49 protein-coding genes and 2 pseudogenes (2 of these 51 running past the window's edge) are annotated in these 55833 nt (G+C 71.5%); 31 read left to right on the top strand and 20 right to left on the bottom strand.

The features are described 5' to 3' along the window. Positions 1-1041, bottom strand: partial view of a glycosyltransferase gene (locus tag ELQ40_RS15805; RefSeq protein ID WP_127794546.1) — the 5' portion only. The gene continues 273 nt to the left of window position 1, outside the view; only the first 1041 of its 1314 coding nucleotides appear in the window; the start codon lies at positions 1039-1041; its stop codon lies beyond the left edge, outside the window. 195 nt (positions 1042-1236) lie between these two features. On the opposite strand from ELQ40_RS15805, the gene ELQ40_RS15800 reads away from it, so the two are divergent. Together ELQ40_RS15800 and ELQ40_RS15795 are read left to right on the top strand one after the other, a co-directional pair. Then, the gene (locus ELQ40_RS15800; RefSeq protein WP_164863659.1) at positions 1237-1653 is read left to right on the top strand and encodes a transferase; all 417 of its coding nucleotides are present in this window, start codon (positions 1237-1239) and stop codon (positions 1651-1653) included. Positions 1654-1816: 163 nt separating this feature from the next. Next, positions 1817-3169: a DUF4407 domain-containing protein gene (locus ELQ40_RS15795; protein WP_127794544.1), complete on the top strand. Its 1353-nt coding sequence runs from the start codon at positions 1817-1819 to the stop codon at positions 3167-3169. 64 nt (positions 3170-3233) lie between these two features. Here ELQ40_RS15795 and ELQ40_RS15790 read toward each other — a convergent pair whose 3' ends face one another. Continuing rightward, positions 3234-4280, bottom strand: a complete 1047-nt coding sequence (locus tag ELQ40_RS15790; protein ID WP_127794543.1) for an LLM class flavin-dependent oxidoreductase — start codon at positions 4278-4280, stop codon at positions 3234-3236. Positions 4281-4547: 267 nt separating this feature from the next. Here ELQ40_RS15790 and ELQ40_RS15785 point away from each other — a divergent pair, with 267 nt between their 5' ends. Together ELQ40_RS15785 and ELQ40_RS15780 are read left to right on the top strand one after the other, a co-directional pair. After that, entirely contained in the window at positions 4548-6110 is a 1563-nt protein-coding gene (locus ELQ40_RS15785; RefSeq protein WP_240665828.1) for an FAD-binding oxidoreductase, read from the top strand. Between the two features lie 268 nt (positions 6111-6378). Continuing rightward, positions 6379-7578, top strand: a complete 1200-nt coding sequence (locus ELQ40_RS15780) for a hypothetical protein (protein ID WP_127794542.1) — start codon at positions 6379-6381, stop codon at positions 7576-7578. 43 nt (positions 7579-7621) lie between these two features. On the opposite strand, the gene ELQ40_RS15775 is transcribed toward ELQ40_RS15780, so the two are convergent. Next, positions 7622-8005, bottom strand: a complete 384-nt coding sequence (locus ELQ40_RS15775) for a hypothetical protein (protein WP_127794541.1) — start codon at positions 8003-8005, stop codon at positions 7622-7624. Positions 8006-8104: 99 nt separating this feature from the next. On the opposite strand from ELQ40_RS15775, the gene ELQ40_RS15770 reads away from it, so the two are divergent. Both ELQ40_RS15770 and ELQ40_RS15765 read left to right on the top strand, forming a co-directional pair. Then, positions 8105-9106, top strand: coding sequence for an LLM class F420-dependent oxidoreductase (locus ELQ40_RS15770; protein WP_127794540.1), 1002 nt, complete (start codon positions 8105-8107; stop codon positions 9104-9106). 187 nt (positions 9107-9293) lie between these two features. Further along, the gene (locus ELQ40_RS15765; protein WP_205649360.1) at positions 9294-10169 is read left to right on the top strand and encodes a hypothetical protein; all 876 of its coding nucleotides are present in this window, start codon (positions 9294-9296) and stop codon (positions 10167-10169) included. 128 nt (positions 10170-10297) lie between these two features. Here the strand turns inward: ELQ40_RS15765 and ELQ40_RS15760 are convergent, their stop codons facing one another. Beyond that, positions 10298-10576, bottom strand: a complete 279-nt coding sequence (locus tag ELQ40_RS15760) for a glutaredoxin domain-containing protein (protein ID WP_127794539.1) — start codon at positions 10574-10576, stop codon at positions 10298-10300. A 103-nt stretch (positions 10577-10679) separates the two neighbouring features. On the opposite strand from ELQ40_RS15760, the gene ELQ40_RS15755 reads away from it, so the two are divergent. Beyond that, positions 10680-11114, top strand: coding sequence for a YdeI/OmpD-associated family protein (locus tag ELQ40_RS15755; RefSeq protein ID WP_127794538.1), 435 nt, complete (start codon positions 10680-10682; stop codon positions 11112-11114). On the opposite strand, the gene ELQ40_RS15750 is transcribed toward ELQ40_RS15755, so the two are convergent. Then, the gene (locus tag ELQ40_RS15750) at positions 11030-14869 is read right to left on the bottom strand and encodes a bifunctional RecB family nuclease/DEAD/DEAH box helicase (RefSeq protein ID WP_127794537.1); all 3840 of its coding nucleotides are present in this window, start codon (positions 14867-14869) and stop codon (positions 11030-11032) included. The genes ELQ40_RS15755 and ELQ40_RS15750 overlap by 85 nt on opposite strands. 121 nt (positions 14870-14990) lie before the next feature. Here ELQ40_RS15750 and ELQ40_RS15745 point away from each other — a divergent pair, with 121 nt between their 5' ends. Then, the gene (locus tag ELQ40_RS15745) at positions 14991-15380 is read left to right on the top strand and encodes an MmcQ/YjbR family DNA-binding protein (protein ID WP_127794536.1); all 390 of its coding nucleotides are present in this window, start codon (positions 14991-14993) and stop codon (positions 15378-15380) included. Between the two features lie 19 nt (positions 15381-15399). On the opposite strand, the gene ELQ40_RS15740 is transcribed toward ELQ40_RS15745, so the two are convergent. Beyond that, positions 15400-16035, bottom strand: coding sequence for a TetR/AcrR family transcriptional regulator (locus tag ELQ40_RS15740; RefSeq protein ID WP_205649359.1), 636 nt, complete (start codon positions 16033-16035; stop codon positions 15400-15402). 140 nt (positions 16036-16175) lie between these two features. On the opposite strand from ELQ40_RS15740, the gene ELQ40_RS15735 reads away from it, so the two are divergent. From ELQ40_RS15735 to ELQ40_RS15710, 6 genes are all read left to right on the top strand, one after another. After that, entirely contained in the window at positions 16176-17210 is a 1035-nt protein-coding gene (locus ELQ40_RS15735; RefSeq protein WP_127794534.1) for an agmatine/peptidylarginine deiminase, read from the top strand. Beyond that, positions 17207-18967, top strand: coding sequence for an amidase (locus ELQ40_RS15730; protein WP_127794533.1), 1761 nt, complete (start codon positions 17207-17209; stop codon positions 18965-18967). The genes ELQ40_RS15735 and ELQ40_RS15730 overlap by 4 nt, the downstream gene beginning before the upstream one ends. 9 nt (positions 18968-18976) lie before the next feature. Next, positions 18977-19204 (top strand): RNA-binding S4 domain-containing protein, encoded by a 228-nt coding sequence (locus tag ELQ40_RS15725; protein ID WP_127794532.1) that lies wholly within the window; start codon positions 18977-18979, stop codon positions 19202-19204. 143 nt (positions 19205-19347) lie between these two features. Continuing rightward, complete coding sequence (locus tag ELQ40_RS15720) at positions 19348-20103, top strand: SDR family NAD(P)-dependent oxidoreductase (protein WP_127794531.1); 756 nt, start codon at positions 19348-19350, stop codon at positions 20101-20103. A 37-nt stretch (positions 20104-20140) separates the two neighbouring features. Further along, entirely contained in the window at positions 20141-20581 is a 441-nt protein-coding gene (locus tag ELQ40_RS15715; protein WP_127794530.1) for an HNH endonuclease, read from the top strand. Positions 20582-20590: 9 nt separating this feature from the next. After that, positions 20591-22519: a DUF2207 domain-containing protein gene (locus ELQ40_RS15710; RefSeq protein ID WP_240665827.1), complete on the top strand. Its 1929-nt coding sequence runs from the start codon at positions 20591-20593 to the stop codon at positions 22517-22519. 106 nt (positions 22520-22625) lie between these two features. Here the strand turns inward: ELQ40_RS15710 and ELQ40_RS15705 are convergent, their stop codons facing one another. Continuing rightward, positions 22626-24275: a molybdopterin-dependent oxidoreductase gene (locus ELQ40_RS15705; RefSeq protein WP_127794529.1), complete on the bottom strand. Its 1650-nt coding sequence runs from the start codon at positions 24273-24275 to the stop codon at positions 22626-22628. Positions 24276-24369: 94 nt separating this feature from the next. Here ELQ40_RS15705 and ELQ40_RS15700 point away from each other — a divergent pair, with 94 nt between their 5' ends. Further along, positions 24370-25314, top strand: a complete 945-nt coding sequence (locus ELQ40_RS15700; RefSeq protein WP_127794528.1) for an NADP-dependent oxidoreductase — start codon at positions 24370-24372, stop codon at positions 25312-25314. Positions 25315-25335: 21 nt separating this feature from the next. Here the strand turns inward: ELQ40_RS15700 and ELQ40_RS15695 are convergent, their stop codons facing one another. The 3 genes from ELQ40_RS15695 to ELQ40_RS15685 all read right to left on the bottom strand — a co-directional run bounded on the left by ELQ40_RS15695 (position 25336) and on the right by ELQ40_RS15685 (position 28145). Further along, a complete protein-coding gene (locus ELQ40_RS15695) occupies positions 25336-26076 on the bottom strand; it encodes an alpha/beta family hydrolase (protein WP_127794527.1) in 741 nt (246 codons plus the stop codon). A 90-nt stretch (positions 26077-26166) separates the two neighbouring features. Next, positions 26167-27036: a tryptophan-rich sensory protein gene (locus ELQ40_RS15690; protein WP_240665826.1), complete on the bottom strand. Its 870-nt coding sequence runs from the start codon at positions 27034-27036 to the stop codon at positions 26167-26169. Next, on the bottom strand, positions 27033-28145 hold the full coding sequence (locus ELQ40_RS15685; RefSeq protein ID WP_164863657.1) for a YbdK family carboxylate-amine ligase: 1113 nt from the start codon (positions 28143-28145) through the stop codon (positions 27033-27035). Before ELQ40_RS15685 ends, ELQ40_RS15690 begins: the two co-directional genes overlap by 4 nt. A 151-nt stretch (positions 28146-28296) precedes the next feature. On the opposite strand from ELQ40_RS15685, the gene ELQ40_RS15680 reads away from it, so the two are divergent. Continuing rightward, entirely contained in the window at positions 28297-28542 is a 246-nt protein-coding gene (locus tag ELQ40_RS15680; RefSeq protein ID WP_127794525.1) for a hypothetical protein, read from the top strand. Positions 28543-28549: 7 nt separating this feature from the next. Here ELQ40_RS15680 and ELQ40_RS15675 read toward each other — a convergent pair whose 3' ends face one another. Continuing rightward, complete coding sequence (locus ELQ40_RS15675) at positions 28550-29632, bottom strand: aromatic acid exporter family protein (RefSeq protein WP_127794524.1); 1083 nt, start codon at positions 29630-29632, stop codon at positions 28550-28552. A 104-nt stretch (positions 29633-29736) separates the two neighbouring features. Between ELQ40_RS15675 and ELQ40_RS15670 the strand changes: the two genes are divergently transcribed. Then, complete coding sequence (locus ELQ40_RS15670) at positions 29737-30657, top strand: 5'-3' exonuclease (protein WP_127794523.1); 921 nt, start codon at positions 29737-29739, stop codon at positions 30655-30657. Between the two features lie 12 nt (positions 30658-30669). Here the strand turns inward: ELQ40_RS15670 and ELQ40_RS18860 are convergent, their stop codons facing one another. After that, positions 30670-31134, bottom strand: coding sequence for a hypothetical protein (locus tag ELQ40_RS18860; RefSeq protein ID WP_164863655.1), 465 nt, complete (start codon positions 31132-31134; stop codon positions 30670-30672). Between the two features lie 216 nt (positions 31135-31350). Between ELQ40_RS18860 and ELQ40_RS15660 the strand changes: the two genes are divergently transcribed. The 5 genes from ELQ40_RS15660 (at position 31351) to yicI (ending at position 38171) form a co-directional block, all read left to right on the top strand. Further along, on the top strand, positions 31351-32373 hold the full coding sequence (locus ELQ40_RS15660) for a LacI family DNA-binding transcriptional regulator (RefSeq protein WP_164863653.1): 1023 nt from the start codon (positions 31351-31353) through the stop codon (positions 32371-32373). 123 nt (positions 32374-32496) lie between these two features. Further along, positions 32497-33789: an ABC transporter substrate-binding protein gene (locus ELQ40_RS15655; protein WP_127794521.1), complete on the top strand. Its 1293-nt coding sequence runs from the start codon at positions 32497-32499 to the stop codon at positions 33787-33789. Between the two features lie 108 nt (positions 33790-33897). Next, complete coding sequence (locus ELQ40_RS15650; protein ID WP_127795350.1) at positions 33898-34809, top strand: carbohydrate ABC transporter permease; 912 nt, start codon at positions 33898-33900, stop codon at positions 34807-34809. A gap of 101 nt (positions 34810-34910) precedes the next feature. Next, positions 34911-35795, top strand: coding sequence for a carbohydrate ABC transporter permease (locus ELQ40_RS15645; RefSeq protein WP_127795349.1), 885 nt, complete (start codon positions 34911-34913; stop codon positions 35793-35795). Positions 35796-35906: 111 nt separating this feature from the next. Then, positions 35907-38171 (top strand): alpha-xylosidase, encoded by a 2265-nt coding sequence (gene yicI, locus ELQ40_RS15640; protein ID WP_127794520.1) that lies wholly within the window; start codon positions 35907-35909, stop codon positions 38169-38171. An 81-nt stretch (positions 38172-38252) separates the two neighbouring features. On the opposite strand, the pseudogene ELQ40_RS15635 reads toward yicI, so the two are convergent. Further along, positions 38253-38880, bottom strand: a pseudogene (locus ELQ40_RS15635) (recombinase family protein). Between the two features lie 173 nt (positions 38881-39053). Here ELQ40_RS15635 and ELQ40_RS15630 point away from each other — a divergent pair. Further along, positions 39054-39452, top strand: a complete 399-nt coding sequence (locus ELQ40_RS15630; RefSeq protein ID WP_127794519.1) for a hypothetical protein — start codon at positions 39054-39056, stop codon at positions 39450-39452. 19 nt (positions 39453-39471) lie between these two features. Here ELQ40_RS15630 and ELQ40_RS15625 read toward each other — a convergent pair whose 3' ends face one another. From ELQ40_RS15625 to ELQ40_RS15610, 4 genes and pseudogenes are all read right to left on the bottom strand, one after another. Further along, the gene (locus ELQ40_RS15625; RefSeq protein ID WP_127794518.1) at positions 39472-39684 is read right to left on the bottom strand and encodes a hypothetical protein; all 213 of its coding nucleotides are present in this window, start codon (positions 39682-39684) and stop codon (positions 39472-39474) included. A 65-nt stretch (positions 39685-39749) separates the two neighbouring features. After that, positions 39750-40277: pseudogene (locus tag ELQ40_RS15620) on the bottom strand (IS30 family transposase); the annotation flags it as partial. Positions 40278-40519: 242 nt separating this feature from the next. Next, the gene (locus ELQ40_RS19410; RefSeq protein WP_370296796.1) at positions 40520-40729 is read right to left on the bottom strand and encodes a helix-turn-helix domain-containing protein; all 210 of its coding nucleotides are present in this window, start codon (positions 40727-40729) and stop codon (positions 40520-40522) included. 269 nt (positions 40730-40998) lie between these two features. Continuing rightward, complete coding sequence (locus ELQ40_RS15610) at positions 40999-42036, bottom strand: LacI family DNA-binding transcriptional regulator (RefSeq protein WP_127794516.1); 1038 nt, start codon at positions 42034-42036, stop codon at positions 40999-41001. Positions 42037-42232: 196 nt separating this feature from the next. Here ELQ40_RS15610 and ELQ40_RS15605 point away from each other — a divergent pair, with 196 nt between their 5' ends. The 5 genes from ELQ40_RS15605 (at position 42233) to ELQ40_RS15585 (ending at position 48474) form a co-directional block, all read left to right on the top strand. After that, the gene (locus ELQ40_RS15605) at positions 42233-43531 is read left to right on the top strand and encodes a sugar ABC transporter substrate-binding protein (RefSeq protein WP_127794515.1); all 1299 of its coding nucleotides are present in this window, start codon (positions 42233-42235) and stop codon (positions 43529-43531) included. Then, positions 43528-44430 (top strand): carbohydrate ABC transporter permease, encoded by a 903-nt coding sequence (locus ELQ40_RS15600; protein WP_127794514.1) that lies wholly within the window; start codon positions 43528-43530, stop codon positions 44428-44430. The genes ELQ40_RS15605 and ELQ40_RS15600 overlap by 4 nt, the downstream gene beginning before the upstream one ends. After that, the gene (locus ELQ40_RS15595; protein ID WP_127794513.1) at positions 44430-45386 is read left to right on the top strand and encodes a carbohydrate ABC transporter permease; all 957 of its coding nucleotides are present in this window, start codon (positions 44430-44432) and stop codon (positions 45384-45386) included. Before ELQ40_RS15600 ends, ELQ40_RS15595 begins: the two co-directional genes overlap by 1 nt. 2 nt (positions 45387-45388) lie before the next feature. Then, positions 45389-47407: a glycoside hydrolase family 127 protein gene (locus ELQ40_RS15590; RefSeq protein WP_127794512.1), complete on the top strand. Its 2019-nt coding sequence runs from the start codon at positions 45389-45391 to the stop codon at positions 47405-47407. 113 nt (positions 47408-47520) lie between these two features. Beyond that, positions 47521-48474 carry a GlxA family transcriptional regulator gene (locus ELQ40_RS15585; RefSeq protein WP_127794511.1) on the top strand — a complete coding sequence of 318 codons (954 nt, stop codon included), beginning with the start codon at positions 47521-47523 and terminating at the stop codon, positions 48472-48474. A gap of 47 nt (positions 48475-48521) precedes the next feature. Here ELQ40_RS15585 and ELQ40_RS15580 read toward each other — a convergent pair whose 3' ends face one another. Next, a complete protein-coding gene (locus ELQ40_RS15580) occupies positions 48522-48914 on the bottom strand; it encodes a MerR family transcriptional regulator (RefSeq protein ID WP_127794510.1) in 393 nt (130 codons plus the stop codon). A 69-nt stretch (positions 48915-48983) separates the two neighbouring features. Here ELQ40_RS15580 and ELQ40_RS15575 point away from each other — a divergent pair, with 69 nt between their 5' ends. Continuing rightward, positions 48984-50288, top strand: coding sequence for an MFS transporter (locus ELQ40_RS15575; RefSeq protein ID WP_127794509.1), 1305 nt, complete (start codon positions 48984-48986; stop codon positions 50286-50288). On the opposite strand, the gene ELQ40_RS15570 is transcribed toward ELQ40_RS15575, so the two are convergent. Further along, a complete protein-coding gene (locus ELQ40_RS15570; RefSeq protein WP_205649358.1) occupies positions 50268-53066 on the bottom strand; it encodes a glycoside hydrolase family 3 C-terminal domain-containing protein in 2799 nt (932 codons plus the stop codon). The two genes, ELQ40_RS15575 and ELQ40_RS15570, sit on opposite strands and share 21 nt — an antisense overlap. Positions 53067-53352: 286 nt before the next feature. Between ELQ40_RS15570 and gap the strand changes: the two genes are divergently transcribed. Together gap and ELQ40_RS19345 are read left to right on the top strand one after the other, a co-directional pair. Next, positions 53353-54381 (top strand): type I glyceraldehyde-3-phosphate dehydrogenase, encoded by a 1029-nt coding sequence (gene gap, locus ELQ40_RS15565; RefSeq protein ID WP_127794508.1) that lies wholly within the window; start codon positions 53353-53355, stop codon positions 54379-54381. 206 nt (positions 54382-54587) lie between these two features. Further along, positions 54588-55124, top strand: a complete 537-nt coding sequence (locus tag ELQ40_RS19345) for a helix-turn-helix domain-containing protein (RefSeq protein WP_305004406.1) — start codon at positions 54588-54590, stop codon at positions 55122-55124. A gap of 104 nt (positions 55125-55228) precedes the next feature. Here ELQ40_RS19345 and ELQ40_RS15555 read toward each other — a convergent pair whose 3' ends face one another. After that, on the bottom strand, positions 55229-55833 hold the 3' portion of the coding sequence (locus ELQ40_RS15555) for a ClpP family protease (protein ID WP_127794507.1). The gene runs 13 nt beyond the window's last position; the window shows 605 of its 618 coding nt (coding positions 14-618); its start codon lies off the right edge, out of view; it ends in the stop codon at positions 55229-55231.

The following is a 55833-nucleotide window of genomic DNA, read 5'->3' as shown; positions in this document are numbered from 1 at the left end:
CACGCCGTGGCTCAGCGCGTACTGCACACCGCCGTAGCCCGCGTTCGTCACGAACAGGTCCAGCTTCGGGAAGAGCAGGTCGTACGGGAGGAACTCGGCGGCCCGAGCGTTCGGCGGCAGCTCGCCGAGCTCCGAGACCGGGCGTCCGCCCGTCGAGACGACGACCAGCAGGTCCTCGCCGTCGAGGGCGTCGAGGGTCGGGCGTACGAGTCGGTCGAAGTCCGCGTTGTCGATCGTGCCCTGGCTCACGTGGACGACCCGGCGGGTGCCGTCGAGTTCGTCCCACCAGTCGGGCAGGGGGCCGGCATCGGGCGCCGGCGGCAGCACCGTGCCGGCGAAGCGGACGTTGCGGGAGAGCCGCTCGCGCGGGTACTCGAACTCCTCGGCCGACAGTTGCAGGAACCGGTCGAACTTCGCCGTGAGGTCGAGGATGAAGAAGTCGGGCTCGGGCCGGTCGAGCGAGCGCAGGATGTCGCTCGCGAACCGCTGGGTGCGCCGGAACACGACCTTCTGCACGAACAGGTTCAGTGCGCGATTGCGAAGGCGGCCGAGCCGGGTGCGGCTCGGGGTGAGCCCCAGTCCGTAGGGCGCGACATCCGGCCCGGACTGGCTGAGCGGCAGCACGCCGAGGCCGACGACCGGGGGGCGACCGGCCGGATCGTCGAGCAGCAGCGGAACCACGCCGGCGAAGGCCGACTCAGCGATGATCGCGTCGGGACGCAGGTGGGACACCGCCTCGTCGACGGCGCGGTATTGGTCGGGGATGGGGCGGATGAACACCGTCTGGATGTCGTACTCCAGCTTGGCGATGCCGCGGTGCGCGTCGCGGTCGGGAAGCAGGTCGTGCATGGACCGGTCGTCGTAGTCGGCGATGCCGCCGAGTGGGCGGTGGGAGGCGCCGACGGCTTCGACCCGGGCGCGGAAGCGAGAGCCGGTGAGGACGGTCACGTCATGGCCTCGGAAGACGAGGTCGCGGGCGACGGCGACGACGGGGCCGACGTGCCCCTCGATGGGGTTGGCGCAGAGGAGATAGGTGGACATGACGAGCGACGCTAGCCATGCCGAGAAACCCTCGACAAGCGATTCCGGCGCCGTTCAGTGCCAGCCCTCACCGATTTCGGTGGCACCCCTCGTCGCACCTCCGGGGAGGCACCGAGAGCCCGGGAATTCCCCGGTCAGGTCGCGTGTTGTACGTATGTCCGGACGGAATCGGACCGTCCGCGAAGGGAGGAGCACGTGGGCATCCACTACGTCGAGTTCGAGGACGACTCAGGCGTGCTGCGCCGATACCGCAAGCACCCCAACGGCAAGGGGCTCGTCGCCTCGAATGCCAAGGTCCACGCGAGCGCGTTCGTCGACCCGACGGCCTACGTCGACCCCGGAGCCGAAGTGCAACCCAATGCCAACATCGGCCCCGGAGCCTGGATCGAGCGCGACGCGATCGTCGCCGAACGGGCCGTCATCGGCGTGCGCGCGCACGTCGGACCCGGCGCCGTCGTCGGGCGCAACGCCGTGCTCGGCCCCTACGTCGAGATCGGCAGGGGCGCGAGGGTGCAGAACGGCGCCCGCGTACGTCGCGAGGAGGTCGTCGAGGCCGGCGCCGAGTACCGTGCGTCGAACGACGACCTGCGCAGGCTCGGCCTGGCGGCGTGAGCCCGACGACCTGAGCGCGACGGCCTGAGCCCGGCGGCGTGAGCGCGCCGGGCTCAGGGTCCGATCGGGGGATTCCCCCAGTGACAGTCATCCGTCATCGGCGTAGCCTGACGATTCGGCCGGGGCGTGCTGCGCCCCGGCGCGCGACGGATCGGGGGGACCGATGAGCCGGCTCGGAGACAGGCTTGCGACCTTCGGGGGTGCGCGGCCCGACGTGCTGCCGCTGGCCCCCGGCCAGCGCCCGCGATACCTCGCGATGGGGCTCGTGCTCATCGCGACCGCAGCCGTCTCCGCGTTCGCCGCGTCGTATGCGCTGATCCTGGCGCTCGCGGCGCCGGCCTGGGTCGCGGTCGTCGCCGGGATCGTCTGGGGACTCGTGATCCTCGCCATCGACCGGATGCTCGTCGTCGGGATGCCGCGCCAGCCCAAGGCGTCGGCGAACCTGCTCATGGCGCTGCCTCGGGTGGGTCTCGCCCTCGTGATCGGCGTCGTCGTCGCGACCCCGCTCACCCTGCAGGTGTTCGAGCGCGAGGTCACCGCGGAGACCCAGGTCATGGTGCTCGAGGCGAAGCAGGCCTTCGAGGAGGAGCTCGCCGCCGACCCGCGGTACGCCGGACTCGATGAACTCGAGCAGCGCGTGGCCGAGCAGCGCGCCCTCATCGCCGACGGCGGCCGCGCCGCGCTCGCCGGCGACGCCGACTACGTCGCGGCACAGGCGGCGACCGCCGCCGCGCAGGCCGCCTACGACGAGGCGAACCGCGTGTGGCTGGCCGAGCTCGACGGCACGGGCGGCACGGGCATCGTCGGCGACGGGCCGATCACGCAGTCGAAGAAGCTCGACCGCGACGGCAAGCTCGCCGCGCTCGAGGCCGCGAAGGCCGCCGAGGCCGACGCGAAGGCGCAGGCCGAGGCCCGCATCGAGGCCGGCTCGGCCGCCGCGGTCGACCAGGCCCGACAGGCCCTCGAGGCCGACAGTGCGGAACTCGAGCGGCTGACCGCCGCGCGCGATGTCGAGACCGCGCGGTTCGAGGCGGCCGCCGACCAGAGCTCGGGCATGCTCGCACGCCTCGAGGCGCTGTGGCGCATCGGCGAACGCAACGGCCTGCTCGCGTTCGCGCACCTCATGATCGCGCTGCTGTTCGTGTGCATCGAGCTCATGCCCGTGCTCACGAAGACCCTGCAGAACCTCATGGCGCCGACCGCCTACGACGACATCGCGACGATCACCGACGACACGATCGTCGCCGGCGAACGCGAGCGGGCCGCCGATCGACTGCGGCGCGCGCGCGACGAGTCGGCACCGCGGCTCGAGGTCTCCGAGTACCGGGCCGAGCTCAGGCGGGAGTCGGGCCGACGGGTCGCCGACGCGTTCGTCGCCGCGCAGGAGCAGGCCGAGCTCGCCGCGGTCGAGGAGTGGGCCGATCAGCGGGCGCCGTTCATCGCGGCGCGCGCCGTGCGCGAGTGGGAGCAGGACTCCGACGGCGCGCCGGTCGGTCAGGCGTCGCAGCGCGGGTGACGTCGTCGCCGCGCGACTGACGTCGACGCGGTGCGCCGCCGCCCGCCCGCGCGCACACGCGCCGTCAGCCGAGTTCGCCCGCCAGCAGCGCCAGGGTCTGCACGCGACCGGGGGCGGCATCCGCCGGCTCGCCGTCGTGCGCACCCGCGATCGGCGAGATCATGACCTCGTCGACGCCGGCTCGCGCGGCGAGCGCACGCACCTCGGCCGCCGCGCCGGCGGCATCCCCGATGATCCAGCGCCGGCGCATCCCGGCGATGAGCTCCTCGCCGATCGAGTCGCGCGGCGCGGCGAGCGCCTCCTCGATCGTCTCGAGCGGGCGCATCGGCCGGTTCGAACGCAGGCGCGCCATCGACCGCAGATGCGGCAGCGCGCGATCGTTCGCCTCCTCGACGGTGGGGGCGACCGACGCGTTCACGGGCAGCATCGTGCGCGGCTCCGGGTGCGCTTCGCTGGGCCGGTACTCGGAGCGGTACAGCTCGAGGGCGCGCTCGAGCCCGTCGCCCGAGAAGTGGTACGCGAAGACGTACGGAAGCCCGAGCTCGGCCGCGAGCTTCGCCGAGTAGTCGCTCGAGCCGAGCAGCCACACCGTCGGCACGTCGGATGCCGCGGGCGTCGCGGTGATCGCGTACTCTCGGCCGCTCGTGAGCCGCAGCGTCGCCCCGTCGGGCGAGAGCAGGCTCATGATGTCGGACACGTGGTCGGGGAACCGGTCGACGTCGGCCGTCGGCCCCGAGATGCGCAGCAGCTGCGTGATCACCGGGTCGCTGCCGGGGGCACGCCCGATGCCGAGGTCGATGCGCCCGGGCGCGATGGCCTCGAGGGCCGCGAACTGCTCGGCGACGACGAGCGGCGCGTGGTTGGGCAGCATCACGCCGCCCGAGCCCACGCGGATCCGCTCGGTGCGCGCGACCGTCGCCGCGATCAGCACGGGCGGCGTCGTCGAGGCCACGGCCGGCATGTTGTGGTGCTCGGCGAACCAGTAACGCTCGTAGCCGAGCCGGTCGGCGGCCTGCGCGAGTGCGAGCGACGCGGCGACGGCATCGGCCGAGGTCTGGCCGGTTCGCACCGGAACGAGGTCGAGGACGGAGAGGGCGGGCGAAGCGGTCATCGTCACAGGTCAACGGATGCCCCTCCCGAGCTATTCCGCCCTGACCCGACCCGGCCCGTCGTCCGGCCGCTGTCCGACCCGCTGCCCGACCGTCACGTCGGACCGCGACGAGGAGGGAGAACCCTGAGGCGATCGGCGGGATCGCCCTGACGCGACCCCGCCGCGACCTCGCTCAGATGGGTGAGTCGTGCGCGCCGGGGATCCACTCCGGCCGTCGAGCAGCCCAGAGCGCCGGCCCACGACGAGCAACCTCGGAAGGAACCAACTGTGAACACCCCTGTGCCCGGCGCCGAGCCGGCCGTCGCACCCGCCCCCGCGGTCCCCCTCCATGCCGTCGAAGCCGGCCCGCACGTGCCGGGCGTCCCGACACCGCCGACCGCCGACGTCGTCGGCCTCGCCGACGAGCGGGCACGGCGTACGGATGTCTCCGCGCTGAGCCTGCGCGAAGCGCTCGCCCTGCTCGCGTCGCGTCTCGACGGCGACCTCTCGATCCCGGGCGACCCGGGGTTCGATTCCGCACGCACGGCCTGGAACCTCGCCGTCGACCAGCGACCGGCCGCCGTCGTCGTGCCGCGCTCGGTCGACGACGTCGTGCGCACGATCGAGACCGCCCGGGACTACGGCCTCTCGGTCGCGCCGCAGGGCACGGGCCACAACGCCGCCCCGCTCGCCGCCGACCACGGACTCGCCGACGCGATCCTCGTTCGCATGCACGAGCTGCGCGGCGTCGAGGTCGACCCCGATGCGCGTGTCGCGCGCGTCGAGCCGGGTGCGCTGTGGGGCGACGTCGTGGCTGCGGTCGCCCCGCACGGCCTCACCGCGCTCGCCGGATCGTCGCACGACGTCGGCGTGGTCGGGTACACGCTCGGCGGCGGCGTCTCGTGGTTGGCGCGCTCGCACGGGCTCGCGGCGAACCACGTCCTCGCGATCGAGGTCGTGACGGCCGACGGCGTGCACCGCCGTGTCGACGCCGACCACGACCCAGAGCTGTTCTGGGCGCTCCGCGGCGGCGGCGGCGACTTCGCCGTCGTGACGGCCATGGAGTTCCGCCTGCACGAGGTGGCCCCGGTCGTCGCCGGCATGCTGCTCTTCCCCGTCGAGCGGGCCGACGAGGTGCTCCAGGCCTGGCGCGAGTGGACCCTCGACCTGCCCGACACGGTCATGAGCGTCGGGCGCGTCCTGCACCTGCCGCCGCTGCCCGAGCTGCCGCCGTTCCTGTCGGGGCGCTCGGTCGTGGTCGTCGAGGCCGTCGTGCAGGAGTCGCCCGAGCGGGCCGACGAGCTGCTCGCCGACCTGCGCGCGCTCGGTGCCGAGCTCGACACCTTCCACCCGCAGCCCACGGCCGAGCTGCTCGCGCTGCACATGGACCCGCCGGAGCCCTCGCCCGGCTTCGGCGACGGCATGATGCTCCGCGAACTCGAGCCGGCGACCATCCGCGCGTTCGTCGACGCGGTCGGGGCCGAGTCGGGCACGGCGCTCATGACGATCGAGATGCGGCACCTCGGCGGACGCATCCGGCCCGAGGAGGCGCGAGCGGCAGCCGCCGGGTTCGACGTGCCCGCGCCCGGTGCGACCGCAGGGTTCGACGCCGGATACCTGGTGTTCGCCGGCGGCATGGCCGTTCCCGGCCTCGGCGACGCCCTCGTGCGATCGCTCGGCCGCCTGTTCTCGGTCATCGAGCCGTGGCGTGCCGAGGTCGAGTACCTCAACTTCGCCGAGCACCGCCGCGACCCGGGGCAGCTCTTCGGCGACGCGCTCGAGCGCCTCCGCGCGGTCAAGCACGCCGTCGACCCGACCGGCGTGATCCGCTCGAACCACCCGGTGCGCTGAGCCGCACGCCCCGACGGATGCCACGGCCGAGCGCCGTGGCATCCGTTCGTCCGCCCTTTCCCACCCCGCCTCAACTCCGGATCAGCCGCCCGTCGCGCGGCGCGTCAGGGCGTGACACGCCGTCGGATGCCTCGGCGTTCCGGAATTCGGGCAGGCCGAGCGACGGGGCATCCGGCACTTGGGGGTGTCGCTCACGGTGAGCGGTTCGTAGGGTGGGGGGACAGCGACATCGCGGTCGCGGGTCGCGAGTACCCCGGGGGAGGAACGAATGACCGTCCACTACGCGCTGCCCACTGCCGCCGATTTCGCAACCCTGGCGGGTGAGCACCACCCGGCGATCACCGTGTACGCCTCGACGTCACCCGTGGTCGCCGAGCGCGAGCGGGCCGAAGTCGCCGTCAAGGCGAGCTTCGACGAGGCGATCGAACGGGTCCGCGCCGACGGCGCGGGCACGGGCGAGGTCGACGCGCTCCGCTCGCGACGCGATGCCATCCTCGCCGATCAGCAACTCTGGGGCGGACTCGCCCGGTCGCTCGCGATCTTCGTCGCCCCCGGCTTCGACGAGGTGTTCGTGCTGCCGAACCGGCTCGACGACGCCGTGCACGTCGGCTCGCACTTCACGCTCGGACAGCTGCTGCGGGCCCCGAGCCAGGACCAGGAGGCGTTCGCGGTCACGATCTCCGCACACGAGTGGGCGCTCTGGCACGCGACGCCCACCGACCGTGCCGCCAAGCTCGACATCGACCAGGCCGGCGTGGCGAACCTCGACGAGGCGACCAACCGGGAGCCCAACGAGGACCGCCCGCGCGGCGCCGCCGGCGGACACGCGCTCGGCGCCGGCGCGAGCCGCATGACCGGCGACGAGGGGCACAAGAAGCTCCTCGACCTCTACGCCAAGCGCGTCGTCGACGTCGTCCGCCGGGCCGCGCACGAGATCGACCCCGATGACCGGGTGCCGCTGTTCGTCTTCGCGGCCGAACCGCTGCGGAGCCTCTTCATCGACCGTGCCCGCAACGGCCGGCGCATCGTGGCCGTGCCCGGCGGAGCTGACCGGCTGACGAGCGCGACCATCGACGAGGCGCTGCGCGCCCAGTTGTCGCACCTCAATCTCAGCGAGGCCGCGACGGCGTTGCAGGGCCTCGCCGAGGCCAGCGCGGGCCGCGTCGAACATGATCTCTCGGCGATCGCGCGGCAGGCGGCCGATGGCGCCGTCGAGACGCTCTGGTTCGACTTCACGACCTCGGTGAACGGCACGCTCGACCGGGAGTCCGGTGCGATCAGCTATGCCGCCGGCAACGGCGCGGGCGACGAGCTGCCCGACGGGAGCCGGGCAGGCGACCTGTTGCCGCAACTCGCCCTGCTCGTCATGTCGAAGGGCGGCAAGGTCGTCACCGTGCGCGGCGAAGACCTCGACGGCGACGTCTGGACGGGCCCGGCGGTCGCCGAGCTCCGGTTCGCACTGGCGTAGCCGCGCGGCGGAAGGGCGCGGCGGAAGCGCGCGTCGGGCGTGCTCAGTCGACTCCGGCGAGCAGCGCGCCCGGCTCGGCGCCGACGCCGGTCGCGAAGTCCTCCACGGGGATGCGGATCGACGGCCGCCAGGCGAAGCGGATGACGATCTCGGTCGCCTCGGCGTCTTCGATGATCGCCTCGACCATGGTCGCCGTGAGCACGCGCGCGGAGGCATCCGTCGGCTCCTGCTCGCGCAATCCGAGCCACAGGCTCTCGGGATGCGGCACGATGCCGCCGTTCGTCGCGACGAGGTCGAGCGACCATCCGGCGCTCGGGCAGAGGCCGTGACCGGTGACCCGGATGAGCCGGGTGCCGGCGGCCCCGAAGGCGACCGCGCGGAAATCGGCGGCGGAGAAATCGCAGTGCTGGATATGCGTGGAGCCCATTCGCCCGAACGTAGGGACCGGCATCCGGTGCGGCATCAGGGAGAGCGCTGAGATCACCGGCTGCGCCTCATGAGGCTGGAGCCTCATAGGCTGGAGCGCATGCGATTCGGCATCTTCGTTCCCCAGGGTTGGCGCTTCGATCTCGTCGGCATCGAGCCGGCGGCCCGGCATTGGGAGACGATGCTCGGCCTCGCGCAGCGCGCCGACCGCGCCGACTCGCCGTGGGAGTCCATCTGGGTCTACGACCACTTCCACACCACGCCGGTGCCCTCCGAGACGGAGGCGACGCACGAGGCCTGGTCGCTCATGGCCGCGTTCGCGGCTTCGACGGAGCGCGTGCGCATCGGCCAGATGTGCACCTGCATGGCGTACCGCAACCCCGGATACCTCGCGAAGGTCGCCGCGACCGTCGATCACGTCTCGGGCGGGCGCCTCGAGATGGGCATCGGCGCGGGTTGGTACGAGCACGAGTGGCGCGCGTACGGGTACGGATTCCCGGATGCCCCGGAACGGCTGCGGATGCTCCGCGAGGGCGTCGAGGTGTTCCGGCAGGCGTGGACGACCGGCACGGCGACCTTCCACGGTGAGTTCTACGACTTCGACGGTGCGATCTTCCAGCCGCAGCCGGTGCAGCCGGGCGGCATCCCGATGTGGGTCGCCGGCGGCGGCGAGCAGGTGACGCTGAAGATCGCGGCCGAGTACGCGTCGTACACCAACTTCTTCGACAGCCCCGAGGCGTTCAGTCGCAAGTCCGAGGTGCTTCGCGGGCACTGCGAGCGCATCGGCCGCGACTTCTCGTCGATCACGCGGTCGTCGAACTTCAACACGGTCGTCGGCGAGGATGCCGCCGACGTCGAGCGCCGGCTCGCCGCGATCGAGGCGCGGATCGCGCCGTACCTGGGCCCCGCCGGAACCGCGCGCTACCTCGAGGGATTCCGCTCGCCGGCAGCCCTCGTCGGCACCGTCGACGAGGTCGTCGCGAAACTGTCGGACGCGCGCGACCGCGGCCTCGCCTATGCGATCTCGTACTTCCCGGAGACCGCCTACGACCTGTCAGGTGTCGAACTGTACGAGCGCGAGGTCATCCCGGCGCTGTGGTAGATGTTTCTCGCGGCAGGCTTCGGTCCCGACCGATTCACCCACGCGTCGTCGTTCGCGTGCGGGTTCGGTCCACGAGTGCGACATGCATCCCGCACGTGTGGGAACAAGCCGCACTCGTGAGCCGAACCCGCACGCGCAGGAGGCGGCGGGTGGTGGCACGAACCGAGCGTCCCGGTAGCGTGAGCGGATGCGCTGGGAACCGGATGTCTCGCGCGGCGACTGGGTCCGCGACCGCATGGTCGCGCGGTTCGGCGACCTGCGTGCGATCGTGCCCGGCGGGTTCGAGGCGTTCGCGCGCATCCTCCATCCGGTGTCCGCACAACGGCCGGTGGGGGCGACCTGGGAGGAGGTCCGAAGCGGGGCCTCGCCCGAGGACTGGGAGTACCGCGACACCACCTGGGCGGAGGCCGCCGAGCACGTCGGGGTGACGTGGCATCCGCTCGTGCAGTGGAACCGCATCGCCGCGACCGACCCGGCGAACGGGAGCTGGAACGGCATTCCGGGCCGCGACGGCTGGCGCTTCGCGCCGCCGAGCATGGGAGACCTCGACGCCGAGACGTTCGCGATCATCGCGCGCGCGCTCGCTCGGCACACCTCGACGCCCGGCGCCGGATGTGCGGCCGTGTGGGAGGGGCACGGCGGCATGCTGTCGGACGCGGGGTTCGCCGTGCTGACGTTCTCCGCGCTCGGCGAGACGGATGCCTCGGCAACGGATGCCTCGGGCATCCGCCCGCCGCTCGGCCCCGAGGTCGACGCCGGACCTCGGTTCTCCCTGCCCGACCGCGAGCACGTGCTGTTCGAGGCGGGCATCGCGGAGTTCGAGGCATCCGACTGGCCGGCGCGTGCACCGTGGGCTCGCACGGTCTGGAACGCGCCGTCGCCGAACCTCGTCTGGCCCGAAGACCGCGCGTGGGTGCTCGCGACCGAGATCGACTTCGACTCGACCGTGGTGGGCGGGTCGAGCGCGCTCGTCGAGGAGCTCGTCGGAACCGCCGGGCTCGAGGCGGTGCGGATCCCCGCGGACGCCGACCTGACCTGGGACGGCGACCTGATCAACGGGTGATCAGGGTCGATGTTCCGCAAGCTCGGAGGATCGAACGAACCTCGGAGTTCTCGCCCGAAATCCTCCGGAGTTCGCGCGATCGTCCGAGGCTCGGCCGACTGGTGTCGGGGTCCCCGGGAGCGAAGGGGCTACGCCGCTTCGGCGTCGACCTCGTCGAGCTTCGCGCCGAGCTCGGCGTCGGTCGGCTCGGTGAAGTGGGTGCCGTCGGGGAACACGACCACGGGGATGTTCGTGCGACCCGAGATGGCCTTCGCGCGGTCGGCACCGTCGGCGACGACCTCGAGGTCGACGTACTCGTAGTCGACGCCGCGACCGTCGAGCAGTCGCTTCGAGCGGCGGCAGTCGCCGCACCACTCGGCGCCGTACATCGTGATCCGGGCAGGGTTGAGATCGGTGGGGGAAGTCATGTCAATACCCTACGTAGGAACCCTGTGGGGTATTCCCAGCTGCGCGAGCCGGGCCGTGACCCGGGGCTGGTGGCCCGGCGCCGACACGTGACAGCATGCCCGCATGCGCTTCGAGACGGAACTGCTGCTGGTCGACGAACGGAACACGGGCATCGAGGTTCCACCCGATGTCGTCGAGTCCCTCGGTGCGGGCAAGCGTCCGCCCGTCGTGGTCGTCGTGAACGGGTTCACGTACCGCAGCACGATCGCGCCGATGGGCGGGACGTACCTGATCCCGTTCAGCTCCGACAAGCGAGCCGCCACGGGTCTCGGTGGCGGCGACGCGATCGTCGTGGACCTCGAACTCGATACCGATCCACGCACCGTCGACCCGCCTGCCGACCTCGCGGACGCGCTCGCCGAGGCCGGACTGCGCGAGGCGTTCGACCGGCTCGCGCCGAGCCGTCAGAAGGCCTACGTCGTGAACGTCGAGGGCGCCAAGGCTCCCGAGACCCGGTCGCGGCGCATCGCCAAGGTCGTGTCGGCGCTCGGCGGCTGAGCCGGTGCGTCGCCGCTCCTCGCGGCGACGGCATCCGGGGCGGCGACGGCATCCGGGGCGGCGACGGCATCCGGATCGGTGCCCCCACTCGGGCCGGCGCCCTCGCTCGAGCCGGCGCCGCCAATCGAGCCGGCGCCCTCGCGCGGGTCGCCGCCTCCCGCCGAGCTGCCGCGCCGATCGGCGCCGACGAGCCGGATGAACGCGCTGAGCTGCGCCACGCCGTCGGGCCGCCACGGCAGCGCGTCGAGCAGACCGGGCGAGTAGACCAGGTACGCCGCCCACTTCGCCCGCGAGATCGCGACGTTCAGCCGGTTCCGGTTGATCACGAACTCGAGCCCGCGCGGTGCCGCAGAGGCGTCGGATGCCGCGAGCGAGACGATCGCGACGACCGCCTCCTGGCCCTGGAACTTGTCGACGGTGCCGACCGGCACCTCGTGATGGCCCGCTGCGTCGAGCGCCTCGCGCACGGTCGTGAGCTGGGCGTTGTAGGGGGTGACGACGATGAGGTCGGTCTCAGTGAGCGGCTTCGGGCTCCCGGTTGTGCCGCCCGCGTCGTGCCAGGTGCGCCCGAGCAGCGATGCGACGAGTTCGACGACGCGTTCCGCCTCCTCCGGGGAGTAGGTCGTGTTGTCCTCGTGGAGCACGGGGATGGGGTGCAGGCCCGGCTCGACGCCCTCGAGCCGCCGGGCGGCGGCCGACGGATGGGAGCGCAGCTCGCCGCGATACGCGAGGCGCGAGACGGGGGCGGCGACCGCCGGATGCATGCGCCGGCTCTCGGCGAGGAAGTAGCCGAACTCGTCGGGCAGCACCTCGTGACCGTCGGCGACCCAGCCGAGAGCGGAGGTGTCGACGGGCTCCGGGTGGAGGGCCTGGCTCACCTGCGGCAGCTGTTGCGGGTCGCCGAGCAGGAGCAGGTTGCGGGCCGCGACCGAGACGGCGATCGTCGATGCGAGCGAGAACTGCCCGGCCTCGTCGATCACGAGCAGGTCGAGCGACCCGCGCGGAACCCGCTTGACGTTGCAGAAGTCCCAGGCGGTGCCGCCGATGACGAAGCCGCCCGGCCGCTCTGCCGTGAACCCGGCGAGGTGGTCCTTCTTGGCAAGTGCGGTGAACGCGCGCCCGCCGACCTCGCCCGGATCCTTCACGGCCTTGCCGACGAGATCCGGGTCGAGTCCGGCGTCGACGACGGCCTCGAGCACGTGCTCGATCACCGCGTGGGACTGCGCGACCACGCCGATCTTCCAGCCGCGCTCGGCGACGAGCCGTGCGATGACGTGCGAGGCGACGTAGGTCTTGCCCGTGCCGGGCGGGCCCTGCACGGCGAGGTACGACTGCTCGAGCCGCTGCACGGAGTCGACGACGGCTCCGACGTAGTCGGGCTCGGCATCGGAGCGGGCAGTGGACTCGGCATCGAGCGCGGCGTCGCCCGACGCGACGGGTGCGACCGGCGCGAGGGGCTCGACCGGCGCGAGGCCACCGCGCACCCGTGGCGGAAGCCGTCGCAGCACGTCCATCGCCGGGTTCTGCGGCAGCGCGGGCAGCGTCGCGGGGATGCCTCCCGCCCACTCGCCGATGGCGCCGATCAGCGCGCCGTTGTTCGGCGGAGCGCCGGGACCGACGGCGACGGGCAGGGCGGCCCACGTGGCATCCGGGCTGCCCGACTCGTCGACGACGATGCCGCCGTCGAAGACCTCGGTGATCGTGGCGTAGGTCGTGCGGCGCTGCCCAGGTCGTCGCGTGCGCGAGGGGACGCCGGAGTCGGCGTCGTACAAGAGGAACACGTCGGACCCGGGTGAGAACTTCGACCCGGGGGCGATGCGGCCCGCGAGCCGGATCGAGCGGCGCGGATTGCGGCCGTCCTCTTCGTGCCAGGCGACGTCGATGCCCGATGCCGCGGGGTCGACGACCAGCACGTCGCGGTCGTTCTCCCACGAGTCGATCGGCTGGTCGGCCCGCAGGAAGTGCGCCCACCAGAAGCTCTTCGCCTCGCGCTCGTGGTAGTCGATCGCGGCCGACGCGAGCGCGAGCGCGGTGCGGTCGGGGTCGCGCGGGCCACCGGGCTCGTCGGGCGCAGCCAGTTCGCGCAGCGACCACGCGAGCGGGGACGCCTGGTACACCTTGCCCCCCACGCGCTCCACGAGTTCCTCCGGCGAGACGGGCACGACGCCCTCACGGCGTGCGATGCCGATCAGCCAGTCGCGGAGGCGCCGCGTCGAGACGCAGTCGTAGCGGTTGTAGTCGGCGAGGTCGTCGAGCACGGCCTGCCCCTCGGCACGGTCGGCGCCGGAGGGCGAGTCGACGAGGGCGCGGGCACGCACGTATTCGGTGATCGAGTCGCCGCCGGACTTCACGTCGGCCTCGCGAAGTTCGGTGCCCATGTAGAGCGGCTCGAGCTTCTTGATCGAGTACGACCGGCTGCCGACGCGCACCGCGCGCTTGACGATCGGGTAGAGGTCGACCAGCACGTTGTCGCGCAGCAACTGGTCGACCTCGGCCTCGCCGACGCCGTGGCGTGCGGCGATCGAGGTCAGGTGCGTCCGCTCGTACGCCGCGTAGTGGTAGATGTGCAGGTCGGGGTGCGCCTGCCGGCGCAGCTTCACGAGTTCGAGGAACCGCACGAGCGCCTCGCGCTCCTCGGCGAACGAGTGCGCCCAGAACGCGGTGTACGTGTCGTGCTCGTCGGTCATGCCCCAGAGGTAGTCGAGGTTCCAGCTGGTCGCGGCGCCCTCGGTGTAGAGCGGGTCGCCCTCGAAGTCGAAGAACAGGTCGCCGTGCGACGGGCGGGGGATCGCCGCGATGGCGCCCGCGTCGCGCACCTCGACGGGCGGGGGGAGCGGCGGGTCGTCGGGTGCGCGGGTGCCGGATGCCTCCGCGGCAGCGGCGGCGCGCTCGGCGGCGAGCTGGAGCCGGGCCTGCGCACGGAGTCCGTCGATCGTCGAGTCGACGAGGTGGTCGATCGACCCGGTCGAGGCGGCGAGCTCGTCGATCGTGGTGATGCCCGCCGCGGCGAGCGGTTCGCGGTGGGACACGCGCAGTCCGCCGACCATGAGCACGTCGCGGTGGGCCTGCACCTCGAGCTCGCACGTCGCGCAGCGGCCGTCGTGGTGGTAGCGCGGGTCGCCCCACTCGACCGGGCCGTCGGCCGCGAGGCGCTCGTCGATGATCTGGTGGAGCCGCTCGACGCGCTGCACGTAGACCGGGGCGATGTCGTCGAGCCGGTGCTCGCTGGTCGTGCCGTCGCCGAGGAGGAGTTCGACGGTGTCGTCGCGCTGGATGCCGAGCCGGTCGAGCTGCTCGGAGTAGGCCGCGAGCTGCAACAGTGCGGTCACCCGGGCGCTGCGCGCGAGCTTCGAGTCCTGCACCCGGTAGCGACCGTCGGGGCGGCGCACGAGGAAGTCGGCGAATCCGACGAATCCGACATCGGCGAACGCCGCCTGGTAGACGACGGGCGCGCCGCCCTCGAGCGCCGCGATGGTCGTCGCGACGGCGGCCTCGACCGCGTCGCGGTCACGCGAGTCGGGTTGCTCGATCTCGACCACACCGTCGCCGAACTCGGCGCGGTAGCGCTCGAGCACCCGCAGCTCGTGCTCGGTGCCGAGGGTGCCGGCGCGTTCGAGCATGGCGTCGCTCGTCTGCTCGAAGACCGTGTCACGTCCGAGCTTCACGTCGAGCTCGCGGAGGAACGCGAATTCGCAGTCGGACGCCTTCTTCAGGTCGCTCGCGCTGGTGATGACGGAGCCGTCGAGGACGCGCATGCGACTCCTTCGCGGATGCCCCGGCGGGTTCCGGGTGCTGCCACGCTAACGCGTGCCGCCGACACCGAGCGCGCCGACGAGGTGCTCGACGCGCGACCCGAGTGCGCGTACTCTCGCGCGCATGGACTGGGAGGGCATCCGCCGTCTCGCTCTGTCGTATCCCGACACGAGCGAGCACGTCAGCTGGGGGTCGGCGCACTGGCGAGTGCACGGCAAGGGGTTCGTGTGGGAGCGGCCCCTGCGCAAGGGCGATCTCGAGCACCTCGGGATCGCCGAGCAGTCCGGTCCGGTGCTCGGTGCGCGCGTCGAGGACGAGGCGGTGAAGTTCGCGCTCGCCGAGGAGGACCCGGCGATCTTCTTCACGACGCCGCACTTCGACGGATTCCCGGCGATCCTCGTCCACCTGGACGCGATCAGCGACCGGCGCCTCGAGGAGCTCGTCGAGGAGGCGTTCCTCGCCGCCGCGCCCGTGAAGCTCGCCAAGGCGTGGTTGGCGGAGCATCCCGACTGAGGACGTTCCGGAGCGGCCCCTACGCGGCGGATGCCTCCGCGAGCGCGCCGCGCGGCAGGCCGAGCATGCCCTCGACGGCGTGGGCGATGAGCGAGCCCCGCGCTCCGGCGTCGCGCCAGCGCACGAGCGCCTGCGCATTGAGTCCGTCGATCATGCCGAGCAACTGCCAGGCGACGGATGCCGCATCGTCGGCGTGGAACGAGCCCTCGGCGATCCCCTCGTCGACCACGTCGTGGATGACCGCCTGCCACGCGTCCATCTCGGTGCGCACGCGCTCGCCGAGGGGTTCGTTGCGGCGGCCGAGCGCCCACGCCTCGACCCACACGACGGTGACGTCGTCGCGGCCGCCGTCGAGGAGGGTTCGCAGCAGCGTGCCGAGGCGCGCGACGGGCGTCGGTTGTGCGGCGAGCATCGTGACGACCTCGTCGATCTCCGCGCGGACGACGGTGCCGAACGTCTCGGCGACGAGCTCGTCCATGCCGTCGGCGTAGTGCGCGACGAGGGCGGGTGTCACGCCGGCGCGGGCCGCGACGGCACGCATCGTGACCGCGGCGAGGCCCTCGTCGAGCGCCAGCGAGCGGGCGGCCTCGGCGAGTTGGGCGCGCCGCTCGCCCGGTGCCGTGCGAGGGGCTCGGGTGCGGGGCGACCTTGACATCCGGGGCATCCTCTCGTACCTTCTCGGTATTGATCGTGTGATCAATATACGCGAGGCGAACCGTTCGCGGAAGAACGGACGCACCGACGCACGGACGCACCAAGCACCAAGCACGAAGCACGGAACACCGGAGGCCACGCATGACCTGGCGCATGCCCGCAGAGACCGCACCGCACGAGCGCACCTGGATGGCGTTCCCCGCCGAGGGGCCCACCCTCGGCGAATCGGCCGCCGAGCGCGAGGAGGGGTACGCCGCCTGGACCGCCGTCGCCCACGCGGTCGCCGAGTTCGAGCCCGTCACGATGCTCATCGACCCGTCGGAGCGCGCCCGCGCCCGCGCGATGCTCGGCGACGGCGTCGCGCAGGTCGAGGCGCCGGTCGACGAGTTCTGGATGCGCGACCACGGCCCGACGTTCGTCGTCGACGACGAGCACCCCGGCCTGCTGGGCGCGGTGGACTGGATCTTCAACGGCTGGGGCGCGCCGGCGTGGTCGGAGTGGCGCAAGTCCGCCGAGCACGCCCGGATCATCGCCGAACTGGTCGGCGCCGAGCTCGTGAGCTCCGTGCTCGTCAACGAGGGCGGCGGCATCCACGTCGACGGCGAGGGCACGATCCTGCTGACCGACACCGTGCAGCTCGATCCGCGCCGCAACCCGTACGCCGACCGCGCCCGGGTCGAGGCCGAGCTCGCCCGCACGCTCGGCACCACGAAGGCGATCTGGCTGCCCCGCGGCCTCACGCGCGACTACGACGACTTCGGCACCAACGGGCACGTCGACATCGTCGCGACCATGCCGTCGCCCGGCCGCATCCTGCTGCACGACCAGCGCGACCCCGCCCACCCCGACTTCGAGGTCACGCGCGACCTGCGTGCCCAGCTCGCCACCGAGACGGATGCCTCGGGCCGCACGTTCGACCTCATCGACCTGCCCGCCCCGGCGACGCTGCGCGACGACGAGGGCTTCGTCGACTGGAGCTACGTCAACCACCTGGTCGTCAACGGCGGCGTGATCGCCTGCGGCTTCGGCGACGAGCGGGCGGATGCCGCGGCGCGCGAGATCCTCGAGGCGGCCTACCCCGGCCGCCGCGCGGTCACGGTCGACGCCCGCCCGTTGTTCGCCCGCGGCGGCGGCATCCACTGCATCACGCAGCAGCAGCCGGCGGTGGCCCGATGAGCGGTGGGCCGACCGGCGCGTCACCGACCTTCGACGTCGTCGAGGCGACCATCGCCGAGCTGCGCGGAGCGCTCGAGCGCGGCGCCGCCACGAGCGTCGACCTCTTGCGCGCCTACCTCGACCGGATCGACGCCTACGACGTGCCCGGAACCGCGACGGCGCTCAACGCCGTCGTCGTGCGCAACCCCGACGCGCTCGTCGAGGCCGAGGCATCCGACGCCCGTCGCGCCCGCGGCGAGCTGCTCGGGCCGCTCGACGGCATCCCGTACACCGCGAAGGACAGCTACCTCGTGCGCGGCCTCACCGCCGCAGCGGGCAGCCCGGCGTTCGCCGACCTCGTCGCGCAGCGCGACGCGTTCACGATCGAGCGGCTGCGCGGGTCGGGCGCCATCTGCCTCGGGCTCACGAACATGCCGCCGATGGCCAACGGCGGCATGCAGCGCGGCGTGTACGGCCGCGCCGAGTCGCCCTACAACGCGGAGTTCCTGACCGCCGCGTTCGGCTCGGGCTCGTCGAACGGCTCGGGCACCGCCACCGCGGCGTCGTTCGCGGCGTTCGGGCTCGGCGAGGAGACCTGGTCGTCGGGCCGCGCGCCCGCGTCGAACAACGCGCTCTGCGCCTACACGCCCTCGCGCGGCGTCATCTCGACCCGCGGCAACTGGCCGCTCGTGCCGACGATGGACGTCGTCGTGCCGCACACCCGCACCATGGCCGACCTGCTGGAGGTGCTCGACGTCATCGTCGCCGATGACGCCGAGACGCGCGGCGACTTCTGGCGCGCGCAGCCGTGGATCGCCCTCCCCGCGGCATCCGAGGTGCGGCCCGCGTCGTACTCGGCGCTCGCCCCGTCGGATGCCCCGTCGGCCAGGGCCGAACTCGAGGGCCGGCGATTCGGCGTGCCCCGCATGTACGTGAACGACGACGCCGAGGCGGGCACGGCCGAGGCGGGCCGTGAGCCCGGCATCGGCGGACCGACCGGACAGCGCATCGAGACCCGCGCGTCGGTCGTCGAACTGTGGGAGGCGGCGCGGCTCGACCTCGAGGCCGCGGGCGCCGAGGTCGTGCTCGTCGACTTCCCGGTCGTCTCGAACTACGAGGGCGACCGGCCCGGCGCCCCGACCATCGCGACCCGCGGGCTCGTCTCGCCGGCGTACCTCCGCCGCGAGATCGTCGACCTGTCGGCCTGGGGCTGGGAGGACTTCCTGCAGGCGAACGGCGACCCGGCGCTCTCGTCGCTGGTCGACGTCGACGGCGCGAGGATCTTCCCGCATCCGGAGGGCGCGCTACCCGACCGGTACACCGGATTCGACGACGACATCGCCGAGTACCCGGACTGGGTGCGCGCGCATCCGGATGCCACGTGGGCCGACATGCCCGAACTCGAGGGGGGCCTGCGCGGCCTCGAGGAGACCCGTCGCCTCGACCTCGAGCAGTGGATGGACGACCTCGGGCTCGACGCGGTGCTCTTCCCCGCGGTCGCCGACGTCGGGCCGGCCGACATGGACGTGGACGAGGCATCCGCCGATCTCGGCTGGCGCAACGGCGTCTGGGTCGCGAACGGCAACCTCGTGCCGAGGCACCTCGGTATCCCGACGGTGACGGTGCCGATGGGCACGATGGCCGACATCGGGATGCCCGTCGGGCTCACCTTCGCCGGGCGCGCCTACGACGACACCGGGCTGCTGCGGCTCGCGGCCGCGTTCGAGGCGACCGGTGCGCGGCGCACCGAGCCGTCGCGCACGCCGCGGCTCGGCTAGCCTGCGGGGATGACGAAGCAGGCTCCGATCGAAGACGTCCCGATCGGCGGCGAGATGATCCGCCTCGGGCAGTTCCTGAAGTTCGCCGGGCTCCTCGACTCCGGCGGTGAGGTGAAGGAAGTCATCGCCGAGGGCATGGTGAGCGTGAACGGCGAGGTCGACCTGCGCCGCGGTCGCCAACTGCACGACGGCGACGTCGTCGAGTTCGAAGGGCATCGCCGCCGCGTTCGGCCGTGAGGGGTGCCTGTTTCCGGCGCGGCGGATCCGACGATAAACAGTCACCCTTGACCGGAACCGTCATTCACTTATTAGATGGTGCCCGGGCGGTACGCCCGCGAAGGGCTCGCGGAACCCGACGCCGCCCCGGAGGGAACGCTGCAATGGCGCAGTACGACGTGGCCGACCGATCGGCGATCGTGACCGGAGCAGGAAGCGGCCTCGGCCGCGCGACCGCGCTCCTGCTCGCGGCGAACGGGGCATCCGTGCTCGTGAACGACGTCGACGCCGAGAAGGCGAACGCGGTCGTCGAGGAGATCCGGGCGGCGGGCGGCGTCGCCGAGGCATCCCCCGGCGACGCATCTGATGCCGCGTGGATCGCGGCCTCGATCGACCAGGCGAACGCGCTCGCGCCGCTTCGCATCGCCGTCGACAACGCCGGCATCGGCGGCGCGGCCGCGCCCATCGGCGACTACCCCGACGACAGCTGGAACCAGGTCATCGAACTCAACGTGAACGCGACCTTCCGCAACCTCAAGGCGCAGCTGCCCGCGATCGCCGCGAACGGCGGCGGCTCGATCGTGATCATGAGCTCGGTCTTCGGCACCGTCGCGTTCCCAGCGCAATCGGCCTACGTCACGTCGAAGCACGCGCTCATCGGCCTCGCGAAGACCGCGGCCGCCGAGTACGCGCCGGCAGGCGTGCGCGTCAACGCCGTCGGGCCGGCGTTCATCAAGACCCCGATGCTCACGGCGCACGCCGACGACGCGCTCGTCGAGTTCCTCGTGACCAAGCACCCGATGGGCCGCCTCGGCGAGGCCGACGAGGTCGCCGCGCTCGTCGCGTTCCTCGCGAGCGACGCGGCGAGCTTCGTCACCGGCAGCTACCACGTGATCGACGGCGGCTACGCGGCGGTGTGAACCGCCGGTGGCCGGCGCGGGGCGTATCCTCGGCCGCATGGCCGTGTCGCGCAGCAGGTCGGCGGTGTACTCGCGCCGTCGGAAGCGGCGGATGGCGGCCCGCACCCACGACCTCACCGACGAGCAGTGGCTCGTCATGGCCGCCGAGTGGGGTGGGTGCGCGTACTGCGGCGCCGCCGACCGGCCGCTCCAGCGCGACTGCGTGCAACCGATCTCCCGCGGTGGGCGGTACACCTTCGAGAACGTGGTGCCGGCGTGCGCGTCGTGCAACGCCAGCAAGGGCAACGGCGAGGTCACCTCGTGGATGCGGCGGAAGCGGCTCGACGAACGCTCGTTCCTGCTGCGGCAGCGCGAGGTCGTCGTGGTGCTCCGGGCGAGGTATCCGACGGCGGATGCTCCCGCGGACGGCGATCCGGCGGACGACGTCCGGCCGGCCGACGCCCGGCCGGACGGCAACCGGCCGGACGACACCACCTAGGCTTGGCGCATGCCCGGCCGCGCCCGATCCATGTCGACCCGAGTCGCGGCGGGGCTCGCCGTCGCCGCGGGAGCCGTCGCGCTCGCCGTCGCGGCCGTGTCCGCTCCCGCAGTTGCGGCCGCAGCTCCCGCCCCGGTCGCCGCGGCCTACGGCCCGGGCGCCGCGGCCTCCGCCCCGGTCGCCGCAGTCGCCGCCGGGGTCGACGACTTCACGTTCGCGTCGTTCACGGGCGACTACGCGCTCGACCGCGACGCCGAGGGCCGGTCGACGCTGACGACGACTGAGACGCTCGTCGCGCAGTTCCCCGAGATCGACCAGAACCGGGGCATCCGGCGCAATCTCGTCGACGAGTACGACGGGCATCCGACCGGGCTGCAGGTCGAGTCGGTCACCGACGAGGCCGGCGCCGCGCGGCCCTACGAGGAGGAACGCGACGGCGGCATCGTGACGCTCACGATCGCGGCCGACGACTACGTGCACGGCACCCAGACCTACGTCATCACCTACACCCAACGGGATGTCACGAGGTACTACGCGGACACCGACGCCGACGAGTTCTACTGGGACGTGAACGGCACCGACTGGGCGCAGCCGTTCGGCGTCGTGACGGCGAACGTGCACCTCGGGCCCGGGCTCGCCGAAGCCGCGACCGGCGGCGTCGACACGGCGGCCGGCACGCAGGGAAGCACCGGCGCCGCGACCGCGGCGCCGACCGCCGACGGCTGGACATTCGAGGCACGCGAACTCGGCCCGCATCAGACGCTGACCTTCGCGATCGGATTCGAGGCCGGCACGTTCATCGCGCGCGACGACGGGTTCCTCGCGGCGCCCTGGCCGCTGATCTCGGTGCTCGGTGCACTGGTGGCGGTGCTCGCCGCCGTGTGGGCGGGCGTGCTCCGGGCGACGCGGCTCCGCGACGAACCGGGGCGGCCGGTGATCGTGCCCGAGTACCTGCCGCCCGAGGGCGTCGGCGTGCTGCTCGGCTCCGTGATCGCCAAGGGCACCACGCACGCGATCCCCGCGCAGATCCTGCAGCTCGCGGTCCTCGGCAGGCTCCAGGTCGTCGAGGTGCCCGCGAAGGGATGGTTCGCGTCGAAGCCCTCGTTCGAGCTCCAGTACCAGGAGCCGGGTCCCGCCGATGAGCTGCGGGAACGGCAACGGCGCCTCCGGCGGATCGAGCCCACCGCCGATGACGTGCAGGCCCTGCACGCCCTGTTCGGTGCGACGCTGACGCCGGGCGAGCGCCGCGAGCTCGGCAAGGCCGACGCGAAGGCGGTCAAGCAGTTGACGACGCTCCAGCAGGACGTCGGCCGTCGAGCGACCAGCGAGGGGTACCGGGGCAAGCTCCCGGTTGGCGCGATGGTGGGCGCCGGGCTCGTCGCGCTGGTCGGCGGGTTGGTCGCCTTCGTCTTCGCGGTGGTCTCGTTCGACCAGGTCTACGGCGGCATCTGGCCGCTCGTGCCGATGCTCGTCGGCGGGATCGCCGTGGTGGCCGCAGTCCTGCTGCTCGTCAAGCATCCGCTGCGCACGAAGGGCGCGGAGGTGCGCGATCATCTCGCCGGGCTCGAGCTGTACATCCGCATGGCCGAGGCCGACCGCCTCGCGTACCTGCAATCCCCGGCGGGCGCGCTGCGCACGCCGGTCGCCGCCGACGACCCCGAGCAGGTGTTGCAGCTGGACGAGCGGCTGCTGCCGTGGGCGGTGCTGCTCGGCCAGGAGAAGGCGTGGACCGCTGAGCTCGGGCGGTCGTACGAGCGCATGGGCCGCCAGCCCGACTGGTACTCGGGTTCGCACCTGTTCAACGCGGCGGTGTTCTCGTCGGCCATCGGGGGGATGAGTTCGAGCGTGACCTCGACCTACTCGGCGTCGAGCGGCGGATCGGGCGGCGGCGCTTCCGCCGGCGGCGGCGGAGGCGGCGGAGGTGGCGGCGGGGTCTGAGCCCGCCGGCTCCCCGTGACCTGTCCCGGCCCTGTCACCTTTTCAGGACCACAGCGGTCATGAGCCGGATACACGGCCAACGAGGCCGTGGTCCTGAAAACGTGGCTCACGCCACGTCGACGCGCACGGTGTGCCATCCCGTCGCGCCGTCGGGGATGACGCCTTGCTGCTCGCCGGTCTGCACCGCTCCGTCGGCGCCGGTCGCGCGCACCTGGAGCGTGTGGCTTCCGGCCGAGGCATCCGCCCATTCGAACCGCCACTGCACCCACGTGTCGGCGGAGATCGCGGTCGCCAGCTCGGCCTCGCGCCACGGACCCTCGTCGACGCGGACCTCGACGGCCGAGATGCCGACGTGCTGGTGCCACGCGACGCCCGCGACGACCACGGTGCCCGCCGCGGGCCGCTGGCCCTGCCGAGGCACGTCGATGCGGCTCTGCAGCTTGATCGGCCCGCGTTCGCTCCACCCGCGATCGGTCCAGTACGCGGATGCCTCGTCGAACCGCGTGACCTCGAGCTCGGTGACCCACTTCGTCGCGGAGACGTAGCCGTACAGACCCGGCACGACGAGGCGCGCGGGGAATCCGTGCTCGAGCGGCAGCGGTTCGCCGTTCATGCCGATCGCGAGCACGGCGGCGCGGTCGTCCTGCAGCACCTCGAGCGGCGTCGACGCGGTGAAGCCGTCGATCGACCGCGACAGCACCATGTCGGCCGACGGGTCGGGCCCGGCGCGCGCGAGGAGCTCGCGGATCGGATACCCCAGCCACACCGCGTTGCCGATCAGTCCGCCGCCGACCTCGTTCGACACGCAGGCGAGGGTCGTGACGCTCTCGGCGAAGGGCAGCTCGAGCAGTTCGTCCCAGGTGACCGTGACCTCGCGGGCGACCATGCCGTGGATGCGCAGGCTCCAGTCGGCCGGGTCGATCTCGGGCACGCGCAGTGCGGTGTCGATGCGGTAGAACTCGGCGTTCGGCGTGACCACGGGGGCCAGGCCGTCGAGGTCGAGCTCGGCGCCGGCCGGGATCGTCGCGGTCGCCGTCGGACTCGGCAGCTGCACCAGGTCGCGCACGGCCTGCACCGCGCGTCGCCCGGTCTGCAGTGCAGAACCGGCGAGGGCCGCGAGCACGCCGATCGCGGCGGCGCCGCCGGCCCAGGCGAGGAAGCGGCGCCGGTCGGGCACGGGCGCGGATGCTCCGGATCCGGCGGATGCCCCGGATGCAACAGGAACGACGGGAGCGACGGATGCCCCGGATGCAACCGATGCGGCGGGAGCGACGGATGCCTCGGGCGATCCGGATCCCGCTGCGGCCTCCGGCCATCGTCGCGCGAGCACCATGACCGCGACGGCGCCGACGATGCCGGCCGCTGCGGCGGGCACGATGGCGAGCATGCCGGCGCCCGCGCGGGTCGCCGCGGCGATCGCGCCGACGACGCCGAGTGCGAGGAAGACGACCGAGCCCCACGGCGGTCGCCGCACCTGGAGCACCCCGGCGAGCCCGGCGACCACGACGAGCAACAGCAGGATCCCGACCACGAGCGCGACCTTGTCGGCTGTGCCGAAGAGCGCGATCGCGGCGTCCTTCGCCCATGTGGGCGCGAGGTCGATGAGGGCGGCGCCCACGACCGTGATCGGCGCGGATTCCGGGGCGACGACCGCTGCGACGAGTTCGCCGACGCCCACGGCGACGATTGCCGCCGCGATGCCGGCCAGTGCCGGGAACAGCAGGCGGCCGCGGGTCCGGGTTCGCGCGTCGCGCATGCGCTCCAGCGTACGCCGCACCGCTGTGCGGGCGGCGTCGCGCACGTAGGCTGGCCTGCGGGGGCACGGCGCCCCGGCGACGAGAGGGGCGGGCATGCCGCACGCGATCCAGTACGACCGACACGGAGGACCCGAGGTCCTCGAGTTCAACGAGATCCCGTACGCCCTGCCGGGGCCGGGCGAGGCGGTCGTCGAGATCCGTGCCGCGGGCGTCAACCCGCTCGACACGAAGCTGCGGTCGGGTGCGCGCAAGAGCGCCCCGCTCGACGGCTGGCGCACGGTCGGCGCCGACGGCGCCGGGGTCGTGACCGCGGTGGCCGACGACGTCGAGGGCGTCGCGGTGGGCGACGAGGTCATCGTCGCTGAGGGGCCTGGTACGTACGCGACGGAGCTCGCGGTGCCGGTGTCGAAGCTCACGCCCAAGCCCGCATCGCTCAGTTGGGAGGAGGCGGCGGCCATCCCGATCCCGGGGAGCACCGCGTACCAGGTGCTCGCGTCACTCGGCGTCGGCGAGGGCGACACGCTCCTCTGGCACGCGGGCGCGGGCGCGGTCGGGCAGATCGCGATCCAGCTCGCGCGCCGCGCGGGCGCGACCGTCATCGCGACCGCCAGCGAGCGCAACCACGACCACCTGCGCGACCTCGGCGCGATCCCGGTCGCGTACGGCGATGGCCTGCTCGAGCGGGTGCGCGCTGCGGCACCCGAGGGTGTGACCGTCGCGGTCGACGCGATCGGCACCCAGGAGGCGATCGAGGTCTCGAAGGCACTCGTCGCCGATCCGTCGCGCATCGGCACGATCGTGCTCGGCGCCGATGCCGCCGATCTCGGTATCCGGGCGTGGCGCGCCGGCAGCCCCCATCCGCTCACCGACGAGGAGCAGGCGCTGCGCGACGAGGCGATCCCGGTGATCGCCGAGCTCGTCGCGAACGGCGAGCTCCGGCTCGAGATCGCGCACCGCTACCCGCTCGCCGACGCCGCCGAGGCGCACCGGCAGAGCGAGACGAAGCAGGTGCGCGGCAAGATCATCCTGCTGCCGTAGGCGACGGATGCCTGCGCCGCCTCAGCCGAACCGCGAGCGGATGAACGCCGAGGCGCGCGGCGCGAGATCCGCCGCGATCTCGTCGGCGGGCCGCTTGCGGCCCTTCACCTCGAAGGAGTGCCCGGCGCCGTCGAGCCAGTCGAGTACGGCGTTCGGCCCGATCCGGGCGACCACGTCGTCGAGCTGCGAGTTGGGGGTCGCGAAGGGGTCGTTCGTGCCCTGGAGGAACAGCATCGGCAGGTCGAGCCCGTACAGGTGCGCGTCGCGCGGGCTGTCGGCCTTGCCCGGTGCGTGCAGCGGGTACCCGAGGAACACGAGGCCGGCGACCGCGAGCCCATCGGGCTCGGCCGCCGCCATCGACGCCATGCGCCCGCCGTACGAACGGCCGGCCGCCCAGATCGGCAGGTCGGATGCCCCGGCCGCGGCGTTCGACTCGCGCACCTGCTCGACCACCGCACGCCACGCGGCGATCGCCGAGGCCGGGCGGCCGGGCATCCGTCGGCCCTGCTCGCGGTAGGGGAAGTTGAAGCGGATCGTCGCGAAGCCGATCCGGTGCATCGCACGGGTGAAGCCGCTCACGCCGGGGTGCTCCATGCCGGTGCCGGCGCCGTGCGCCACGGCGATCGTCGCGATCGGGTCGGCCGGCCGCGTCGCGACGGCCGAGACCGGAATGCCCTCGACGTCGATCGCGAGCGCGGTCTCCTCGACGTGTGCGGCTGCGGCATCGTCGACGTGATCGGCATCCCCGGGTGCTGCGTTCATGACCCCATGGTCGCGCATCCGCCGGATCGCGGCATCCGTCGCCCGTTGCAACTGTCGCCCGTTGCATCCGTCGCCAGCGTGGCGATCGCCTCAGGCGGGTCGCCCGCCCAGGCGGCGGTTGCGGCCGTCGGCGAACCGCGCGACGAGCGTGACGGCGACGATCACCACGATGCCCACGATCGCCGCGACGCCGACGGCTACCGAGGCGGGCTCGCCCGTGAGGCGTCCGACCGCGAGCCAGGCGAGGCCCCAGCACGACGACAGCATCGGTGCCAGGCCACCGTGGCTCGCGACCCCCGTCGCGCCGATGGCCGCGACCGCGACGGCGATCACGACGATCGCCCAGACCTCTGGCGCGATGCCCCACCCGTCGAACCCGGTGGACTGGAGGGCGGCGGTGACGTTCGCCGCGGTCGCGACCGTCACCCAGCCGAGGTAGAGCCCGATCGTGCCGTCGGTGAGCAGGGCATCGGTGAACCGGTGCGGCGGATGCCGGACGCAGGCCCGGTACATCCAGCCGAGGAGCGCCAGCAGCACGGCGATCACCAGGACGCTCACCCAGAGCAGGCCGGCCTGCACGACGAGGATCCAGACGGCGTTCAACAGCATCGACGCCGCGACCGGATACCCGAGCAGGCGGTGGCGCTCCGAGGCGCGTTGCGACGGGAGGAGCTGCCAGACCGCGTACGCGGCGAGGCCGAGGTAGATCAGGGTCCAGATCGAGAACGCCGGACCGGCCGGGGCGATGAGCGTCGAGTCGTCGTCGAGCCATCCGCCAGCCGCGTCCTGGATGCGCTGCCCGCCGGCCGCGCCGGACCCGAGGAATGCGCCCGCGATCGCGACGACGGCCGCCACGACGACGACGAGCTGCCGAACCAGATCGGACCTGGTCCCGGACCGGTGAGCAGCGGCCCCGGTGGACTCGGCGGCCGGACCCGATCCGCTCGGCGCCTCGGTCATGCCGCCCATTCCGTCGGGCTGCTGTCGATCGCACCGGCGAGCAGCGACCCGAGGCCTTCCAGCCCGCCCCGCTGGAAGGCGCGCCGCTGGCGCGCCGCCCCGGTGCCGAGCTGGGTCAGCCGCGCGAGCAGTTCGGCGGCGACCCCGGTGTCGCCCTCCGCGTCGAGCTGCGGGCCGATGAGCGCGACGAACCGGTCGAGCACGCTCCTCGCGTCGGCCAGCTCGCGGAGCACGGGGTCGTACAACTGCGCGCGCATGCCGACGTGGGCCGAGTGCATCACGGCGGCCGACAGCAGCTCGGGCTGGATGTCGGTCCGGTCCAGGTCTCGTCCGCCGGTCTCGATCGCGTGGTTCACGATGCCGCGGCACAGTGCCGCGACCAGCAGGGTGTCCTCGGCACTCAACTGCGCGTCGCCCATGCGGAACTCGATCGTCGGCAGGTGCTCGGAGAGACGCACGTTCCACGCGATGAGGGCGAGGTCGGTCATGCCGCCCAGGCCGATCAGGCTGCGGATCCTCCGGTCGTACTCCTTCGCGCTGCGGAACCGCGGCGGCGACCCGGCGGTCGGCCAGCGGCGCAACTGCACGGTGCGCCAGCTCTCGTACCCGGTGTCGTACCCGCGCCAGAACGGCGAATTGCCGGTGATCGCGGTGAGCAGCGGCAGCCACGGCCGCACGGTGTTCATCGCGAGGATCCCGGCGTCGCGGTCGGGGATGCCGACGTGCACGTGCAGGCCGCTCATCTGGTGGTCGGCGATGAGACCGGCCATGTCGCGGACGATGCGCTGGTAGCGGTCGTTGTGGGTGATGGCCGGGAACGGCAGGGCGTCGGGGGAGGTGCCGACGCTCGCCGCGATCACGCCGGCGCGCTCGGCCTCCTCGGCGACGAGCCGGCGGAACCCCGCCAGCACCGGCAGCGCCCCGGCGAGCGTGTCGAACACGGGTGACGCGTGCTCGATCTGGGAGGCGAGGAACTCGCGATGCGTGTACGGCGCCCACGTCGGATCCGTCGCGAGCCGGTCGTAGAACGCCTCGGCGATGTCGGCACCGCGAAGGCTCTGCGGATCGAGGAAGATGAACTCCTCTTCGACGCCGAACGTCGCGTGCATGGCTCCCCCTCCGGCGGTGGTTCGACTCCCGCGCCGTGATTCGAGCCTGAGCGGGCCGTCGGAGGGTGTCAAGCCCCTATCGTCCGCCCGGGACGTTCGGTTACGCGTGCCGGTCCGGGGGATGTCGGCGGGCGCGCGTACCGTGTCAGCCATGACCGACCGGATGCAGCTGAACCTCGAGCCGCAGGCGCGCTTCGCGCCCGAGGTGCTCGACGACCCGTGCCCCCGCTGCGGCTCCCAGACGGTCCGTGCGATCGTCTACGGCCCGCTCGACTTCGAGGTGGAGGTCTCGCAGGGCGAGGTCGACCTCGGTGCATTCATCGCGGATGCGCCCATCTTCGACTGCCGCGACTGCGGCTTCGAGTGGGGCCTCGCGGTGCGCGAGCTGCTCGGGTAGCCGGGGCTCAGCGACCGCCGCCGGCGGCGGCGTCACCGTTCCCGCCGCCATCGCTGGCGCCGGCCTCGTCGAGCAGCTCCTCGTGGATGCGGCGGAGATCCTCCATGAGCGATCCGATGAGGATCCAGTTGCCCGACTTCGGCGTCGAGAGCACGAGCGGCGATGTCAGTGCCGGGACGACGGAGGTCGGCGGTTGCGGATCGACGTCCGCCAGGTGCACGGCGAGCCGCACGTCGTGGGCGGCCCGCCGGAGCTGTTCGGCGATGGCGGCGACGGTCGGCTCATCGGCCAGCGACGGGTCGTAGTGGTCGACCACGGCTCGGGTCATGCCGATCACCTGCGTCACGATCGGACCGATCCGGTCGAGCAGTGCGCGATCCTCCGCCAGCTCACCGCGGTGCGCCGAGCGTCGCGGGTTCAGCATGAGCGACTCCTCGGCCGCCGAGATCGATGCGTCGGCGGCATCCCGCATCGGCCGCAGCAGCCGGGCCTCGATCATCGTCTGCTGCATCTCGCGGGCGCCCTGCGGCGACTCGAGCGCCGACGCGAGCCGCTCGAGCGAGCCCGCCAGCTCGCCGCCGAGCAGGGAGAGGTCGGCGCGGGCCGGGCGCAGCGCGACGGGCGGCACGATCACCACGTTCACGATGATGCCGATCACCGCCCCGATGAGGGTCTCGAGCACCCGGTCGAGCGCGTACTGCGGCGACGTGCCGCCGAGCGCGAGCACGAGCATGGCGCTGATCGCGACCTGGTTCGCCGTGCCCGCGGTCATGCGGAGCGCCCACGCGATGACGAGAGCAACCATGATCGCCACGAGCACGACCCACGAGGCGTCCCCAAGCACGAACGAGAGGCCCGTCGCCACGAGCACGCCGAGGATCACGCCCACGCTGCGTTCGATCGCCTTGCCGAGCGACTGGTTCACGCTCGGCTGCACGACGAGCAGCGCGGCGATCGCCGCGAACACGGGCAGCGGCCCCGGGATCAGCCAGCCCGCGATCAGCCAGGCCGCGATCGTCGCGACGGCGGCCTTCGCGACCTGCAGCAGCGGCTGCCGCTTCGCCGCGCGGAACGTCGTCGCGATCCCCATGACCCAACGGTAGCCCTCGCCCCGCCGCCTCGACGGGTGCAGCGGGCGTCGGCCGAGGCATCCGCCCGATCGACGCCGTCGGCCGTGCGTGGAAGGATCGCCCCATGCCCGATCGCCTGATGCTGCTCGACACCGCCTCGCTGTACTTCCGTGCGTTCTACGGGGTGCCCGACAAGATCCGTCGCGCCGACGGCACGCCGGTCAACGCCGTGCGCGGACTGCTCGACATCATCACGAAGCTCGTCACCGACTTCGAGCCGACGCAGGTCGTCGCCTGCTGGGACGACGACTGGCGGCCGGCCTGGCGGGTCGAGCTCATCCCGAGCTACAAGGCCCACCGCGTCGAACGCGCGGTCGACGGCGGACCCGACGTCGAGGAGGTGCCGCCTGGGCTGGTCAAGCAGGTGCCGCTCATCCGCGAGGTGCTCGGACTCATCGGCGTGCCCATCGTCGGGGCCGCCGAGCACGAGGCCGACGACGTCATCGGCACGCTCGCGACCGGGGCATCCGTGCCGGTCGACGTCGTGACCGGCGACCGCGACCTCTTCCAGCTCGTCGACGACGACGCCGGGATCCGCGTGATCTACACCGCGCGGGGCATGAGCAAGCTCGAGGTCCTCACGGACCGCTCCGTCGTCGAGAAGTACGGGGTGCTGCCGCAGCAGTACGCCGACTTCGCCGCGCTTCGCGGCGACACCTCCGACGGGCTGCCCGGCGTCGCCGGCGTGGGGGAGAAGACCGCGGCCGGGCTCCTGCAGACCTTCGTCGACCTCGACGGCGTGCGCGAGGCGGCGGCGTCGGGTGCGCCCGGCATGTCGGCCGGCATCCGGGCGAAGGTCGCGGCGGCAGCCGACTACCTCGACGTCGCGCCCAAGGTCGTCGAGGTCGCGCGCGACCTCGACCTCGGCGGATTCGACGCGACGATCCGGCCCGTCGAGGGCGAGCGGCTCGAACGCCTCGAGGCGCTGGCGACCGAGTGGAACCTGGGCGGGTCGGTCGCGCGGGTGGTCGCGGCGTTCGGCTGAAGCCGCGGCGCCTCAGATCGACACGTCGCCCGGGGGAGTGAGCGGACCTTCTCCCGGCTGCGGATGCCACGCCGGCGGCATCGGCCATTCGACGCCGGCGTCGGCCGCGACGAAGGCCGCCCAGGCGTACGCCATGAGCGCGATCGCGACGGCGCCGAGCACGGCGCCGGCGAGGCCCGCGCCGGCGCCGAGCGGCGAGCCGGCGTCGCTCGCTTCCCCGTCGTGCGGTCCGTCGTGGTCACGCTGCGCGGTTCCGCCGCGGCGGCGCAGCCGGAGCCATCCGACGCCCCCGAACCAGACGGCGAGTGCGCCGAAGCCGGCGATCCACACGAGGCCGAACGGGCGGCCCCACAACGGTGCGGTGAACGCGAAGATGACGGCGCCGACGCCGAGCACGAGGCCCGTCCACGCCATGAGCGCCGACCATCCGGGCCCGTCGACGGCGCCCCCGCCCCAGATCGGCGGCTCGCCGCTCATCGGATGCTGCCCGGGACGGGCGCTCCGGCACCGTGCGCTGCGTGCTGGGTCATGACCTCGACGGTACCGCGACCCTGGCCGGGCCAATTGTCGTTATTTCCAACAAAAAGGCTTGCGCGCGGCCCGGGGCGTGACGTACTCTCGCTTCCACGTCATCGAAGCGCTTCGAAAATCGAGGCGCCGACGACGCCGAGGGGTCCAAAGGGGGGTACCGGGATGGTGACGATCAGCGATGTCGCGAAGGCGGCTGGCGTCTCCATCTCGACCGTCTCCTACGCCCTCTCCGGCAAGCGTGCGATCGGCGCGTCGACACGATCGCGCATCGCGGACGCCATCCGCGAGCTCGATTACCAGCCGAACGCCGGTGCACGCATGCTGGCCGGCGCGAGGACGAACATCCTCGCGCTCTCGGCCCCGATCCACACCGACGGGCACCTGCCCACGCACATGCGATTCGTCACCGCCGTCGTCGACACGGCGCGCAGGCACGACTACGACGTGCTGCTGCTCGCCACGGACGACGACGTCTCCGGCATCCGACGCGTCGCCGCGTCGTCGCTGGTCGACGGTGTCGTCGCGATGGGGGTCAAAGCCCATGACGAGCGCGTCGACGTCGTGCGTCGTGCCGCGCTGCCCGCCGCGTTCATCGGCATCCCCGGCGACGACGGCCGGGGCGGCGACGGCGTCGCCTGCGTCGACCTCGACTTCGAGCGCGCCGGGAGGCTGGCGGTGTCCACACTCGCCGAGGCCGGCCACCGGGTGATCGGTGTGGTGGGGCATCCGCCCACCTACCTGGAGCGCGGCACGGGCTTCGTGCAGCGGTTCAACCGCGGACTCGAGGCCGAGGCCGCGGCCCGCGGCATCCGGCTCGACGTCGTGACTCCGACCCTCGCCCGAGGCGACGCCGAACGTCAGTTCGACGTGCTGCTCGAGCGCTCCCCCGATCTGACGGCCGTCGTGTTCCACTGCAACGAGCCGGTCGTCGAGGCCGTGCTCCGTCGGGTCGGCCAGCTCGGGCTCGAGGTGCCCGGCGACCTGTCGCTGTTCGCCGCGTGCGCGAGCTACGACACCTCGCACCTCGTCGTCCCGCTCAGCTGCATCCCACTGCCACTCGACCAGATGTGCCGCATCGCGGTCGAGTCGGCCCTGCGCCAGGTGCGCGGGGCGGACGCCTCGGGCGTCGAACTCATCCCTCCCGTCACAGAGTCCCGCGGATCGGTCTCGCGGCCGCGGCTCTGAGGCATCCGCTCGCAACGTTCCATCGCACCGAATCGAATCGCACCTCGGTCGACGCAGCAGCATCGTCGAAGCGCTTCGACAACTCCACGACCACCCATACCGCACCACCGAGAGGAACCCACCATGCGAATCACCAAGCGCGGCATCGGCGCCGTCGCAGCACTGGCCGCCACGGCCGCACTGCTCACCGGCTGCACGAGCGGCGGCGAGTCCGACCCGAACACCCTGAAGCTCTGGCATTTCGAGGGCACCGACAGCGATGTCGGCATCGCCTGGAACCGGGCCATCGAGATCTTCGAGGAGGAGACCGGGGCGACGGTCGAGTACGAGGACAAGAGCTTCGAGCAGATCCGCTCGACGGCCAGCCAGGTGCTCAACTCGAACGAGGCTCCCGACGTCATGGAATCGCCGAAGGGCAACGCGACGGCTGGCCTCCTCGCGAGCCAGGGCCTGCTCGCCGACATCACCGACGCGGTCGAGGAGTACGGCTGGGACGACATGCTCGCCCCCTCGCTGCAGACCACGGCGAAGTACACCGACGAGGGCATCATGGGCTCGGGCCCCTGGTACGGGGTCCCGAACTACGGCGAGTACGTCACCGTGTACTACAACAAGACCGCGTTCGACGAGCGCGGCCTCACCGAGCCGACGACCTACGCGGAGTTCGAGGAGATCCTCGACACGTTCGCGTCCGAGGGCATCACGCCGCTCGCCGAGGCCGGAGCCGAGTACCCGCTCGGCCAGCTGTTCTACCAGCTCGCGCTCTCGCAGGCCGACCGGCAGTTCGTGAACGACTACCAGCTCTACGAGAACCCGGTCGACTGGACCGGCCCGGAGCTCACGTATGCGGCCGAGAAGCTCGCCGAGTACGTCGACAAGGGCTGGATCTCGAAGGACTCCACCGGCCTCAAGGCCGAGGACATGGGCGTCGGGTTCATGAGCGGCGAGTACCCGATCATGGTGTCGGGCTCATGGTGGGCCGGACGCGTGATCAACGAGGCCACGACGTTCGAGTGGGACACCTTCGCCTTCCCCGAGTCGACGCTCGTTCCCGGTTCCTCGGGCAACATCTGGGTCGTCCCCGAGAACGCCGCGAACAAGGACCTCGCCTACGAGTTCATCGACATCACCATGCGTCCCGAGATCCAGGCCCTCATCGGCAACAACGGCTCGATCCCGGTCGCCGCGGACCCCGCCGACATCACCGACGAGAAGTCGGCCGCACTCATCACCGAGTTCAACACGGTGGTCGAGCAGGACGGCCTGTCGTTCTACCCGGACTGGCCCACGCCGAACTTCTACGACCAGCTCGTCGCCGCGTTGCAGGAGCTCGTCAACGGCACGCTCACGCCCGAGCAGACGCTCGAGCAGCTCGGCACCGAGTACGAGGACGGTGTCGCCGACATCGTCGGCTGACCCGGTACGGCCGAGCCCGGCACAGCCGGGCTCGGCCACCCACCGAAAGGAACCACAGTGGTCTCCACACTCGCCACACGGTCGCCGGGTTCACGGCGCGCCGACGGCATGAGCGCCATCTCGGGCGTGCGATCGAGCGGATTCTGGTTCTACCTGATCCCCGGCCTGCTGCTCTTCACGTTCATCATCCTGATCCCGCTGGTCTGGAACGTGTACCTCAGCTTCACCGACTGGCGCGGCGTCCGCCCGCCCGAGTTCATCGGCCTCGAGAACTGGATCGAACTGTTCCAGGACCAGAAGTTCTGGGCGTCGTTCCGCAACTCGCTCTCGATGATCGTCGCGATGGTGATCATCCCGACGCTGCTCGGCCTCGTGCTCGCGGCGCTGCTCTTCGACGTCATCGGCCGGAAGTTCGGCGGACGCGTCGCGAGCTTCCTCCGCGCGACCTATTACCTGCCGCAGATCCTGCCCGTCGCGATCGCCGCGATCGTCATCGGCTGGATCCTCCGCCCGGAGAACGGCGCGCTCAACACGATGCTCGAGACGGTCGGCCTGGGCGCGCTGCAGCACAACTGGCTCGGCAGCCCCGACACGGCGATGCTCTCGATCATGGCCGTGATGGTCTGGGTGCAGATCGGCTACCCGGTGGTGATCTTCATGGCTGCGCTCCAGCGGGTGGATCCCGAGCTGTACGAGGCGGCCGAGCTCGACGGCGCCGGCTGGTTCCAACGGTTCCGCTACATCACGGTTTCGGCGATCCGCCCCGAGATCTTCGTGGTGACCCTGACCTGCACGATCGCGGCGCTCAAGGTCTTCGGGCCCATCTACGCCCTCACCGGCGGCGGGCCGGGAACGGCGACGATCGTGCCCTCCTACTACTCGTACATCCAGTTCTTCCAGAGCCAGCAGGTCGGATACGGCGCGACCATCGCCACGGCGCTGACGGTCGTGGTCGTGCTGGTCGCCATCGGCTTCATCCGCCTGCAGGCCCGCGTCGAGCGATCGGAGAGTGAGCGCTGATGTCGCACATCGACCGCACCATGGTCAACGAGGTCGCGCCCGTCACGCCGCTGTCGGCGGCCGGAGCGGGCACGGTTCCGCTCGTCGGCGCCGACGGCGCGATGACCCCGGGTCGCGGAACCGGTCGCACGAAGCGCGCCGGGCGCGATCGAACGCCCGGTGCGCGCAAGACCGCGAAGGACTGGATCTGGCTCGGCGTGGCGATCGTGTTCGGCATCGTCGTCGCAGTGCCGTTCATCCTGATCCTCATCAACTCGTTCAAGTCGCCGACCGACTACAACACGTCGGGGCCGTTGATGCTGCCGAAGGAGCTCTACTTCGACGGCATCGTGACGTTCTGGAACCGGGTCGACTTCCCGCAGAAGCTCTGGAACAGCTTCCTGATCTCGGGGTCGGTCGCGGTGCTCGCGGTGGCGCTGTCGGTGCTGAACGCGTACGCGCTCGGCATCGGGCGGGTGAAGTACCGGACGGGCATCCTGCTGCTGTTCCTGCTCGCGGACCTCATTCCGCAGGAGGCGCTGCTCTACCCGCTGTACTACATGTTCAAGTCGGTGGGCCTCTACGATACGCAGCTCGCGATCATCATCATCTTCACCGTGATCCAGGCGGCGTTCGGCACCTACCTGCTGTCGAGCGTGTTCGGCACCTTCCCGAAGGAGGTGCTCGAGGCGGCCGCCCTCGACGGCGCGGGCCGACTGCGCACGCTCGTGAAGGTGGTGCTCCCGATCAGCAAGGGCACGCTGTCGGTGCTCCTCATCTTCTTCTTCATCTGGACGTGGAACGAGTTCCTGATCCCCCTCACCTTCCTGATCTCGAACGACAACCAGACGGTGCCGGTCGCGATCACGACCCTGCAGGGCGACCGGCTCATGGACGTCACGACGACGAGCGCGTCGGCGCTGCTCGGCGTTATCCCGACGCTGATCTTCTTCCTCATCTTCCAGCGCACGCTCACCCGCGGCATCACTGCGGGCGCGGTCAAGTAGCGCGCGTCGCGCCCACCTCGCGAACGTCGCCCCACCGCAGGCGAGTCGCGCCCACCTCACGAACACAACGGATGCCGCCCGCCGCGGCCCGTGCGAAAGGAACACCCCTCCATGAAGTTCACCGACGGGTTCTGGCAGATCAGGCCGGGCATCGAACCCCTCTACGGCCGGGAGGCGTACGACATCTGGGCCGATGGCGAACACCGGCTGCAGGTCTTTGCGACGACCGGGGTGATCGCCAAGCGCGGCGACACGCTGAACCGCCCGCTGCTCACGGTGACGCTCTCCTCGCCCCTGCCCGACGTGATCGGGGTGCGCGTCGAGCATCACGCCGGAGGGCCGAAGCCGCAGGGCTTCGACCTCGTCGGTGCGCGGGAGGGGCACGGGGTCGTCGTGGTCGACGACACCGGCGGGATGCTCACCTCGGGGCGGCTCTCGGTGCGGGTCGCGCCCGGCGCCCCGTTCGGGCTCGCGTTCGAGGTCGACGGGCGCCCGATCGTCACGGCCGGCGACAAGTCGATCGCGAACATGCGCGTGCGCCCGGATGCGCAACTCGACGGCGTGCCCGTCGGCAACGCTCGTGAGGGCACGCCACGGGCCGCGGCTCCCGCGTACACGGTCCAGCAGCTCTCGCTCGGCGTCGGCGAACTCGTCTACGGGCTCGGCGAACGGTTCGGGCCGCTCGTCAAGAACGGGCAGACCGTCGACATCTGGAACGCCGACGGCGGCACTTCGTCGGAGCAGGCGTACAAGAACGTGCCGTTCTACCTCACCAACCGGGGCTACGGCGTGCTCGTGAACGACACCGGGCATGTGTCCTACGAGATCGGATCCGAGGCCGTCGAGCGGGTGCAGTTCTCGGTGCCCGGGGAGTCGCTCGAGTACTTCGTGATCTACGGCGGCACGCCCGCCGGGGTGCTCGAGCGGTACACCGAACTCGTCGGCAGGCCGGCTCGGGTGCCCGCCTGGTCGTACGGCCTGTGGCTGTCGACCTCGTTCACGACGGACTACGACGAGGCGACCGTGAACCGCTTCGTCGACGAGATGGCCGCGCGCGACCTGCCCGTGAGCGTGTTCCACTTCGACTGCTTCTGGATGCGCGAGTTCAACTGGTGCGACTTCGAATGGGACCCGCGGACGTTCCCCGACCCCGACGGGATGCTCTCGCGCCTGCACGCCAAGGGCCTGCGCGTGTGCGTCTGGCTGAACCCGTACATCGGCCAGCGCTCGAAGCTCTTCGCCGAGGCCGCCGAGCGCGGATACCTCGTCAGGCGCCCGGACGGCTTGGTCTGGCAGTGGGACCTCTGGCAGGCGGGCATGGGTCTCGTCGACTTCACCAACCCGGACGCGACGCGCTGGTACCAGGATCACCTCCGGGCGCTGGTCGCGCAGGGCGTCGACTGCTTCAAGACCGACTTCGGCGAGCGGATCCCGACCGAGGTCGAGTACTTCGACGGTTCGGCGCCCGACCGCATGCACAACCGCTACACCCAGCTCTACAACGAGGCCGTGTTCGAGGTGCTCGAGCAGGAGCGCGGCGCGGGCGAGGCGGTGCTCTTCGCGCGATCGGCGACCGCCGGCGGTCAGCGGCTGCCGGTGCACTGGGGCGGCGACTCCACCTCGACGTTCGAGTCGATGGCCGAGACGCTGCGCGGCGGGCTCTCGCTCGCGCTGTCGGGGTTCTCGTTCTGGAGTCACGACATCGGCGGCTTCGAGGGGACACCGGATGCCGGGGTGTTCAAGCGGTGGGTGGCGTTCGGCCTGCTCGGTACGCACTCGCGCTTCCACGGCTCGGGGTCGTATCGGGTGCCGTGGGCGTTCGACGACGAGGCGGTCGACGTGGCCCGCGTCTTCACGAGGCTGAAGATCTCGCTCATGCCGTACCTCTACCAGCTCGGGCTCGACGCCTCGCGAACGGGGGTGCCGGTCATGCGGCCGATGGCGCTCGAGTTCGCCGACGACCCCGGCGCGGCGTACCTCGATCGCCAGTACATGCTCGGCCCGTCGTTGCTCGTGGCACCGGTGTTCGATGCATCTGGCGATGTCGAGTTCTACCTGCCTGCCGGGCGTTGGACGAACTGGTGGACGGGCGAGCTCGTGACCTCGCCCGGCTCATGGCGACGTGAGCGCCACGGGTTCGACACCGTTCCGCTGTACGTGCGGGAGGGTGCCGTGCTCGCGATCGGCGCCGACGTGACCTCGCCGGAGTCGGACTACTTCGACGGGCTCACGTTGCGCGTGTACCCGGGCGCGACGGATGCCTCGGGCACGACGGTGACGGCACCCGACGGGCGGTCGGCACGGTTCTCCGTGTCGGGGGAGACCGTCTCCGCCGAGGGCGAGGCCGGCGACGCCTGGGGGGCGGAGTTCGCCTGAATCGCCCTCGATGCGGGCGGGCGCCCGGCGGCCTCGGCTGCCGGGCGCCCGTTTCGGTGGTGGTCTCAACCGATCACTGCGTCACCCTGGGCGCTTCGATCGTAGCGACGCAACCCGGGCAGCTACCCGCGGGGGCGTCGCGGCCGCTCGGCGCCGCAGCTCGCGATACACAGTGGTCCGTGAGATTCGGAAGAGTTCGGCAAGTTCTGCCTGCGTGTGGGCGCCTGCGTCATGGAGCTCGAGCAGATGCTTGCGTTGCGATACCGAGAGGTTTGGTTGCTTGCCGCGGAGTCGGCCCTTCGCTCTGGCGACGGCCATTCCTTCGCGTGTGCGCGCACGAATCAGATCGGCTTCGAACTCGGCCACCATTCCGAGCACATTGAAGAGGAGCCGACCGACAGGATCTGCGGGGTCGTAGACGCTGCCGCCAAGGCTGAGGGCCACGCCTTTGGTCGTCAGTTCATCGGCGATGTCGCGGGCGTCCGGCAGTGATCGCGCGAGTCGTTCGAGCTTGGTCACGACCAGGGTGTCGCCGCGGCGGGTGGCGGCCATCGCTTCGCGCAGGCCGGGGCACGATTGGAGCCGGTGAGGCCGTGGTCGTCGTAGATGTTTCCGGGTCGACGCCGAGCGTGGTGAGGCCGATTCGCTGCGCGGTGAGGTCTTGCTCGTTCGTCGAGACTCGGGCGTAGCCGATCTTGATTGCGCTCATGGGATCAGGGTTGCAGTTAGGGAGCCGTCATCAGGCATTTCATCGTGCGGGTCTTACGTACATCCGATGCGCCGCTCCTGATTGAGATCCTCGTCGCCGCTCGGATGCACGGTGAGGGACCGGCTAGCGGGCATTCGCGGGCTGCGTCGAACGCGTCGGCTATGGTCGTTGCCATGCCGACCGCGAGGACTGACTCAGGGGCGTCAACGTTCGACGAGACGGTCGGCGAATTGTCGTGGGACGGTGAGGTCCGGGGATACGTGCTGTTCCACGTTTCGGGTCGCGGCGGTCTTTCCTGGAGTAGCGACCGGCCCTGGCGTATCACCCGCGAAACAACTGGGTGGGTCGACGTTGAACAATGGATGGTGGATGACTCCGGAGCGTTCACCTACAACCGCGATCTTTCGGGCCCCGAGTCGGCCTTCTCGTGCACTGCCACAGGAAAGTTTTGGCTGGCTGCGGCGCAGGTGGGCGAGAAGACGCCAGGTGCCGAGGATGAGGTCGAGGTCGATTTCCGCTGGCTAGTCGGAGACGAAGCGCGACGCACGCTTGCAAATCTTGTGGGCCATTAAACGGCTGTTCAGGATCCCTTTAGGACGCGGGCCCGTCCTTGCGGTTGCTTCGGCGTAGGGAAAGCAAGCCACCAATCGAGGCCAAGACCAAGCAGGCCATCGCGAATACGGTGAGCCACAACGCTTCACCGGCGATGCCGACCAGGACTGAGATCGCACTGACCAGGCCGATTGCGGCTCCGATGCCAAGCAAAACCCACCAGAAGGCGAAAGAACGCGTCAGTCGGTTCATACCCGGATGGTCGCACGCCGTGGGTGCGGCGGCAATCGCACCACACCGTGTTCGATCCGGGATCCCTATGTGGGATGGTGAGCAGTCCTGAGTTCTGGTCGGAAGCGGTTCGCGGCTGTGTCCCAGCCGAGGACGCGTCGGGGTCGGGTGTTGATCCGGTCGGCGATGTCGTCGAGCTGCCGGAGTGAGAACCGGTTCAGGTCTTCGCCTTTCGCGAGGTACTGGCGCAGGAGCCGGTTGGTGTTCTCGTTCGATCCACGCTGCCAGGGGCTCCGTGGGTCGCAGAAGTAAACCTGCATGCCGAGCTCGGCGGCGAGCTCTTGGTGCTCTGCCATCTCGCGGCCGCGGTCCCAGGTCAGCGACAACCGCAGCGCTGGCGGTACGTCGCGGAGGTTCTCGACGATGGCCCGGCGTACCGCGTCGGCTTTGTATCCGTGCGGAAGCGGAACGATGCGAACGAACCGGGTCTGTCGTTCGACGAGAGTCGCCACGGCCGATGGGCGACGGCCCATGCCGAGGTCGCCTTCCCAGTGGCCGAGCACGGTTCGTTCGTGCACTTCGACTGGCCGGGCATGGATCGGAGTCATGTTCCGGAGCCGTCCGCGTCAGTGCGAGGACTGGACGGGGCGCGGCCGCCTCACTGATCGGCCCGACCGAAGATGTCTCGCCGTCCCATCGAGTTCTCTGCGCGAGGTGATGTAGATCGTGCGGTAGATGCTCTCGTGCGAGATCCACCGTGTCGGATCTAACGGGTATTGCCGGCGCACCAGGCTGCGATCTGCTCGGGCGACCAATCAGCTCGAGCTTGGAGCGGACCTCAGCGAGGAGTACGGGATCAGCGCCGCGTTGTCTTTGGGGGCCGGGCGCGGTGCGTGGCAGCCTCATCTGCCGTCACTGCACGGTACGCCTCTCCGCCGCCGTTGCGGTGGATCTCGCGAGAGATCGTCGACGTTGACCGGTGCAGCCGCGCTGCGATCGCCCGCGCGGAGAGCCGGCTGCGATCCCACGGGAGACGTCCTCGCGCTCGAGGACAGTCAGATGCGATTCGGAACGGCGTCTCTTCGGTGGGCGAACGCCAACAGTTCGGCCGAGATACGCGTGCACCGTACTTGGCGCGCAGCCCAGCGACCTCGCGATCAGCCGCGTCGAGTCACCAGCGCGCCTTCGTCGCCATAACTCGTCTTCCTAGATGCTCGAGAACGCCATCGGCTACCTCCAACCGGTCATCATCCTCCTGATGATGCGGTGATCGGTTGAGACCGCCGTCGTCTGCGGAGACGCAGGCGAGGCTGCGGGGCGGCTGCGCGCCCGCGCTCAGCGCCTCGCGATCGTCGACCCGCGGATCACGAGTCGCACGGGCAGTTGGTGCTCGCCCGGGTCGGGCTCGGTGCCCTCGATAGCCTCGAAGATGCGCCTGGCCGCGGTTCGGCCGAGCTGCTGGAGGTTCGCGTCGATGCTGGTGAGCTCGGGACGGGCGTTGACCGCGAGCACCTCCCAGTTGTCGTAGCCGATCACGGCGACGTCGCCCGGGACGTCCTTGCCGAGGTCGCGCAGGGTGTCGAGCACGCCGCGGGCGATCTGGTCGGACCCGCAGAAGATGCCGTCGATGTCGGGGTGCTGTTCGAGCAGCATGGCGGAGGCGTCGCGGCCCCACTGCTCCGACCAGGTCGAGTACCTGACGTCGCCGACGAGTTCGAGGCCGGCCTCTGCGAGGGCGGCGCGCACGCCGACGGCGCGGTCCTGCGCGGCGGCGTAGGTCGGGTCGCCCGTGATGTGGGCGATGCGGGTGCGTCCGCACGAGATGAGGTGCTCGATGGCGAGCCTGCCGCCCGAGACGTTGTCGGGGGTGACCGAGACGTCGGTCGGGTCGTCGGAGGGGGCGTACGCGTAGACCACGGGGACGGGCAGGTCGTGTCCGAGGGAGGGTCGCGGGTCGGTCTGGCGCCCCACGACGATAATGCCGTCCACGCGCCGGTTGAGGAGCGCCTTGAGGTGGTGCTGCTCGCGGATCGCGTCGCCGCGCGCGTCGCAGAGGAACACGTTCACCTGGCCGGCCCCGAACGCGTCTTCGGCGCCCATGAGGATCGGGATGACGAATCGGCCCTCGAGGTCGCTCGTCAGCAGGCCCACGGTTCCCGTGCGTCCGGCGATGAGGCTCCGGGCGAGCTGGTTGGGGGTGAACGCGAGTTCGGCCGCGGCGCGCTGGACGCGCTCGCGCGTCGCGGGCGCCACCTGGTCGCGACCGTTGATGGCCTTCGATGCGGTGGCGAGCGAGACGCCGGCGGCGCGCGCGACGTCGCTGAGCGTCGCAGCCCTGGACGCCGCCTTCGCGGGGCCGTCGGTTCGCGCCATGTGCACCTCCTGCGGAAACGGTATCGGAATCGTTGCTTGACGGTCGGAGCATCCACAGAGTAGCGTGCCGAAAGGCCTTTCGGAAATTTCGGATCGAGCCGCCCGAGCACCTCGGCGGCACGCCGTTCGACGGGTCGCTGCATCCCCATTCCGGGCCGATGACGGCCCCCACTCAACGACGAGCAAGGAGACACAGATGACCAGGAACTTCCGTCGGATGACGCGGGCCACGGCCCTGCTCGCCGCCGGCGCGCTCGCGATCGGGCTCGCGGCCTGTTCGAGCGGCGACGGCGGGGGCGAGTCCTCGAGCCTCGCCGACGCGGGCGCCGAGGGGGTCGACGACGGCACGACCCTCACGCTCTGGACCCGCGCACCGCTCGAGGCGCAGGCCAACCTCCTCGTCGACGCGTACAACGAGTCGCACGAGAACCAGGTCGAGCTCACCGTCGTGCCGAACGACGACTACGTCGCCAAGGTGGGTGCGGCGGCCGGCTCCAACGGCCTGCCCGACCTCTTCGCCGCCGACATCGTCTACGTGCCGAACTGGGTCCAGCAGGGGCTGTTCCAGGACCTGACGGCCAACATCGACGGCTTCGACTTCAAGGACTCGATCAACCAGGGCCACCTCTCGGCCGGAACGTACGAGGGCAAGGAGCACGTGCTGCCCTTCGTGCTCGACCTCTCGATGCTGTTCTGGAACAAGGAGCTCGCGACCGAGGCCGGGCTCGACGCCGAGACCGGGCCGGCGAACCTCGAGGAGTTCGCCGAGTGGGCGAAGGCCATCCAGGCGCTGAACAAGCCCGACACCTACGGCACGGCCACCGGACTGAACTGCGGCGGATGCCTCGTGTTCACGTGGTTCCCGAGCAGCTGGGCCGACGGCCAGGACGTCCTCTCCGAGGACGGCACCGAGTCGCTGCTGAACAGCGACACGGCCAAGGAGATCTACGGCACCTGGAAGGACCTCTGGGACTCGGGCGCCGTGCTGCCCGCCTCGAAGGACGAGGCCGGCCCCACCTGGACCGCCGCGTTCACCGAGGGCAAGGTCGGCATCATGCCGTACCCGGCCACGCTGCTGTCGTCGACCCCGTTCGACGTGGGCGTCTCAGGCCTGGTCGGCCCGGAGGGCGGCGCCTCGACGTTCGTCGGCGGTGACGGGATCGGCGTCTCGAAGGACTCCAAGAAGGCCGCACAGGCGTGGAACTTCCTCAGCTGGATGATGTCGGAGGAGGCGCAGGTGCAGGTGCTCGCCAAGAACAACGACGTCGTCTCGCGCTCGGACCTCGCCGACAACGAGTACTCCGCGGAGGACCCTCGCCTGATCACGATCAACGAGGTCGCCGGTGAGGGCGACACCCCGGTCGCGATCAACTTCCAGCAGGCGTTCAACGCGCCGAACAGCCCCTGGCTGACCCTCGTGCGCAACGCCGTGCTCGAGGGCACCGACACGGTCGACGCCGACAACGACGAGATCACGGCGGTGCTCTCGCAGTGAGCACCGCCCTCCGTGGCGCCGGGCGGGTCTCGCCCGCCCGGCGCCACCACGCACTGACCGGCTGGCTGTACGCCCTGCCGACGGCGCTGTTCGTGCTGCTGCTGTTCCTGGTGCCGCTCGGGCTCGTCCTGCAGATGTCGGCGAGCGACTGGCCGCTGCTCGGCGGCAACCGGGGATGGAACTTCCCCGACAACTACGTCGACGCGGTCTCGAACCGGTTCTTCATGGACTCCATCTGGTTCACGCTGAAGTACACGGTGCTGACGACGGTGATCCTGCTCGTGCTGAGCCTCGGGCTCGCGCTGCTCGTGCAGGAGTCGACACGGTGGAAGGGGTTCCTGCGCACGTCGTTCCTCGTGCCGAGCGCCCTCGGCCTGGCATCCGCCTCGCTGCTGTTCTACGTGCTCTACTCGCCGTACGCCGGGCCCTTCGCCGACCTGATGGAGCAGTGGGGCTTCACCTTCCTCGGCACGCCCGACGGCGCGCTCTGGTCGACGATCTTCCTCATCGTCTGGCGGTACGCCGGGTTCTACATGCTGCTCATGCTCGTCGGCCTGCAGGGCATCCCCGACGACGTCTACGAGGCGGCGCGCATCGACGGGGCATCCCGCTGGCAGTCGTTCCGGTCGATCACGATCCCGCTGCTGCGTCCGACGCTCGCGATGACGACGGTGCTGTGCGTGACGGGCTCGCTGCTCGCGTTCGAGCAGTTCTACATCCTGACCAAGGGCGGCCCCGACAACTCGACGATCACGGTCGTGCAGCTCATCTACAGCATCGCCTTCCAGGGCCAGAACGACCTCGGCGTCGCCGGCGCGCTCTCGGTGATCGTGCTGCTCGCCCTCGTCGTGATCAACATCGCGCAGATCCGCGCGTTCAGCAGGAAGGCGGAGGACTGATGTCGACGACCGCACCACGCCGCTCGCGCGATCCGCTCGCCGCCGCGCCGCCGACCGACTCGACGATCGCGCTCACGGCGCCCGGCCACCGCTCGTCGGCGCGATCCGGCTCGGCGGGCCGGAAGGGTCCCACGACCGTCGCGGGAATCGCGCTGCGGATGCCGTTCTGGGTGCTCACCGCGGCGCTCGCGATCATCTTCCTGTATCCGCTGATCTGGACCGCGATCTCCAGCGTCTCGCCGCTCGCGGGCACCAACCAGACCGACGGCTGGGGCTTCGGCAACTACGTCACCCTGGCGAACTACCAGGCCGGCATCTGGGTCTACCTGTTCAACTCGGCGTTCGTGTCGCTGCTGACCGTCGCGCTCACGCTCGCGATCTCGCTGCTCGGCGGGTACGCGTTCGCGAGGTTCTCGTTCCCCGGCAAGAACGTGCTGTTCCTGTCGACGCTCGCGATCCTCATGGTGCCGTACGCGACGCTGCTGATCCCGCTGTACGTGCTCCTGAACGCGGTCGGCCTGTCGAACTCGCTCGTCGGCGTCGCGCTCGTGCTCACGATGTTCCAGCTGCCGTTCTCGATGTTCATGATGCGCATCTCGTTCGAGTCGATCCCGCGCGAGATGGACGAGGCTGCGATGGTCGACGGCTGCAACTCGTGGACCGTGCTCTGGCGCGTCCTGGTGCCCGCGGTGAAGCCGGGCATGATCACGGTCGGCCTGTTCGCGTTCCTGACCGCCTGGAACGACTTCATGGCCCCGCTGATCCTCATCAACGACTCCAATCGGATGACGCTGCCGCTCGCGGTCTCGAACCTCCGCGGCCAGGTGCAGGGCGTCGTCGACTACGGCGCCACCGAGGCGGGCGTGGTGGTGCTCGCACTGCCGTGCATCGTGCTGTTCCTGATCCTCCAACGTCACTACGTGCGCGGCTTCATGTCGGGCGCCTTCAAGGGATGAACATGTCACTCACCACTCCCGGCCCGGTCACGGGGCGCGCGCCCGTCGCGCCCGTGGCGCCCTCGACGAGCGCCCTGCGCCCGCTCGGCCTCGACGAGGTCGCGATCACCGGCGGGCCCTGGGCGGCGCGCCAGCAGGTCAACGGCACGGCGACGCTCGACCACATCGAGGGCTGGCTCGAACGAGAGGGCTGGATCGCGAACTTCGACCTCGCCGCCGCGGGCACGCTGCCCGAGGGGCGTCGCGGCCGGGAGTTCAGCGACTCCGAGGTGTACAAGTACCTGGAGGCCGTCGCCTGGGAGATCGGCCGGCTCGAGGCATCCGCTGGAGCCGGTGGTCGAGGAGCGGGCGAGCGCAGCGAGGACGCGTCTCGAGACCCCGCAGCTCGCGCCGCCGCGCTCGACGCCCGGTTCCGGGCGATCGTCGATCGCGTCGCCGCCGCCCAGGAGCCCGACGGATACCTCAACACGCGCTTCGGCCGCCCCGGTCAGGGTGCTCGTTGGACCGACCTCGAGTGGGGGCACGAGCTCTACTGCCTGGGCCACCTGTTCCAGTCGGCGGTCGCACGGGCGCGCACGAAGCCGGACGCCGACGACGGGTACGTCGAGCTCGCGCGTCGCGCCGCCGACCTCGTGTGCGAGGTGTTCGGCGAGGGCGGCGACGAGCGCATCTGCGGACACGCGGAGGTCGAGGTCGGGCTCGCGGAGCTCGGCCGCACGCTCGGCGAGCCGCGCTACCTCGAGCAGGCGCGCATCTTCGTCGAACGGCACGGGCGCGGGTCCCTCGCCGACATCGAGTGGGGCCGGTCGTACTACCAGGACGACGTCGCGTTGCGCGACGCCGAGGCGCTGCGGGGGCATTCGGTGCGCGCGAACTACCTCGCCTCCGGGGCGGCCGACGTCGCGGTCGAGTCGGGCGACGACGACCTGCTGCACGCCCTCGCCGGCCAGTGGGACCGCACGGTCGAGCGGCGCACCTACGTGACCGGCGGGCAGGGCTCGCACCACCAGGACGAGGCGTTCGGCGAGGACTGGGAGCTGCCCGCCGACCGCGCCTACTCCGAGACCTGCGCCGGCATCGCCTCGGTCATGTTCAGTTGGCGGCTGCTGCTCGCCTCGGGCGGCGCGCGATACGCCGACCTGATCGAGCGCACGCTGTACAACGTCGTCGAGACGTCGCCGGATGCCTCGGGCACCGCGTTCTACTACGCGAACACGCTGCACCAGCGCACGCCGGGGGAGCCGGCCGACCCCGACGTGGTGTCGCCCCGCGCGCACTCGTCGTTGCGGGCGCCGTGGTTCGACGTGTCGTGCTGCCCGCCGAACACGGCGCGCACGTTCGCGAGCCTCGCCGCATACCTCGCGACGGCGGATGCCTCGGGCATCCAGCTGCACCAGTACGCGCCGTCGACCATCCGGACCAGGCTCGACGACGGGCAGGAGGTCGCGCTCGACGTCTCGACGGCGTATCCGGCCGACGGAACGGTGCGCGTCCGGGTGCTGACGGATGCTGCGGCGCCGTGGCGGCTCTCGCTGCGGGTGCCGGCATGGGCCGAGGGGGCATCCCTCGTGGTGCGCCCCGCCGACGGCGGGATCGAGCAGCGGTTCCAGGACGACCCGCGCTCGGATCCGCACGGCGGCGCCGGGTACCTCGCGTTCGAGCGGGCGTTCGCCGCCGGCGACGAGGTCTCGCTCGAACTGCCGATGGCTCCGCGCTTCACCGCACCCGACGCGCGCATCGACGCCGTGCGCGGATGCCTCGCCGTCGAGCGCGGGCCAGAGGTGTTCGCCCTCGAGTCGGTCGATCTCGCGGGCACCGCGCTCGAGGTATCCGACTTCGCCGACCTGCGGGTGGATCCGGCGGTCGCGCCGGCGGCGTCGGACGGCGACCGGCGACCCGTCGTCGCGCTGGTCGACCAGCGCACCGGCGCCCGCGCGGAGGTGCCGCTCGTCGCGTACCACGCCTGGGCCGAGCGCGGCCCGTCGACCATGCGCGTCTGGGTGCCGGTGCTGGGGGTGTAGCGCGGATCGCGTGGACGCGGATGGTCGGAACCGGCTGGGAGGACCGACCATTCGTGTCCGCGCGTCGCGGACCGGCTGGCGCGACCCTTGCGCACCATGGCACGCTTGCCAGCATGAGCCGTCGCATCCACCGGGTCGCGGTGCTCGTGCTCGAGGGTGCGAAGCCGCTCGACGTCGGCATCCCCGCGCAGGTCTTCACGACCCGGCAGTCGATGCCCTACGCGGTGCGCGTGTGCGGCGCGGCGCCCGGGCTCGTCACCGGCGGCGACGGTCTCTCGTACCACGTGGCCGACGGGCTCGAGGCGTTCGACTGGGCCGACACCATCTTCATCCCCGGCTACCGGCACCCCGACCGTGAGGACCCGCCGGCCGAGGTCGTCGACGCGCTGCGGGCCGCGAACGACCGCGGTGCCCGACTCGCGGCGATCTCGACCGGCGCGTTCGCGCTCGCCGCGACGGGCCTGCTCGACGGGCATCGGGCCACGACGCACTGGCACTACACGAGGGCGCTCGCGGCGAGGCATCCGCTCGTCGACGTCGACGAGCACGTGCTGTTCGTCGACGAGGGGAGCCTGCTCACGTCGGCCGGCGCGGCGTCGGGCATCGACCTGTGCCTGCACCTCGTGCGCCGCGACCACGGCGTCGCGCTCTCGAACCACGTCGCGCGGCGGCTCGTGGCCGCGCCGTACCGCAGCGGCGGGCAGGCGCAGTACGTCCCGCGGAGCGTGCCGGAACCCCTCGGCGACGTGTTCGCCGCGACGCGCGAGTGGGCGCTGCGACACCTCGCGCAGCCGCTCACGATCGCCGACCTCGCCCGGCACGCCACCGTGTCGCCGCGCACGTTCTCGCGCCGGTTCGTCGAGGACACGGGGTACACGCCGATGCAATGGGTGCTGCGCGCCAGGGTCGACCTCGCGCGCGAACTGCTCGAGCGCAGCGACCTCGGCGTCGAGCAGGTCGCGACCGCCGTGGGGCTCGGCACGGGTGCGAACCTGCGGCTGCACTTCCAGCGGATCCTCGGCACGTCGCCGAGCGAGTACCGGCACACCTTCGCGCGCGGGGAGTAGGGGAGCGCTCGCTCACGCGCGAGGGCGAGCGCGGTGCGCGAGGGTGCTCAGTCGGGGCGGTCGCCCGCGGCCTCGCGCACGAGCACCTCGTGCTCGGTGCGCGCGAGGTAGTCGCGGATGGTGTCGCGGCTGCGTGACAGGCAGGCGATGCGTGACTCGATGCCCGCGAGTTCCTCGGCGAGCTTCTCGGCGACCGACCGCGGGCAGCTCGGCTGCGCCTGGGCCACGGCGTCCTCGAGGCCGACGACCTCCTTCACGAGCTTGGTGGTGAGCCCCGACCGGATGAGTCCGGCGACGCGGTCGACCCGCTCGACGTCGGCCTCGTCGTACTCGCGATAGCCGTTGTCCTGACGGGTGGGGGCGACGAGGCCCTGCTGCTCGTAGTACCGGACGAGACGGGGTGAGACGCCCGCCCTGCGGGCCAGTTCGCCGATGCGCATCACGACCTCCGGGACGGCTTGCACGAAAAGCTTGACATTGACACCAATGTCAGAGTTTAGCGTCGAAGCATGAACGACACCAGCGCCGCCGCAGACACGTCCTCGCACGCCGCAGGCGCGGTCGACCCGTCCGCGGTCGACCCCACCGCCCCGCGCCTGCCCTGGCCGTCGCTGCTCGTGCTCGGCGGGTCGACCTTCACGATGGTGACCGCCGAGATGCTGCCGACCGCCGTGCTGCCACAGATGACCGCCGGCCTCGGTGTCGACGAGGTGCGCACGGGCTTGCTGGTCTCGATCTGGGCGGCCGTCGTCGTCATCGGCAGCATCCCGCTCGTGCGCCTGACCCGCAGGTTCCCGCGCCGCGCCGTGATCGCCTGGAGCCTCGTCGCGCTCGCCGCCTCGTCGGCGCTCACCGCGATCGCACCCGCCTACGAGTTCGTGGTCGGCGCGCGCGTGCTGGGCGCGCTCGCCGTGGGGCTGCTCTGGGCGACCACGAACGCGCATACGGCCGACCTGGTCGCCGACCGCGCGCTCGCACGTGCGATCGCGGTCGTGCTCGGCGGAGCCACCCTGGGCATGGTGCTCGGCACGCCGATCGCCAACCTGGTCGCGCAGGCGATCGGCTGGCGGGCCGCCTTCGGCGCCCTCGCCGCGCTGACGCTCGTCGCCGCGGCGCTGGTCGCGACCGTCGTGCGGCGAGGTCCCCGCGATGCGTCGACGGATGCCGCGCCGTCGCGCGTCGCACCGTCACCCGAGACCTCCGCCGTGCGCCCTGCGATGCGCCCGGTGCTCGCGCTCATCGCCCTCGTCGCGCTGGTGCTCGTCGGGCACTACGGCGCGTACACCTACATCACCCGACTCGTCGAGGATCCGGCCGCGGCCCTGCCGGGCGGCATGGGCACGATGCTGCTCGTGTTCGGGCTCGCGTCGGCCGCCGGCGTCGTCGTGGCGGGCAGGTACGGCGAGCTCACGGGGCGCGCGCTCGTGGTCTCCGCGATCGCGACCGGGGCATCCGTCGCCGCACTCGCGGTCGTCGACGTGCACGCCGTCGTCGGAACCGCGGTCGTGATCGCGTGGGGCGTGGCATCCGGTGCCCTGCCGCCGCTCGCGCAGACGATGATCCTGCGACTGGCCGGACCCGAGGGTCGCGACCTGGCCTCGGCGCTCATCCCCGTCGTGTTCAACCTGGGCATCGCGATCGGCGCCGGCGCCGCGGCCGGCCTCGTCGGCCTCGTCGGCGTGGGAGCGGTGCCGTTCGCCGGTGCCGCGGTGATCGGGGCATCCGCCGTGGGTCTCGGGTTCGCGGTGCGGGGCCCCCGCCGCACTGCGACGAGGGCCCCGCGAACCGGCCGCTCAGCCTCGGTAGATCCCTGACGGGCTGACGTTGCCCGCGACGTCCGTCGCCCGGTACTCCACCTTCACGACGAGCCCGATGCCCACGACGAGCGGCTGTCGGTACTCGGTCCACGGACCCGGATAGGTTCGGCTGCCGACCTTCAGCACGTAGCGGTACTCGATCGCGTCGACGCCCGACGTCGCGTCGGCGGCCGCGAGCGCGAGGCGCTTGATCCATCGCCCGTCTACCGTGCGCTCGACGGTCGGCGCCGTCGTGTCGACGTTCACCGCGACGGTCGTCTCCGCGGAGACGTTGCCGCCCGCGTCGGTCGCCCGGACGAGCACGGTGTGCGCACCGTCGCCCAGCACGATCGGCTCGACGACCGCCGCCCATCCGGCTCCGTCGACGTTCGCCTCGACCAGCGGGGCGGGGTCGACGTCATCGGTCGCGGTCGCGGTGAGCGCGACCGGATCGGTGTACCAGCCGTTGCTCCCGGTCGGGGCGGCCGGGTCGAGCGCGGTCGTCACGACCGGAGCCTGGCCGGCCCGGTCGACCACGATCTCGCCCTCGAGCCGCAGGTCGCGCGACGACGCGCCGACCGCGACGCCGTACGATCCGTCCACGATCGTCCACGCGTCGGCGTCGACGTCCCAGATCGAGTAGGGCTGGTTGCTCGCCGACGAGTCGACGACCACCTCCACCGTCCGGCTCTCGCCCGCGGCGAGGTCGATGCGGTCGAAGCCCACGAGTCGCTTGCCGGGCTCGTCCGCGGCATCCGGCAGGTCGAGGTAGACCTGCGGGATCTCGCTGCCGTCGCGCTCGCCGGTGTTCGTCACCGTGAACGACACGGTCGTCGAGACCGCACCCGTCGCGGCATCCGTCGTCGTCGCGACCGACAGGTCGGCGTACTCGAACGAGGTGTACGAGAGGCCGTACCCGAACTCGAACAGGGGGTCGATGCCCTGCTCGTCGTACCACTTGTATCCGACCTCGAGGCCCTCGGTGTAGTTCACCTGGCGGATCTCGGTCGAGCCCGCGGGCCGCGTCGTCGAGCCGTCCGCGAAGACGCCGGGATACTGCTCGGGCGTGTTCGTCGGGACGTCGGCGAGCGACTTCGGGAACGTCATCGGCAGCTTGCCCGACGGGTTCACGTCGCCCCAGAGCAGCGCCGCGAGCGCCGGGCCGAACTGCTCGCCCGAGTGCCACGCGTGCAGCACCGCGTCGACCTCGTCGATCCACGGCATCTCGACCGCGCTGCCCGCGTTCAGCACCGCGACCGTCCGATCGGATGCCTCGGCGACCGCCGCGATCAACGCGTCGCCGTTGGCGTCGAGATGGAGGTCGGCCAGGTCGGTCGTCTCGCCCATCGTGTAGTGCCCGAAGACGATGGCGACGTCGGCCCCTGCGGCGACCGAAGCGGCCTGCGCGGGGTCCGCGCCGTTGTCGTAGACGACGGATCCGCCGGCTTCGGCGACCCGGGCGGTGATGGCGGTCAGCGGATCGGCGATCGCGTCGCAGTTGAGCGCCGTGCCGCGGATGAAGACGAGGTACCACGCGCAGCCCGTCTTCGCGCTGACGCCGGCGGTCGGCGTGGCCGATGCGGTCTGGCCGATCACCGCCACGGTCGGTACGTCGTCGGCGAGGGGCAGCGCTCCGTCGTTCTTCAGCAGCACCGTGCTCTGCTCGGCCAGCTCACGGGCGAGCGCCTTGTGCTCGGGCGTCGACACGTTCGGGATGGCCGTCGCCGGAACGAGGTGGTCGAACAGGCCCTTCTCGATGTAGGTGTGCACCACGTCGTACGCGGCCTGCTCGACCTGCTCCTGCGTGATCTCGCCGGCCGCCAGCGCGGCGTCGAGTCTGGCCGGCGTGTAGTAGACGGGGCGGTTGAGCTCCTGGTCGAGCCCGGCGTCCATCGAGGCGGCGGTCGAGTGCACCGAACCGAAGTCGCTCATCACGTAGCCGTCGAAGCCCATCTGCTGGTCGAGGCTCGTCGTCAGGATCGGGTTCTCGCAGGCGTAGACGCCGTTGACCTGGTTGTACGAGCACATCAGGCTGCCCGGGTCGCTCTCCTTGACCGCGATCTCGTACGGGAGGTCGTAGACCTGCCGAAGGGTGCGCTCGTCCATGTTCGAGGAGCTCTCCTCGCGATCGGTCTCCTGCTCGTTCGCGACGTAGTGCTTGAGGTTCGCGACCACCGGCTTGTCGGGGTTGCCCTGCTCGAGTCCGCGGACGTTGGCCGCGGCCATGAGGCCCGAGAGCAGCGGGTCCTCGCCGAAGTACTCCGAGCCGCGGCCCGACAGCGGGGTGCGTCCGCTCGCGATGCCCGGCCCGAGCACCACGGCGCTGCGGCTGTCGAACGACTCGCTGCCGTGCGCGGCCGCCTTCTCCTCGCCCGCGGCGAGGTTCCACGTGGCGGCCACGGCGATCGGGCCGGGCCACGCGGTCGTGCCGGCCTTGCCGTAGACGCCGTCGGGGCCGTTGGCGTAGATCACCTCGGGCGTGCACGGCACCTGGGCGGGGTAGACGACCGGGTCCTCGCCGGGGAAGGCGGGGTTCCAGTCGGTCCGCGCCGGACTGTTGGCGGGCTGCTCCACCAGCCAGCGGTACTTCTGGTGCTGGCTGCTCGCCGCCAGCAGGGCCTCTGCCCGTTCCTGCGACGTGCTGGACGTGTCCATCCACGGATACGTCGAGCAATCGGCTGCCGTCGCCGGTGCCGTGGCGGCCGCGACGAGGCCCGCTGCGGCCAGCGCTCCCGCCGTGACCGCTGCCGCGAGGCGATGCATCGCCCGCCGCGGTCGTTGGGTGTTCGAGTCCACGATCTGCTCTCCTTCGTCGTTGAAGGTCGCTCGACAGGCCTGCCCCGCCAAGCCACTCATCCGGTTCCTCGATCGATGTAGATCGATCTACGAATTGAACCGTTCCAATATAACCACGTCCCACGTTCGGGGGGAACCCCTCGAGTGCGATCGACCGCCGCTCGGAGGGTGATCGACGCCGGGCTCGAACGTGGCAAGAACCTTGCGCACACTGTCAGGATTGCCGCTCACGCTCGCGCCCCGTTTGCGTTGAACCTGTCAGAGCGAAAGAAAGGACCACCTCGCAATGACCACTCGCATCGCCATCAACGGCTTCGGCCGGATCGGCCGCAACGTCGTCCGCGCCCTCATCGAGCGCGACGCCGACCTCGAGCTCGTCGCCGTCAACGACCTGACCTCCCCCGCCGACCTCGCGCGCCTCCTCAAGTACGACACCGCGGGCGGCCGCTTCGGCCGCACCGTCGAGGTCGACGGCGACGTCCTCGTCATCGACGGTCGCCGCGTCAAGGTGCTCGCCGAGCGCGACCCCGCGCAGCTGCCCTGGGGCGACCTCGACGTCGACCTCGTGCTCGAGTCGACCGGTCGGTTCACCGATGCAGAGGCCGCCAAGGCGCACCTCACCGCCGGCGCCAAGAAGGTGCTCGTCTCCGCTCCCTCGAAGGGCGCCGACGTCACGCTCGCCTACGGCGTGAACACCGACGCGTACAACGCCGCGACCGACGTCATCGTCTCGAACGCGTCGTGCACCACGAACGCCCTCGCCCCGCTCGCGAAGGTCCTCGACGACCTCGCGGGCATCGAGCACGGCTTCATGACCACGGTGCACGCCTATACGCAGGACCAGAACCTGCAGGACGCGCCGCACTCCGACCCGCGTCGCTCGCGCGCCGCCGCGGAGAACATCGTCCCGTCGTCGACCGGTGCGGCGAAGGCCATCGGCCTCGTGCTGCCCAACCTCGACGGCAAGCTCAGCGGCGACGCGATGCGCGTGCCGATCCCCGTCGGCTCGATCGTCGAGCTCAACGCGTTCGTCTCGAAGGACGTCACGCGCGACGAGGTGCTCGCCGCCTACCAGGCCGCCGCCGAGGGCCCCCTGGCAGGCGTGCTCGAGTACTCCGACGAGGCGCTCGTCTCGAGCGACATCGTCGGCAACCCGCACTCGTCGATCTTCGACTCGGAGCTCACCCGCGTCGACGGCAAGCACATCAAGGTCGTCGCCTGGTACGACAACGAGTGGGGCTTCTCGAACCGCGTCATCGACTCGCTCACGCTCCTCGGCGCCGACCTGGCCGCCGCGGAGGCCGAAGCGGCCTGACGCACCACGGCCGATCGCCTCGCGACCGGCCGCAACGGACCCGAGCGGGGCGGATGTGTGGAGCATCCGCCCCGCTCGTCGTGTTCCGCGGGTCCGCAGCCGGACGGGAGGCATCCGTCGGTTCCGGCTCGCGGATCCTGCCCGCGGCGTTCTGCCGACAGCGGAACCACGAGACATCCGCTCGCCCCTCCGATTAGCCTCGCGACATGAGCGGCGCAGATCGGATGGGTGCGGATCGGACGGGCACGGCGCGGTCGGGCACGGCGCAGATCGACGAGCGGATGCCTCGGCTCACGGGTCAGGGCAGGCGACGAGCTCCGCTGTGGCGGGAGGTGCTCGGCGCGGTCCTGCGTGCCGAACGGCTCGGGCAGCGACGCATCCTCGCCGAGGTCGCCGGTGACGCGGGCGTGTCGACGCAGTACCTGTCCGAGATCGAGCGGGGGCGCAAGGAGCCGTCGAGCGAGATCCTCGCGGCGGTGTCCCGGGCGCTCGGGCTCACCCTGCTCGATGTCGCCGCCCGGGTCGCGGGCGAACTCGGGAGGGATGCCGACCGTGACCGGGGCATCCGGCCAGTGGTCGTACTCGACCTCACCGGTGAGGGCGCACACAGCGCCGCGCGCTCGTCCGTCGACGCGATCACCCGTCATGAGACCTCCCTTCCGGTGAGCCGGTCGGCGCCGCTCAGCCGGTCGAATCCGGTGAGCCGGTCGAACCGCTCGGTGGAGCTGCTGCTCGCGGCCTGACGTCGCCCGCCTCGGCACCTTTTCAGGATCAGGGCGGTCAGAGCCGCAAATAGCGGTCACCGAGGCTGTGGTCCTGAAAAGGTGCATCTGAGCCACGGCACGGCCTACGCCGCCGGCAGCATCCCCGGACTCGTGCGCTGCACTGCCACGACCCGGTCGGCGAGCCCGTACTCGACGGCCTTGGCGGCAGGCAGGATCAGGTCGCGGTCGGTGTCGAGCCGCACCTGCTCGGGCGTCCGGCCCGTGTCGTGCGCCAGCACCTGCTCGAGTTCCGAGCGGATGCGCAGCACCTCGTCGGCGTGGATGATCAGGTCGGGGATCGACCCGCGACCCTGCGTCGACGGCTGGTGCAGCACGACGCGGCTGTGCCGGAGGATGCCGCGCATCCCGGGGGCTCCGCCCGCGAGCAGCACCGCGGCCGGGCCGCCCGCCTGCCCGATGCAGGTCGTCGCGACGGGTGGCCGGATGTGCTGCATCGTGTCGTACACCGCGAGGGTGGCGTGCGGCGATCCGCCGGGCGAGTTGATGTAGAGGTGCACGGGCGAGTCGGCATTGTCGGCCTCGAGGTGCAGCAGCTGCGCGATGAGCACGTTGGCGACGCCGTCGTCGATCTCGGTTCCGATGGTCACGATGCGTTCGCCGAGGAGCCGGCTGTACACGTCGAGCGTGCGCTCGGTGTTGCCCTTCCGCTCGACGACGTAGGGGATCG

Source organism: Agromyces sp. LHK192 (genome assembly GCF_004006235.1).
Taxonomy (GTDB): domain Bacteria; phylum Actinomycetota; class Actinomycetes; order Actinomycetales; family Microbacteriaceae; genus Agromyces.
This window is presented reverse-complemented; position numbering and strand designations above follow the sequence as displayed.

Coding starts and splice junctions, on each gene's coding strand:
- ELQ40_RS15795 (WP_127794544.1), top strand. CDS start 1,817: ATGAGCCGGCTCGGAGACAGGCTTGCGACCTTCGGGGGTGCGCGGCCC.
- ELQ40_RS15790 (WP_127794543.1), bottom strand. CDS start 4,280: ATGACCGCTTCGCCCGCCCTCTCCGTCCTCGACCTCGTTCCGGTGCGA.
- ELQ40_RS15780 (WP_127794542.1), top strand. CDS start 6,379: ATGACCGTCCACTACGCGCTGCCCACTGCCGCCGATTTCGCAACCCTG.
- ELQ40_RS15775 (WP_127794541.1), bottom strand. CDS start 8,005: ATGGGCTCCACGCATATCCAGCACTGCGATTTCTCCGCCGCCGATTTC.
- ELQ40_RS15770 (WP_127794540.1), top strand. CDS start 8,105: ATGCGATTCGGCATCTTCGTTCCCCAGGGTTGGCGCTTCGATCTCGTC.
- ELQ40_RS15765 (WP_205649360.1), top strand. CDS start 9,294: ATGCGCTGGGAACCGGATGTCTCGCGCGGCGACTGGGTCCGCGACCGC.
- ELQ40_RS15760 (WP_127794539.1), bottom strand. CDS start 10,576: ATGACTTCCCCCACCGATCTCAACCCTGCCCGGATCACGATGTACGGC.
- ELQ40_RS15755 (WP_127794538.1), top strand. CDS start 10,680: ATGCGCTTCGAGACGGAACTGCTGCTGGTCGACGAACGGAACACGGGC.
- ELQ40_RS15750 (WP_127794537.1), bottom strand. CDS start 14,869: ATGCGCGTCCTCGACGGCTCCGTCATCACCAGCGCGAGCGACCTGAAG.
- ELQ40_RS15745 (WP_127794536.1), top strand. CDS start 14,991: ATGGACTGGGAGGGCATCCGCCGTCTCGCTCTGTCGTATCCCGACACG.
- ELQ40_RS15740 (WP_205649359.1), bottom strand. CDS start 16,035: ATGTCAAGGTCGCCCCGCACCCGAGCCCCTCGCACGGCACCGGGCGAG.
- ELQ40_RS15735 (WP_127794534.1), top strand. CDS start 16,176: ATGACCTGGCGCATGCCCGCAGAGACCGCACCGCACGAGCGCACCTGG.
- ELQ40_RS15730 (WP_127794533.1), top strand. CDS start 17,207: ATGAGCGGTGGGCCGACCGGCGCGTCACCGACCTTCGACGTCGTCGAG.
- ELQ40_RS15725 (WP_127794532.1), top strand. CDS start 18,977: ATGACGAAGCAGGCTCCGATCGAAGACGTCCCGATCGGCGGCGAGATG.
- ELQ40_RS15720 (WP_127794531.1), top strand. CDS start 19,348: ATGGCGCAGTACGACGTGGCCGACCGATCGGCGATCGTGACCGGAGCA.
- ELQ40_RS15715 (WP_127794530.1), top strand. CDS start 20,141: ATGGCCGTGTCGCGCAGCAGGTCGGCGGTGTACTCGCGCCGTCGGAAG.
- ELQ40_RS15710 (WP_240665827.1), top strand. CDS start 20,591: ATGCCCGGCCGCGCCCGATCCATGTCGACCCGAGTCGCGGCGGGGCTC.
- ELQ40_RS15705 (WP_127794529.1), bottom strand. CDS start 24,275: ATGCGCGACGCGCGAACCCGGACCCGCGGCCGCCTGCTGTTCCCGGCA.
- ELQ40_RS15700 (WP_127794528.1), top strand. CDS start 24,370: ATGCCGCACGCGATCCAGTACGACCGACACGGAGGACCCGAGGTCCTC.
- ELQ40_RS15695 (WP_127794527.1), bottom strand. CDS start 26,076: ATGAACGCAGCACCCGGGGATGCCGATCACGTCGACGATGCCGCAGCC.
- ELQ40_RS15690 (WP_240665826.1), bottom strand. CDS start 27,036: ATGACCGAGGCGCCGAGCGGATCGGGTCCGGCCGCCGAGTCCACCGGG.
- ELQ40_RS15685 (WP_164863657.1), bottom strand. CDS start 28,145: ATGCACGCGACGTTCGGCGTCGAAGAGGAGTTCATCTTCCTCGATCCG.
- ELQ40_RS15680 (WP_127794525.1), top strand. CDS start 28,297: ATGACCGACCGGATGCAGCTGAACCTCGAGCCGCAGGCGCGCTTCGCG.
- ELQ40_RS15675 (WP_127794524.1), bottom strand. CDS start 29,632: ATGGGGATCGCGACGACGTTCCGCGCGGCGAAGCGGCAGCCGCTGCTG.
- ELQ40_RS15670 (WP_127794523.1), top strand. CDS start 29,737: ATGCCCGATCGCCTGATGCTGCTCGACACCGCCTCGCTGTACTTCCGT.
- ELQ40_RS18860 (WP_164863655.1), bottom strand. CDS start 31,134: ATGAGCGGCGAGCCGCCGATCTGGGGCGGGGGCGCCGTCGACGGGCCC.
- ELQ40_RS15660 (WP_164863653.1), top strand. CDS start 31,351: ATGGTGACGATCAGCGATGTCGCGAAGGCGGCTGGCGTCTCCATCTCG.
- ELQ40_RS15655 (WP_127794521.1), top strand. CDS start 32,497: ATGCGAATCACCAAGCGCGGCATCGGCGCCGTCGCAGCACTGGCCGCC.
- ELQ40_RS15650 (WP_127795350.1), top strand. CDS start 33,898: ATGAGCGCCATCTCGGGCGTGCGATCGAGCGGATTCTGGTTCTACCTG.
- ELQ40_RS15645 (WP_127795349.1), top strand. CDS start 34,911: ATGACCCCGGGTCGCGGAACCGGTCGCACGAAGCGCGCCGGGCGCGAT.
- yicI (WP_127794520.1), top strand. CDS start 35,907: ATGAAGTTCACCGACGGGTTCTGGCAGATCAGGCCGGGCATCGAACCC.
- ELQ40_RS15630 (WP_127794519.1), top strand. CDS start 39,054: ATGCCGACCGCGAGGACTGACTCAGGGGCGTCAACGTTCGACGAGACG.
- ELQ40_RS15625 (WP_127794518.1), bottom strand. CDS start 39,684: ATGAACCGACTGACGCGTTCTTTCGCCTTCTGGTGGGTTTTGCTTGGC.
- ELQ40_RS15610 (WP_127794516.1), bottom strand. CDS start 42,036: ATGGCGCGAACCGACGGCCCCGCGAAGGCGGCGTCCAGGGCTGCGACG.
- ELQ40_RS15605 (WP_127794515.1), top strand. CDS start 42,233: ATGACCAGGAACTTCCGTCGGATGACGCGGGCCACGGCCCTGCTCGCC.
- ELQ40_RS15595 (WP_127794513.1), top strand. CDS start 44,430: ATGTCGACGACCGCACCACGCCGCTCGCGCGATCCGCTCGCCGCCGCG.
- ELQ40_RS15590 (WP_127794512.1), top strand. CDS start 45,389: ATGTCACTCACCACTCCCGGCCCGGTCACGGGGCGCGCGCCCGTCGCG.
- ELQ40_RS15585 (WP_127794511.1), top strand. CDS start 47,521: ATGAGCCGTCGCATCCACCGGGTCGCGGTGCTCGTGCTCGAGGGTGCG.
- ELQ40_RS15580 (WP_127794510.1), bottom strand. CDS start 48,914: ATGCGCATCGGCGAACTGGCCCGCAGGGCGGGCGTCTCACCCCGTCTC.
- ELQ40_RS15575 (WP_127794509.1), top strand. CDS start 48,984: ATGAACGACACCAGCGCCGCCGCAGACACGTCCTCGCACGCCGCAGGC.
- gap (WP_127794508.1), top strand. CDS start 53,353: ATGACCACTCGCATCGCCATCAACGGCTTCGGCCGGATCGGCCGCAAC.
- ELQ40_RS19345 (WP_305004406.1), top strand. CDS start 54,588: ATGAGCGGCGCAGATCGGATGGGTGCGGATCGGACGGGCACGGCGCGG.